Source organism: Thermobifida halotolerans (assembly GCF_003574835.2).
GTDB lineage: Bacteria > Actinomycetota > Actinomycetes > Streptosporangiales > Streptosporangiaceae > Thermobifida > Thermobifida halotolerans.
Window position 1 is genome coordinate 1 of record NZ_CP063196.1, and the last position, 56918, is coordinate 56918.

Annotated in this window: 53 protein-coding genes and 3 tRNA genes (1 of these 56 running past the window's edge); 39 read left to right on the top strand and 17 right to left on the bottom strand. The window is 71.2% G+C overall.

Going from position 1 to position 56918, the window contains the following annotated elements:
- Positions 1-95 precede the first annotated feature (95 nt).
- Positions 96-452: an antibiotic biosynthesis monooxygenase family protein gene (locus tag NI17_RS00005; RefSeq protein WP_068687624.1), complete on the bottom strand. Its 357-nt coding sequence runs from the start codon at positions 450-452 to the stop codon at positions 96-98.
- Between the two features lie 271 nt (positions 453-723).
- Complete coding sequence (locus NI17_RS00010; protein WP_119267886.1) at positions 724-2529, bottom strand: glycoside hydrolase family 6 protein; 1806 nt, start codon at positions 2527-2529, stop codon at positions 724-726.
- A 585-nt stretch (positions 2530-3114) separates the two neighbouring features.
- On the opposite strand from NI17_RS00010, the gene NI17_RS00015 reads away from it, so the two are divergent.
- The gene (locus NI17_RS00015) at positions 3115-3912 is read left to right on the top strand and encodes a fumarylacetoacetate hydrolase family protein (protein WP_068687625.1); all 798 of its coding nucleotides are present in this window, start codon (positions 3115-3117) and stop codon (positions 3910-3912) included.
- Between the two features lie 226 nt (positions 3913-4138).
- On the opposite strand, the gene NI17_RS00020 is transcribed toward NI17_RS00015, so the two are convergent.
- Positions 4139-5452, bottom strand: coding sequence for a DUF418 domain-containing protein (locus tag NI17_RS00020; RefSeq protein WP_068687626.1), 1314 nt, complete (start codon positions 5450-5452; stop codon positions 4139-4141).
- 256 nt (positions 5453-5708) lie between these two features.
- Between NI17_RS00020 and NI17_RS00025 the strand changes: the two genes are divergently transcribed.
- From NI17_RS00025 to NI17_RS00050, 6 genes are all read left to right on the top strand, one after another.
- Positions 5709-6701 carry a TetR/AcrR family transcriptional regulator C-terminal domain-containing protein gene (locus NI17_RS00025; protein WP_119267887.1) on the top strand — a complete coding sequence of 331 codons (993 nt, stop codon included), beginning with the start codon at positions 5709-5711 and terminating at the stop codon, positions 6699-6701.
- 9 nt (positions 6702-6710) lie between these two features.
- The gene (gltX, locus tag NI17_RS00030) at positions 6711-8144 is read left to right on the top strand and encodes a glutamate--tRNA ligase (protein WP_084012334.1); all 1434 of its coding nucleotides are present in this window, start codon (positions 6711-6713) and stop codon (positions 8142-8144) included.
- A gap of 132 nt (positions 8145-8276) precedes the next feature.
- A tRNA-Gln gene (locus NI17_RS00035) sits at positions 8277-8348 on the top strand.
- 62 nt (positions 8349-8410) lie between these two features.
- A tRNA-Glu gene (locus NI17_RS00040) sits at positions 8411-8483 on the top strand.
- 95 nt (positions 8484-8578) lie between these two features.
- A tRNA-Glu gene (locus tag NI17_RS00045) sits at positions 8579-8654 on the top strand.
- 138 nt (positions 8655-8792) lie between these two features.
- A complete protein-coding gene (locus NI17_RS00050; RefSeq protein ID WP_068687629.1) occupies positions 8793-9914 on the top strand; it encodes a PQQ-dependent sugar dehydrogenase in 1122 nt (373 codons plus the stop codon).
- A gap of 153 nt (positions 9915-10067) precedes the next feature.
- On the opposite strand, the gene NI17_RS00055 is transcribed toward NI17_RS00050, so the two are convergent.
- Positions 10068-10742 carry an IclR family transcriptional regulator gene (locus tag NI17_RS00055; RefSeq protein ID WP_068687944.1) on the bottom strand — a complete coding sequence of 225 codons (675 nt, stop codon included), beginning with the start codon at positions 10740-10742 and terminating at the stop codon, positions 10068-10070.
- A gap of 204 nt (positions 10743-10946) precedes the next feature.
- On the opposite strand from NI17_RS00055, the gene leuC reads away from it, so the two are divergent.
- The 4 genes from leuC (at position 10947) to NI17_RS00070 (ending at position 13567) form a co-directional block, all read left to right on the top strand.
- On the top strand, positions 10947-12344 hold the full coding sequence (gene leuC / locus NI17_RS00060; RefSeq protein WP_068687630.1) for a 3-isopropylmalate dehydratase large subunit: 1398 nt from the start codon (positions 10947-10949) through the stop codon (positions 12342-12344).
- Positions 12345-12372: 28 nt separating this feature from the next.
- On the top strand, positions 12373-12960 hold the full coding sequence (gene leuD, locus NI17_RS00065; RefSeq protein ID WP_068687631.1) for a 3-isopropylmalate dehydratase small subunit: 588 nt from the start codon (positions 12373-12375) through the stop codon (positions 12958-12960).
- Positions 12939-13208: an SCO5555 family protein gene (locus NI17_RS24785; RefSeq protein ID WP_455569263.1), complete on the top strand. Its 270-nt coding sequence runs from the start codon at positions 12939-12941 to the stop codon at positions 13206-13208. Before leuD ends, NI17_RS24785 begins: the two co-directional genes overlap by 22 nt.
- A gap of 77 nt (positions 13209-13285) precedes the next feature.
- Positions 13286-13567 carry an HU family DNA-binding protein gene (locus tag NI17_RS00070; RefSeq protein ID WP_068687632.1) on the top strand — a complete coding sequence of 94 codons (282 nt, stop codon included), beginning with the start codon at positions 13286-13288 and terminating at the stop codon, positions 13565-13567.
- A gap of 71 nt (positions 13568-13638) precedes the next feature.
- Here the strand turns inward: NI17_RS00070 and cofC are convergent, their stop codons facing one another.
- Positions 13639-14256, bottom strand: coding sequence for a 2-phospho-L-lactate guanylyltransferase (gene cofC, locus NI17_RS00075; RefSeq protein WP_068687945.1), 618 nt, complete (start codon positions 14254-14256; stop codon positions 13639-13641).
- A gap of 212 nt (positions 14257-14468) precedes the next feature.
- Here cofC and NI17_RS00080 point away from each other — a divergent pair, with 212 nt between their 5' ends.
- From NI17_RS00080 to NI17_RS00095, 4 genes are all read left to right on the top strand, one after another.
- On the top strand, positions 14469-15221 hold the full coding sequence (locus tag NI17_RS00080; protein WP_068687633.1) for a lysophospholipid acyltransferase family protein: 753 nt from the start codon (positions 14469-14471) through the stop codon (positions 15219-15221).
- On the top strand, positions 15218-16228 hold the full coding sequence (locus NI17_RS00085; RefSeq protein WP_068687634.1) for an NAD(P)H-dependent glycerol-3-phosphate dehydrogenase: 1011 nt from the start codon (positions 15218-15220) through the stop codon (positions 16226-16228). Before NI17_RS00080 ends, NI17_RS00085 begins: the two co-directional genes overlap by 4 nt.
- Positions 16229-16394: 166 nt before the next feature.
- Positions 16395-17615, top strand: coding sequence for a trans-sulfuration enzyme family protein (locus NI17_RS00090; protein WP_068687635.1), 1221 nt, complete (start codon positions 16395-16397; stop codon positions 17613-17615).
- A 65-nt stretch (positions 17616-17680) separates the two neighbouring features.
- The gene (locus NI17_RS00095; RefSeq protein ID WP_068687946.1) at positions 17681-18802 is read left to right on the top strand and encodes a D-alanine--D-alanine ligase family protein; all 1122 of its coding nucleotides are present in this window, start codon (positions 17681-17683) and stop codon (positions 18800-18802) included.
- Between the two features lie 71 nt (positions 18803-18873).
- Here the strand turns inward: NI17_RS00095 and NI17_RS00100 are convergent, their stop codons facing one another.
- From NI17_RS00100 to NI17_RS00125, 6 genes are all read right to left on the bottom strand, one after another.
- Positions 18874-19668 carry an EI24 domain-containing protein gene (locus NI17_RS00100; protein WP_068687636.1) on the bottom strand — a complete coding sequence of 265 codons (795 nt, stop codon included), beginning with the start codon at positions 19666-19668 and terminating at the stop codon, positions 18874-18876.
- A gap of 292 nt (positions 19669-19960) precedes the next feature.
- The gene (gene cydC / locus NI17_RS00105; RefSeq protein WP_234401597.1) at positions 19961-21691 is read right to left on the bottom strand and encodes a thiol reductant ABC exporter subunit CydC; all 1731 of its coding nucleotides are present in this window, start codon (positions 21689-21691) and stop codon (positions 19961-19963) included.
- 41 nt (positions 21692-21732) lie between these two features.
- Complete coding sequence (cydD, locus tag NI17_RS00110; protein ID WP_068687638.1) at positions 21733-23529, bottom strand: thiol reductant ABC exporter subunit CydD; 1797 nt, start codon at positions 23527-23529, stop codon at positions 21733-21735.
- 18 nt (positions 23530-23547) lie between these two features.
- Complete coding sequence (gene cydB / locus NI17_RS00115; RefSeq protein ID WP_068687639.1) at positions 23548-24576, bottom strand: cytochrome d ubiquinol oxidase subunit II; 1029 nt, start codon at positions 24574-24576, stop codon at positions 23548-23550.
- A 9-nt stretch (positions 24577-24585) separates the two neighbouring features.
- Positions 24586-26037: a cytochrome ubiquinol oxidase subunit I gene (locus tag NI17_RS00120; RefSeq protein WP_068687640.1), complete on the bottom strand. Its 1452-nt coding sequence runs from the start codon at positions 26035-26037 to the stop codon at positions 24586-24588.
- 166 nt (positions 26038-26203) lie between these two features.
- A complete protein-coding gene (locus NI17_RS00125) occupies positions 26204-26866 on the bottom strand; it encodes a DUF305 domain-containing protein (RefSeq protein WP_084012337.1) in 663 nt (220 codons plus the stop codon).
- Positions 26867-26966: 100 nt separating this feature from the next.
- On the opposite strand from NI17_RS00125, the gene NI17_RS00130 reads away from it, so the two are divergent.
- Positions 26967-27647: a DUF3105 domain-containing protein gene (locus tag NI17_RS00130; protein ID WP_068687641.1), complete on the top strand. Its 681-nt coding sequence runs from the start codon at positions 26967-26969 to the stop codon at positions 27645-27647.
- Positions 27648-27738: 91 nt separating this feature from the next.
- On the opposite strand, the gene NI17_RS00135 is transcribed toward NI17_RS00130, so the two are convergent.
- Together NI17_RS00135 and NI17_RS00140 are read right to left on the bottom strand one after the other, a co-directional pair.
- Positions 27739-28209 carry a DUF3515 domain-containing protein gene (locus tag NI17_RS00135; protein ID WP_068687642.1) on the bottom strand — a complete coding sequence of 157 codons (471 nt, stop codon included), beginning with the start codon at positions 28207-28209 and terminating at the stop codon, positions 27739-27741.
- 22 nt (positions 28210-28231) lie between these two features.
- Positions 28232-28471 carry an Lrp/AsnC ligand binding domain-containing protein gene (locus NI17_RS00140; RefSeq protein WP_068687643.1) on the bottom strand — a complete coding sequence of 80 codons (240 nt, stop codon included), beginning with the start codon at positions 28469-28471 and terminating at the stop codon, positions 28232-28234.
- A 267-nt stretch (positions 28472-28738) separates the two neighbouring features.
- On the opposite strand from NI17_RS00140, the gene NI17_RS00145 reads away from it, so the two are divergent.
- Both NI17_RS00145 and NI17_RS00150 read left to right on the top strand, forming a co-directional pair.
- On the top strand, positions 28739-29701 hold the full coding sequence (locus NI17_RS00145) for a thiamine-phosphate kinase (protein WP_068687644.1): 963 nt from the start codon (positions 28739-28741) through the stop codon (positions 29699-29701).
- Positions 29702-29861: 160 nt separating this feature from the next.
- The gene (locus NI17_RS00150) at positions 29862-30653 is read left to right on the top strand and encodes a cellulose binding domain-containing protein (protein ID WP_068687645.1); all 792 of its coding nucleotides are present in this window, start codon (positions 29862-29864) and stop codon (positions 30651-30653) included.
- A gap of 165 nt (positions 30654-30818) precedes the next feature.
- Here the strand turns inward: NI17_RS00150 and rpmB are convergent, their stop codons facing one another.
- Positions 30819-31007, bottom strand: a complete 189-nt coding sequence (gene rpmB, locus NI17_RS00155) for a 50S ribosomal protein L28 (RefSeq protein WP_083947862.1) — start codon at positions 31005-31007, stop codon at positions 30819-30821.
- A gap of 330 nt (positions 31008-31337) precedes the next feature.
- Between rpmB and recG the strand changes: the two genes are divergently transcribed.
- From recG to NI17_RS00225, 14 genes are all read left to right on the top strand, one after another.
- Positions 31338-33539 (top strand): ATP-dependent DNA helicase RecG, encoded by a 2202-nt coding sequence (gene recG / locus NI17_RS00160; RefSeq protein ID WP_068687646.1) that lies wholly within the window; start codon positions 31338-31340, stop codon positions 33537-33539.
- A gap of 74 nt (positions 33540-33613) precedes the next feature.
- Complete coding sequence (rsmD, locus tag NI17_RS00165) at positions 33614-34195, top strand: 16S rRNA (guanine(966)-N(2))-methyltransferase RsmD (protein ID WP_068687647.1); 582 nt, start codon at positions 33614-33616, stop codon at positions 34193-34195.
- Between the two features lie 66 nt (positions 34196-34261).
- On the top strand, positions 34262-34756 hold the full coding sequence (coaD, locus tag NI17_RS00170; RefSeq protein WP_068687648.1) for a pantetheine-phosphate adenylyltransferase: 495 nt from the start codon (positions 34262-34264) through the stop codon (positions 34754-34756).
- Between the two features lie 209 nt (positions 34757-34965).
- On the top strand, positions 34966-35520 hold the full coding sequence (locus NI17_RS00175; RefSeq protein WP_068687649.1) for a YceD family protein: 555 nt from the start codon (positions 34966-34968) through the stop codon (positions 35518-35520).
- Between the two features lie 200 nt (positions 35521-35720).
- Positions 35721-35897, top strand: coding sequence for a 50S ribosomal protein L32 (gene rpmF, locus NI17_RS00180; RefSeq protein WP_119267956.1), 177 nt, complete (start codon positions 35721-35723; stop codon positions 35895-35897).
- A 273-nt stretch (positions 35898-36170) separates the two neighbouring features.
- Complete coding sequence (gene rnc, locus NI17_RS00185; protein ID WP_068687650.1) at positions 36171-36899, top strand: ribonuclease III; 729 nt, start codon at positions 36171-36173, stop codon at positions 36897-36899.
- A 4-nt stretch (positions 36900-36903) separates the two neighbouring features.
- Positions 36904-37794, top strand: a complete 891-nt coding sequence (gene mutM / locus NI17_RS00190; RefSeq protein WP_119267957.1) for a bifunctional DNA-formamidopyrimidine glycosylase/DNA-(apurinic or apyrimidinic site) lyase — start codon at positions 36904-36906, stop codon at positions 37792-37794.
- 45 nt (positions 37795-37839) lie between these two features.
- Complete coding sequence (locus NI17_RS00195) at positions 37840-38115, top strand: acylphosphatase (RefSeq protein ID WP_068687651.1); 276 nt, start codon at positions 37840-37842, stop codon at positions 38113-38115.
- A 349-nt stretch (positions 38116-38464) separates the two neighbouring features.
- Entirely contained in the window at positions 38465-38656 is a 192-nt protein-coding gene (locus NI17_RS00200) for a hypothetical protein (RefSeq protein WP_068687652.1), read from the top strand.
- A gap of 523 nt (positions 38657-39179) precedes the next feature.
- Positions 39180-42728: a chromosome segregation protein SMC gene (smc, locus tag NI17_RS00205; RefSeq protein ID WP_068687653.1), complete on the top strand. Its 3549-nt coding sequence runs from the start codon at positions 39180-39182 to the stop codon at positions 42726-42728.
- 274 nt (positions 42729-43002) lie between these two features.
- The gene (locus NI17_RS00210; RefSeq protein WP_068687654.1) at positions 43003-43926 is read left to right on the top strand and encodes an ABC transporter substrate-binding protein; all 924 of its coding nucleotides are present in this window, start codon (positions 43003-43005) and stop codon (positions 43924-43926) included.
- A 41-nt stretch (positions 43927-43967) separates the two neighbouring features.
- Positions 43968-45011 carry a FecCD family ABC transporter permease gene (locus NI17_RS00215; protein ID WP_068687948.1) on the top strand — a complete coding sequence of 348 codons (1044 nt, stop codon included), beginning with the start codon at positions 43968-43970 and terminating at the stop codon, positions 45009-45011.
- Positions 45012-45090: 79 nt separating this feature from the next.
- On the top strand, positions 45091-46275 hold the full coding sequence (gene ftsY, locus NI17_RS00220) for a signal recognition particle-docking protein FtsY (RefSeq protein ID WP_068687655.1): 1185 nt from the start codon (positions 45091-45093) through the stop codon (positions 46273-46275).
- 255 nt (positions 46276-46530) lie between these two features.
- On the top strand, positions 46531-46998 hold the full coding sequence (locus NI17_RS00225; RefSeq protein ID WP_243597577.1) for a hypothetical protein: 468 nt from the start codon (positions 46531-46533) through the stop codon (positions 46996-46998).
- Between the two features lie 365 nt (positions 46999-47363).
- Here the strand turns inward: NI17_RS00225 and NI17_RS00235 are convergent, their stop codons facing one another.
- The 3 genes from NI17_RS00235 to NI17_RS00245 are packed head-to-tail and all read right to left on the bottom strand — an operon-like array spanning position 47364 to position 49610.
- On the bottom strand, positions 47364-48161 hold the full coding sequence (locus NI17_RS00235) for an ABC transporter permease subunit (RefSeq protein ID WP_068687656.1): 798 nt from the start codon (positions 48159-48161) through the stop codon (positions 47364-47366).
- Complete coding sequence (locus NI17_RS00240; RefSeq protein WP_068687657.1) at positions 48151-49071, bottom strand: ABC transporter ATP-binding protein; 921 nt, start codon at positions 49069-49071, stop codon at positions 48151-48153. Before NI17_RS00240 ends, NI17_RS00235 begins: the two co-directional genes overlap by 11 nt.
- A 29-nt stretch (positions 49072-49100) precedes the next feature.
- Positions 49101-49610 carry a GbsR/MarR family transcriptional regulator gene (locus NI17_RS00245; protein WP_068687658.1) on the bottom strand — a complete coding sequence of 170 codons (510 nt, stop codon included), beginning with the start codon at positions 49608-49610 and terminating at the stop codon, positions 49101-49103.
- Between the two features lie 347 nt (positions 49611-49957).
- Here NI17_RS00245 and NI17_RS00250 point away from each other — a divergent pair, with 347 nt between their 5' ends.
- From NI17_RS00250 to trmD, 7 genes are all read left to right on the top strand, one after another.
- Entirely contained in the window at positions 49958-51277 is a 1320-nt protein-coding gene (locus NI17_RS00250) for an ammonium transporter (RefSeq protein ID WP_068687659.1), read from the top strand.
- 376 nt (positions 51278-51653) lie between these two features.
- On the top strand, positions 51654-52817 hold the full coding sequence (locus NI17_RS00255; protein WP_234401558.1) for a LolA-like protein: 1164 nt from the start codon (positions 51654-51656) through the stop codon (positions 52815-52817).
- 126 nt (positions 52818-52943) lie between these two features.
- Positions 52944-54545, top strand: coding sequence for a signal recognition particle protein (gene ffh, locus NI17_RS00260; RefSeq protein ID WP_068687661.1), 1602 nt, complete (start codon positions 52944-52946; stop codon positions 54543-54545).
- 270 nt (positions 54546-54815) lie between these two features.
- Positions 54816-55256 (top strand): 30S ribosomal protein S16, encoded by a 441-nt coding sequence (gene rpsP, locus NI17_RS00265; RefSeq protein WP_068687662.1) that lies wholly within the window; start codon positions 54816-54818, stop codon positions 55254-55256.
- A 1-nt stretch (position 55257) separates the two neighbouring features.
- Positions 55258-55500 (top strand): RNA-binding protein, encoded by a 243-nt coding sequence (locus tag NI17_RS00270; protein WP_068687663.1) that lies wholly within the window; start codon positions 55258-55260, stop codon positions 55498-55500.
- Positions 55501-55660: 160 nt separating this feature from the next.
- Positions 55661-56173 (top strand): ribosome maturation factor RimM, encoded by a 513-nt coding sequence (gene rimM / locus NI17_RS00275; RefSeq protein WP_068687664.1) that lies wholly within the window; start codon positions 55661-55663, stop codon positions 56171-56173.
- A gap of 21 nt (positions 56174-56194) precedes the next feature.
- Positions 56195-56918, top strand: the 5' portion of a protein-coding gene (trmD, locus tag NI17_RS00280) for a tRNA (guanosine(37)-N1)-methyltransferase TrmD (RefSeq protein ID WP_068687665.1). 65 nt of this gene lie beyond the right edge of the window; only the first 724 of its 789 coding nucleotides appear in the window; the start codon lies at positions 56195-56197; its stop codon lies beyond the right edge, outside the window.

Sequence of the window (56918 nt, forward strand, 5' to 3'; positions counted from 1 at the left end):
ATCATTCCATCATCGCAGATCAGAGGGGTGCGGGGGAGGAAGCGGGGAGAAGGGGAACAGGTCCCCGGCATGGGACCGAGGACCGGGAGAGACGTCTAGTCCTGGGCGCGAACCTGCTGGACCACCTCGAAGCCCCAGAGTTCGCTGCCGGTCGCGGCCGGTCCGCCCTGGCCGTGGCCGTGGCCGTGGCCGCCCTGCCGGGACTCCTCGGCCGCCTGGGCGTGCCCCTGTTGGAAGGACTGGCTGTTCAGCCAGTTCCGGAAGTCCTCCTCGGAACGCCAGCGCGTGTAGACCAGGTACTTGTCGGTGCCCTCGACAGGCCGCAGCAACTGGAACTCCTCGAAGCCGGGCTGGTTCTCCACCAGACCCGCGCGCTTGGCGAAGCGCTCCTCCAGGGTGGCGCCGGCGCCGGGCGGCACCGTCAGAACGTTGAATTTCACCACACTGGCCATGTGTCACCTTTCATCGACGGTGGGTCGAACTCCGGCCCAACCTAATGCAGGGCTGGGGGAGGACCGTTTCAGGGCGGGCCTTCTCGGCGTTTCCGTGCGGCGCGCGCGGTGTCCGACATCACCGGAACGCGGCGGCCCGCGTCCGTGGCTGCGGGACGCGGGCCGAGACGAGGCGGCGCCCGCCCACCGCGACGGTGGACGGGCGCCTTCTCCGGTTTCCGGTGTCGCTGTCAGTGCCCGAGGGGACTGTCAGCCCGCGCCTGGCTCCTCGTTACAGAGGGGGGTAGGCGTTGGCCAGCAGCTCCTGGAACTGGGCGGAGAACCAGTGGCCGGAGATGGGCGCGTTGGGCAGCGCACCCGAGGGGCTGTTGCCGTTGCGGGCGTTGCCCCCGTAGGCCGGGTCGCACATCTCGTCGAAGCCCTTGCCCTCGTCGTTCTCGATGTACTCGCTCGCACCGTCGGACTCGCCCGGAGGCTTGGCCCAGACGTAGGCGTCGATACCGGGCTCGGGGGCCGCGGTGGGACGCTCGCCCAGACCCGCGCCGGCCTGGTTGCACCAGTTGCCGGGGTTGAAGCGGCGGTCGATGCGGCTCTCTTCGACGTAGGTGTTCAGGTCGGTCGCCGAGGAGGGGCCGGTGGGCCGCTCGGGGCCGCCCCAGCCGTTGCGGGAGGTGTCGATCAGCATGCCGATGTCGGAGTTGAAGCCGACCGAGACCAGTTCCTGGCGCAGGTCCTGCGCGAAGGACAGCTCGTCGACGTACTGGTTCCAGTCGACCCAGTCGGACTGGCGGATCATCTGGCCGTTGACGGTGCCGTTGACGTCCAGGTACGGCTCCTCCAGGGCGGAGTAGTTGGCCGTGTTGGCGATGAAGCCGTGCACGTCGTCCACGGTGGCGCCGGAGGCGTTGGCGGCCTCGTAGAAGATCTCGGCGGAGGGACCGAAGTTGGTGTCCCAGCCGATCCAGCCGTGGTGGGCGGCGTCAACGTAGTTGTAGGCGTTGGGGATGTCGCCCAGGGTGGCCAGCGCGTAGCCGACGCCGTTGACGTAGTTGCCGTTGGCCTTCATCTGGTCGCACAGCTCGGTGCCACCAGCGTTGTCAGTGGTGTTGGTGACCAGGTTGGGCAGCGAGTCGATCTCGATGATGTTGACGATGCGCAGGTTGTCGTACTGCGCGTAGTCACTCATGATGTCGGCGATCGGGTCGATGTACTCGTTCTTGTACCGGTCGATCTCTTCCGGTCCGAGTTCACCGTTGGAGGCCAGCGCGGCGCAGTCGCGGCCCGGCAGGTTGTAGATGACCACCTGGATGACCAGCGGGTCGCCGTCGGCCTGGGCGACGGCCTCGTCGAGGTGGTCGCGCAGACCCATGGAGCCGGTGGTGGCGCTGTCGTTGCCCTCGATGGCGCCGATGCGGTCCAGCCAGACGGCGGTGGACTCGTTGGCGACCGCGGAACCGCCGGGCTCGGCGGCGGCCTTGGCCGACCACACCGGGTTCACGTAGCCCTGGGCGCCCACGAACGGGTTGTCGACGCGCTCACCGGGGTCGGTGGGCGGGTCGGTCGGGTCGGTCGGCGGGTCGGTCGGGTCGGTCGGCGGGTCGGTCGGGTCGGTCGGCGGGTCGGTCGGGTCGGTCGGCGGGTCGGGGTCGACGGAGCCGTCGCAGGTCACACCGTTCAGGCTGAACGAGGTGGGGATGTCGTTGCTGCCCGAGTAGGAGCCGTTGAAGCCGAAGTTGACGGTGCCGCCCTCACCGACGGAGCCGTTGTACGGGGCGTTGTCAACCGAGACGTGCTGGCCGGACTGGCTGTAGGAGCCGTTCCACAGGTTCGTCACCTGCTGGTTGCCGGGGAAGTCCCACTCCAGCGTCCAGTTGCTGAGCGCGCTGCCCAGGTTGGTGATGGTCACACTGGCGGTGAAGCCGCTGCCCCAGGAGTTGACCTGGTAGTCCACCGAACAACCAGCGGCGTTGGCCGGAGCGGCGAGCGCCACCATCGAGGCGCCGAGCGCCAGGCTGGAGGCGGTTGCGAAGCCGCGCCTCAGCCACGAACGCCGGTTCGTGGCACGAACTTTACTCATCTTGGTGTCTTCCTTGGTTGGAGGATGTTCTCGCGTAGAGGGGGAGCAGTCGGGAGAACCGGACGCGACAGCGTTCGGGCGACTGGTCGGCGATGCGCACGCGGACAGTCGGGCGTCCCGGAGGGGCGCGGGGGATGCGAAGCACTGTTGCCTCCGACAGGTGAGCGGGGATCGGGGCGGGGGATTGGGTCTGCTCGGGATGGCCAGGGATAGGGACCGTATATGGGAGCGCTCCCATATACGGATCGGAAGGAGGGTCGAACCGTATGTCACATATGAGCGTTGTCCGTGACGCCGTTCACGATGCTGTGTGACGGGCGACACGGGAGCGCTCCCAAAAGAGAGTAGCCATTCCATGACAAGATGTAAACACTCCGTTAAGTGGGATTATGTGGCCGCGGACCGAGGACGGACCGTGTCGGGCCTGTCTCTCCCCGTCGCGGACCCGGTCTCCGCGGGTGTGGGATGCAGAAGTGGACAAAAAGGAAAACGGACAGCACTGGATCGTGGAGTCAATGGTCCGAAAACGGGGAATCGATAGCCTGACGTGAACCAACCGCACCTGAAGGATTGAGAGGGAATCCCGTGCGCATCGCGAGGTTCTCGGCCGGTGACGAGGTCGGTTTCGGCCTGGTCGACACCGACGACGGGGGCAACCGGTTCGTCTCCCGGCTCAAGGGGCACCCGCTGCTGGGACAGATCCAGCTCACCGGGGAGCGCGCCAAGCTCGAGGACGTGCGACTGCTGTCCCCGGTACTGCCCACCAAGGTCGTGTGCATCGGCAAGAACTACGCCGAGCACGTCGCGGAGATGGCGGACATCACCGGCGGGAGCACGGCGGAGCCGGTGGTCTTTCTCAAGCCTTCGAGCGCCGTGGTCGGCCCCAACGACCCGGTCTTCTATCCGGCGCTCTCCTCGCGGGTGGACTACGAGGGCGAACTGGCCGTGGTCATCGGCCGACTCTGCCGTGAGGTTCCCGCCGAGCGGGTCAAGGACGTCGTCTTCGGCTACACCGTCGGCAACGACGTCACCGCCCGCGACCTGCAGCAGACCGACAAGCAGTGGACCCGAGCCAAGGGCTTCGACTCCTTCTGCCCGCTCGGCCCGTGGATCGAGACCGGCCTGAGTCTGGAGGAGGCGGCGGACCTGCGCATCACCACCACCGTGGACGGCGAGGTCCGCCAGGACGCCAGCACCGCCCAGATGATCCACGGCATTCCCGAACTCGTCGCCTACGTGAGTTCGTTCATGACGCTGCTGCCCGGCGACGTCATCCTCACCGGCACCCCCGCCGGAGTCGGCCCGGTCGAGGTGGGCCAGCACATGACGGTGGCGGTCGAACGGATCGGCGAACTGACCAACCGGGTGGTCACCCGCGACTGACCGTCGGCGGTCCTGACGCGAGGAGGACGGGACCGCGGAGGAGATCCCGTCCCGGGGCAGCCGGAGGCGTTCGTGTTCGTGGGCTCCTCGTCCGCCACGGGGCGAAGGAGAGCCTGTCCGCCCGGCCCCGGGTGAACAGCCGTGCCCCGGTCACCAGCCGCACGGTCGAGGCCCGTGCCGCCGCCCCACCGGGCGGCGGCACGGGCCTCGACCGGAGGGCCCGGCCCTACCGGCGCGCCGGGGTCCGGTAGGCGAGCCTGCGCAGCAGCACCTCGGCGGGGCCGCGCTGTCCTGCGCGTTCCTGCAGGTAAGCGAGGACGACGGTGGCGAGCCAGACGCCGACGGCGTAGAGGGCCATGGTGGCGCTGTGCAGATGGGCGCCCAGGCCGAAGCCCCAGGCGGCCAGGACGGGGGCGCACAGCACGGACTGGGCGAGGTAGCTGGACAGGGAGCGCTTGCCGACGGCGGTGAGGGCGGTGACGGCGGGTCCGGTGGCGGCGCGGCGGCTCAGCCGGTGGGAGATGAGGCCGAACAGGGCGACGTAGCCCACCCCGGTGGCCAGCCCGGTCGCCGAGGCGACGGAGAGCAGTGCCTCGCCCACCGCCTGCGGAAGGTCGAGAAGCCCGAGGTGGTGCAGGGCGTGGAGCAGGCCGCCGAGCCAGCCCAGGGGGATGCCGACGAAGGCGACGGTGCGCAGCAGCCCCAGGTGGCTGCCGGGCTCCTCCAGGATGCGGCGGCGGGCCGCCCAGAAGGCCAGCAGCAGCGCGGTCGGGATGGTCAGGGTCAGCAGTCCCTGCGCCACCACCAGGAAGAGCCAGGGCACGACGCGCAGCACGACCGAGGTGAGGTAGTCCTCCTCGGAGTTGAGCGCGGGCGAGGGGAACAGCAGGCCGGAGGCGGGGTCCGGGGAGGTCGCCGTGGTGGCCGCCTCCGGAGCCACGAGCGCTCCCAGCAGGGCCAGCGCCGTCACGGCCGTGAGCAGACCGGCGAGGACCGTGGCCCAGACGAGGAGGGTGCGGTCGGCGCGGCGCAGGAAGAGCCAGCCGAAGACCAGGCCGACGAAGCCGTAGGCGCCCAGGATGTCGCCGAACCACAGCAGGGCGGCGTGCACGAAGCCGAAGACGAGCAGCCACAGGTTGCGGCGGCGCAGCAGGGCGCGCACGTCCTTCTCAGTGGCTCCGGCGGCGCGCTGGCGGTTCCACATCTGCACCATGCCGTAGCCGAACAGGAAGGCGAACATGGGGTAGGTGCGCCCGTCCACCACGGTGATCAGGACGCCCTGCACGATCCGGTCGGCCGCCGAACCGTCGAGCGGATGGGCGACCAGGCCGGAGGAGTCGACCGCCCACAGGTACCAGACGGTGTTGGCGAGCGCGATCAGCAGCAGCATGAAACCGCGCGCCAGGTCCGGGGCCAGAGCGCGCTCGCCCGAACGGACCGGGCCGCGGATCCGGGCCGCGACGGATGCCGCCTGCTGGTTGTGTACGTCGGTAACACCGTTGTCCGGCGACGGATCTCCAGGGCGGTCGGGTCTGGTCATGGTTCACCTTCTCGAGCCGGGCGGAGTGGGTCCCCGCTGTGCCGCCTTTGAGTGTATGTGATAAACAGGGCGGTAAGTACCCATTTTTCTCGGAGCTTCTGCTGTCCCGGTGTCCTAGGGCACCCGAGGATGCGGGATGCCTGCGGTGAAGGTGCGGAAGACGGGCGCGAAGGTGCGGCGACACGGCCCCGGTGTCCGCCGTGTCGCCTAATGCACTAGTACACTGGCGGCACTTCGGAGGTGTTGGGAGGACCTCGTGAACCATTCCGCCAGCCGCCGGGAGCCGCCCTACGCGCGGATCGCGGCCGACATTCGCTCACGTATCGAGTCCGGCGAACTCCGCCCGGGAGACCGGGTACCCTCCACCCGCGAGATCACCCGCCGCTGGGGGGTCGCGATGGCCACGGCCACCAAGGCCCTCACCGCACTGCGCAACGAGGGGCTGATCCGCGCGCTGCCCGGTGTCGGCAGCGTCGTGCAGGGGCCGCCCGTCCCCCCGCGTCCCCGGGGACCGGAACAGACCGAAACCCCCCGACGCCCCCGCCCCCGGGGAACGGAGACCGGGCTCAACCACGCGGCGATCGTGCGCGCGGCGGTCTCCGTCGCCGACGCCGAGGGCATCCAGGGGCTGTCCATGCGCAGGGTGGCCACCGAACTCGGCGTCAGCACCATGGCCCTGTACCGGTACGTCTCCGCCAAGGACGACCTCGTCCTGCTCATGGCCGACGCCGTGTTCACCGAGCACTCCCTGCCCGATCCCCCGGAGGACTGGCGCGACGGACTGGAACTGGCCGCGCGCCAGCACTGGGAGATGTTCCGGAGGCACCCGTGGATGGCCCGGGTGGTGTCACTGCCGCGCCCGCTGCTCACCCCGGGCACGATCGCCCACACCGACTGGATGGTGCGGCTGCTCACCTCGCGCGGGCACGACCCGTCGACCGCCCTGTACGCGGTCGTCTCCGTGACCGGCTACGTCATGGGCATGGCCTGCCAGCTCGGCCTCGACATCGAGGAGGAGAACGAGACCGGCGTCAGCGCGCGGGACTGGTGGGACTCCCAGGAAGAGCACCTCTCGCGGTTCGAGGAGAGCGGCCGCTACGCGGCGCTCTTCGCGGCCCCCGACCCGCCCGACATCGACATCGCCTTCGAGTTCGGGCTGCTGCGCCTGCTCGACGGGCTGCGGGGCTTCCTCGAAGCGGAGACGGCGGGCGATCCGCCGCGCACCACCCGGAGCGGTCCGCCCCGATAGGCTGAATCCGTGACTGACAAGGCTATTCGCACCCGCTTCGCGCCCTCCCCGACGGGGATGTTCCACGTCGGCGGCGCACGCTCGGCGCTGTTCAACTGGGCGCTCGCCCTGCAACAGCCGGACGGCAGGTTCGTGCTGCGGATCGAGGACACCGACGCCGCGCGCAACCGGCCCGAGTGGACCGAGGGCATCCTGCGCGCCCTGTCCGCTCTCGGCATCGACGAGCGGGACCCGCACTTCGAGGGCCCCTACTTCCAGTCGTCCTACGCCGACAAGCACCGCGAGGTCGCCGAGACGCTGTACAAGAACGGCCGGGCCTACTACTGCGACTGCACCCGCGAACAGGTGCAGGAGCGCCGCGGCAACCCCCACCTCGGCTACGACGGGTTCTGCCGCGACCGGGGACTGGAGCCGGGGCCGGGCCGGGCGCTGCGCTTCCGGGTGCCCGACGGCGGTCCCACCGTGGTCGACGACCGGATCCGGGGACGGGTCGAGTTCGAGCACAGCGCGATCGAGGACTTCGTGATCGCGCGCGCCGACGGCTCGCCGCTGTTCGTGCTGGCCAACGTGGTCGACGACGTCGAGATGGACATCACGCACGTCGTGCGCGGAGAGGAGCACCTGTCCAACACCCCCAAGCAGCAGTTGCTGTGGGAGGCGCTGGGCCGCACCCCTCCGGTCTGGGCGCACCTGCCGGTGATCGTGAACGAGAAGCGGCAGAAGCTGTCCAAGCGCCGGGACAAGGTCGCCCTGGAGGACTACCTGGCCGAGGGGTTCCTGCCCGAGGCGATGGTCAACTACCTGATGCTGCTCGGCTGGGGGCCCGGCGAGGACCGCGAGATCATGCCGTTCGCCGAGATGGTGCCGCTGTTCCGGTTGGAGGACGTCAACAGTTCCAGCGCCTTCTTCGACGAGAAGAAGCTGCGCGCGTTCAACGGCGAGTACATCCGCGCGCTCGGCGTGACCGAGTTCGTCGAGCGCTGCGCGCCGTGGCTGGGGTCGGAGACCGCCCCGTGGCCGGCGGAGAACTTCGACGCGGAGGCGTTCGAGGCCGTCGCGCCGCTGGCGCAGAGCCGGGTGGCGGTGCTCAGCGAGATCGTGGCCTACGTCGACTTCCTCTTCCTGGACCGGCCGGTCGAGGACGAGAAGAGCTGGAACAAGGCCATGAAGCCGGGGGTGGGCGAGGAGATGCTCACCGCCGCCCTGGAGCGCTTCTCCGATCCGGACCTGGAGTGGCGGGCCGAGCCGCTCAAGGCGGCCCTGGAGGAGGTCGCCGCGGCCCAGGGGCTCAAGCTCGGCAAGGCCCAGGCCCCGGTGCGGGTCGCGGTCACCGGGCGCACGGTGGGGCTGCCGCTGTTCGAGTCACTGGAGCTGCTCGGCCGGGGGCGCGTCCAGGAGCGGCTGCGCGCCGCTCTGTCCAGGCTCAGGGCCGTCGGCGAATGACCGGAAGCGGGGCGGCGCGCCGCCCCGCTTCCGCCGGGCGGCAATCCGTTCGCGAGCACGCCGGATGTCCGCTAGAGTTATGCCTGCGCCCAGGGGAGCGGTTCCCAAGACGGACCGGTCTCCGGTGAGCACTGGGGTATGGTGTAATTGGCAGCACGACTGATTCTGGTTCAGTTAGTCTAGGTTCGAGTCCTGGTACCCCAGCGGTGGTCCTCCTCGGAAGCCATCCGTGTCGAACCTCCACCACGACTTCTCAGTCGTCCACGGCCCCCGTCGTCTAGCGGCCCAGGACGCCGCCCTCTCAAGGCGGTAACGCCGGTTCAAATCCGGTCGGGGGTACTCACGGAAAGAGACTCCCCTCCGTGTGGGGGTTTCTTCCGGGATCGGGACACGGCTCCCGCCGGACTCCGGTAGGGTTGTCCCGAACGTCTCAGGCCCCCGTCGTCTAGCGGCCCAGGACGCCGCCCTCTCAAGGCGGTAACGCCGGTTCAAATCCGGTCGGGGGTACCACACGACGCCCCGCCTCGTTCGAGGCGGGGCGTCTGCTGTTTCCGCCGTCGCGCTGCTGTGGCGGGTGTGAGTGTTCGTCGAACGGGCAGACGACGAACGACGGCACTCCCCGAACTCCCGCGAGGCGTGAGAGACACCATGGGCGGACGATGGATATCGGTGGCCGCGGCGACGCTGCTGCTGGCCGCGGGTTGCGCGGACGGAGCCGACCGGACGGGCGGCCCCGCGACTCCGGCACCGGCGGACACCCCGGAGGAGGCCGCGTCACCGGGGCAGCCCCCGCGGCCCGGCGAGGTGGACGTCGTCGCCACCGGGCTGAGCGTTCCCTGGGCGGTCGCGTTCCTGCCCGACGGCGCGGCGCTGGTGTCCGAACGGGATTCCGGGCGCGTCGTCCGGGTCGGGTCCGACGGCGCCGTGACCGAGGTCGGAACGGTCGACGGGGTGGTGCCCGGAGGCGAGGGCGGTCTGATGGGACTCGCGGTCTCCCCCTCCTTCGAGGAGGACTCGCTGGTCTACGCCTACTTCACCGCCGAGTCCGACAACCGGATCGTCCGCATGACCTACGACCCCGCCGACGGCTTCGGGGAGGCGGAGGTGATCGTGGACGGTATTCCCAAGGCGGGCAACCACAACGGCGGGCGGATCGAGTTCGGTCCCGACGGGACGCTGTACGCGGGAACCGGTGACGCGGGACGGGAGGACCTCGCCCAGGACACCGACTCCCTGGCGGGCAAGATCCTGCGGATGACCCCCGACGGCGAACCGGTCGAGGACGCCCCCTTCGGCAACCTCGTCCACAGCTACGGGCACCGCAACGTGCAGGGCCTGGCCTGGGACGTCGACGGGCGGATGTATGCCACCGAGTTCGGCCAGAACGCCTTCGACGAGGTCAACGTGATCGAGGCGGGCAACAACTACGGCTGGCCGGAGGTCGAGGGAACCGGGGGCGAGTCGGAGTACGTCGACCCGGTGGTCACCTGGACCCCCGACGAGGCGTCTCCCAGCGGGGCGGCGATCGCGGGCGGCGCGCTGTGGGCGGCGGCGCTGCGCGGGGAGCGCCTGTGGCAGGTGCCGCTGACCGGCGACGCCGGCGACCCGGTCCGCTCCCCCGACGACTTCCTCGTCGAGGACTACGGCCGCCTGCGCGCGGTCGAGGTCGAACCGGGGGAGCGGGCACTCTGGATCACCACCAGCAACCGCGACGGCCGGGGCTCTCCCGCCTCGGAGGACGACCGGGTGCTGCGGATTCCCCTGGAGTAGGGGGAGGTCTCTCCAGGCGGCCTCGGCTCCCTGGAGCGGAGGTCTCAACCCTCCCCTCGGGCCGCGGTCCCCGGGGCTTCCCCGTCCCCGAGCTTCCCGGCACCGGTCTCACGACCCCCGGGCCGGCTCGGAGCCGGACCCTCGGGCCTCCTCCTAGACGCTGCGCAGGGCCTCGCTGATCTTCTCCGCGGCGGACACCACCGCGGACGCGTGCAGGCGGCCGGGGGAGCGGGTGAGGCGCTCCAGCGGACCGGAGACCGAGATCGCGGCGATGATGCGTCCGCCCGGGGCGGTGACCGGCGCCGAGACCGAGGCCACCCCCGGCTCGCGCTCGCCCACGCTCTGGGCCCACCGGCGGCGGCGCACCTGGGACAGGGTCGCGGCGGTGAAGTGCGCGCCGCGCAGGGCGCGGCGGATACGCTCGGAGTCCTCCCACGCCAGCAGGATCTGGGCGGCCGACCCCGCGTTCATGGGCAGTTCGCTGCCCACCGGAACGGTGTCGCGCAGGCCGCTGGCGCGCTCGGCCGCGGCCACGCACACCCGGACTTCGCCCTGGCGGCGGTACAGCTGCGCGCTCTCCCCGGTGAGGTCGCGCAGTTGGACGAGCACCGGGTTGGCGATGGCCAGCAGCCGGTCCTCGCCGGTGGCGATGGACAACTCGTTGAGCCGGGGCCCCAGGACGAACCGTCCCTGGCTGTCGCGGGCGACCATGCGGTGCCGCTCCAACGCGACCGCCAGCCGGTGCGCGGTGGGCCGGGCCAGACCGGTGATCCGCACCAGCTGCGCCAGCGAGGCGGGACCGGACTCCAGCGCGTCGAGGACCGACATCGTCTTGTCCAGCACACCGACGCCGCTGGATGGGCTAGAGTTGTCCATGGCTTGATATTGCCGTCTCGCTATTTGGAATGCAAATCCGCCAGCCCGTACGTGCGGACAGCGTAGGGAGGATTTCCGCGCCGGTCGCCGATGGGACCTGCGCGTGGTGGCGAGAACTCCACGACAACACCGTCGAGACGCGAGGAGGCGTCGCACATGGCCCGCACGATGGCCGAAAAGGTCTGGGAGGAGCACGTCGTCAGGCGAGCTGAGGGCGAACCCGACCTGCTCTACATCGACCTGCACCTGGTGCACGAGGTGACCAGCCCCCAGGCGTTCGAGGGACTGCGCCTGGCCGACCGGACGCTGCGCCGCCCGGACCTCACCATCGCCACCGAGGACCACAACGTCCCCACCGAGAACATCTTCCTGCCGATCGCCGACCCGGTGTCGCGCACCCAGGTCGAGACCCTGCGCAAGAACGCCTCCGACTTCGGGGTGCGCCTGCACCAGATGGGCGACATCGACCAGGGCATCGTGCACGTCATCGGCCCCCAGTTGGGTCTCACCCAGCCGGGCATGACCATCGTCTGCGGCGACAGCCACACCAGCACGCACGGCGCGTTCGGCGCGCTGGCCTTCGGCATCGGCACCAGCCAGGTCGAGCACGTCATGGCCACCCAGACCCTGCCGCTGACGCCCTTCAGGACCATGGCCGTCAACGTCTCCGGAACCCTCAAGCCGGGCGTGACCGCCAAGGACATCATCCTCGCGGTGATCGCCAAGATCGGCACCGGCGGCGGTCAGGGCTACGTCATCGAGTACCGGGGCGAGGCCATCCGCTCGCTGTCGATGGAAGCCCGCATGACCATCTGCAACATGTCGATCGAGGCGGGCGCCCGCGCCGGGATGATCGCTCCCGACCAGACCACCTTCGACTACATCAAGGGCCGCCCGCACGCCCCCGAGGGCGAACTGTGGGACCGGGCCGTCGAGTACTGGAAGAGCCTCGTCACCGACGAGGACGCCACCTTCGACCACGAGGTCTTCCTCGACGCCGACGAGCTCAGCCCGTTCGTCACCTGGGGCACCAACCCCGGCCAGGGCGCTCCGCTGGACTCCGCGGTGCCCGACCCGGCCTCCTTCACCGACCCCACCGAGCGCGCCGCCGCCGAGAAGGCGCTGGCCTACATGGACCTGGCCCCGGGCACCCCGCTGCGCGAGGTCAGGGTCGACACCGTCTTCGTCGGCTCGTGCACCAACGGCCGGATCGAGGACCTGCGCGCCGCCGCCGAGGTCATCCGGGGCCGCAGGGTCGCCGACGACGTGCGCATGCTGGTCGTCCCCGGCTCGCAGCGGGTCAAGGAGCAGGCCGCGGCCGAGGGCCTGGACGAGGTCTTCAAGGCCGCCGGGGCCGAATGGCGCGAGGCGGGCTGCTCGATGTGCCTGGGCATGAACCCCGACACGCTCAGTCCCGGCGAGCGCAGCGCCTCCACCTCCAACCGCAACTTCGAGGGACGACAGGGCAAGGGCGGCCGCACCCACCTGGTGTCGCCGCTGGTCGCCGCCGCCACAGCGGTGCGCGGAACGCTGTCCTCGCCCGCCGACCTGTAGCCCGCCCGCGACTTCCTAGGACATCGACATGGAGAAGTTCACCGTCCACACCGGCCGCGCCGTGCCGCTGCGCTACAGCAACGTGGACACCGACCAGATCATCCCCGCCGTCTACCTGAAGCGGGTCAGCCGCACCGGTTTCGAGGACGGCCTGTTCGCCGCCTGGCGCGCCGACCCCGACTTCGTGCTGAACAAGCCCGAGTACTCCGGCGGCACCGTCCTGATCGCCGGTCCCGACTTCGGCACCGGCTCCTCCCGCGAGCACGCGGTGTGGGCCCTGCAGAACTACGGGTTCAAGGCCGTGCTGTCCTCCCGCTTCGCCGACATCTTCCGCGGCAACTCCCTCAAGGGGGGGCTGCTGACGGTCGTGCTGCCGCAGCCGGTCATCGAGCAGTTGTGGACGATGGTGGAGGCCGACCCCGCCACCGAGATCACGGTCGACCTGGTGGAGCGCCAGGTGCGGGCCGGTGAGCTCGTCGAGCCGTTCGAGCTGGACGACTACACCCGGTGGCGGCTCATGGAGGGCCTCGACGACATCGACCTGACGCTGCGCCACACCGACGCCATCACCGAGTACGAGAAGCGCCGCAAGCCGTGGCTGCCGGTCACCCAGTAGATCCGCAGGAAGCCGATGAGACCCCGGAATCCGCGGCGGAGCGGGAGTTTTACCGAGATTTGGCGAAGCGGCTCAAAGAAGCCCACAGCCGCGCCAACGCACTTCCCGAATCTGTCCGAATTCCGGCGATTCGTAGGCTTTTGATGGTGACAGAGCGTGTCAAACGAGACCCGGTCCAGGCGTCGGAGCGCCTGGACCGCATGCTCGTCGAGCTGGCCGAAGCGGCCGAGAAAGCCCCGACACGCTGATGTGACAGGCGTTTGTGTTTGTGTCCGACCCCCGGTTTCCCCTAGTTTCAAGCGAGCAAGGGGGAACCGGAGGAACCATGAACAAGCGTGATCTGATCGACGCGATTTCGGGGCGGCTGGGAGACAAGAAGACCGCCACCGAAGCCGTCAACGCCGTGCTGGACACGATCCAGCAGACCGTCGCCAAGGGCGACAAGGTGGCCATCACCGGGTTCGGGGTTTTCGAGAAGGCCGAACGTGCGGCCCGCACCGCCCGTAACCCCTCGACCGGAGCCACCATCAACGTCCCCGCGAGCTTCGTTCCGAAGTTCCGTCCCGGCGCTGATTTCAAAGCCCTGGTGAACAGCGACGAGAAGTAACGACGTCCGACCGTACCCGCTGCCCGGGATCCGCCACAGGACCCCGGGCAGCGGCATGCCGGGAGCGTCTCTCACCCGCCGACCGGCGCCACCCCGAGGTCGGCCAGCAGCACGGCGGTGTGCGGACCCACCCCCAGCTCCGCTGCGGCCCGCAGGTCGTCGGGGGTGTCCACATCGCGGCGGACCGTGGGCACGCCGTCCAGTTCGATCTCCACCGCACCGCGCTCCCGGTGCCGCAGCCGCGACCACCCCTCGAACGCCGGCGCGAACACCGCGTCCGGCGCCGCGCTGTACAGCGTGGTCCCCACGCCCACGGCGTCGGCGAGGAAAGCGTTGGGATGCGCCGCCGCCGCGGCCAGCACCCGGGCGAGTTCGGCCGCGCGCAACGCCGGGAGATCGGCCGAGAGCGCGCACACCCCCGCCCCCGGGACCTCCAGGCGGGCGCGGTGCGCACCGTGCGTCAGCGCGGCGTTGAGCCCCGTACCGGGCTCCCCGGTGACCACGTGCGCGCCGAGGCGCCCCAGAACCGGAGCGGCCGTCTCGTCCTCGGTGACCGCGAAGACCGCCCGCACCCCGGGGGTGGCCACCGCGACGCGCACGGTGTCGCAGGCCAGGGCCAGCGCCAACTCCCCCCGCCGGGCTCCCGCGAACCCGGCCAGCCGGGACTTGGCGGCGGCGAGCCGTTTCACCGGTACCACCACGGACCAGCGCCGACGTGTACGTTCAGCGTCCACCATCCCCCCACCTGGCCTGACCCGGAAACCGGTAGAAGAGAGTATGTCCCAGCCGCACCGGCCGGGAACGCAAACCTTCCCGCAGGACCGACAATGGAATGCCGAAAGGTCACGTGAACACCCGCGACGGCGGGGCGTCGGCACGTCAACCGATCAGAGGAGTCCACATGAAACGCCGCGAGTCGCGCTGGCTGAAGGCGGTCGCCGTCACCGTCATACGCCCGGTCATCTCCCTCATCACCAGGCCCACCTGGCGGGGCCAGGAGAACATCCCCCGCGAGGGCGGAGTGATCATCGCGGCCAACCACCTGTCGATGGCCGACCCGCTGACGATCGCGCACTTCCTGTACGTCGCCGGACGCCGCTGGCCGACGTTCACCGCGAAGGAGGGCGTCTTCCGCATCCCCGTCGTGGGCCCGGCGGTGCGCAGACTCGGTCAGATCCCCGTCCACCGGGGCAGCAGCGACGCGGTCAAGGCCCTGCACGAGGCCGAGAAGGCACTGGCCGAGCACGGCGCGGCGGTGATCATCTACCCCGAGGGCACCTGCACCCGCGACCCCGACCTGTGGCCGATGGTCGCCAAGACCGGGGTGGCCCGGCTCGCGCTGCGCACCGGGGTCCCGGTGATCCCGGTCGGCCACTGGGGAGAGCAGCACATCCTGCCCTACGGCAGCAAGAAGCCCCGGCTCTTCCCCCGCACACCCGTCGAGGTCGTCGCCGGTCCGCCGGTGGACCTGTCCGCCTACCGCGACCAGCCGCTGACCGCGACCACCCTGCGCGCGGCGACCGCCGACATCATGGCGGCCATCACCGGGCTCCAGGCGCGCATCCGCGGCGAGCAGCCGCCGCTCGAACCCTACGACCCCAAGCAGGCGCGCAGGCAGGAACTGGAGCGGGGCGGCAGCGAGGACACGAAGTGACGAAGGTGGCGGTGCTCGGCAGCGGATCGTGGGGGACGGCCTTCGCGAACGTGGTGGCCGACGCGGGAGCCGCCGAGGTGGTGCTGTGGGGCAGGCGCGCGTCGGTGGCCGAGGCGGTCAACACCCGGCACGAGAATCCGGACTACCTGCCGGGGATCGCCCTCAACCCGCGGCTGCGCGCCACCGACGACGTCGCGGAGGCTCTCGAGGACGCCGGGTTCGTGGTCATCGCGGTGCCCGCGCAGACACTGCGCGGCAACCTGTCCCGGTGGGCGCCGCTGGTGCCGCGCGACGCCGTCGTCGTCAGCCTGATGAAGGGCATCGAGGTCGGCACGTCCCGCCGGATGAGCGAGGTCGTCGCCGAGGTGCTCGACCTGCCCGCCCCCCGCGTCGCGGTGCTGTCCGGACCCAACCTGGCGCGGGAGATCGCCGAACGGCAGCCCGCCACCGCCGTGGTCGCCTGCACCGACGAGGAGACGGCCACCCGCCTGCAGCACATCTGCAAGTCCGGCTACTTCCGCCCCTACACCAACACCGACGTGATCGGCGTGGAGTTGGGCGGGGCGGTCAAGAACGTCATCGCGCTGGCCGTGGGCGTGGCCGTGGGCATGGGCTTCGGCGACAACGCCAAGGCCGCCCTGATCACCCGGGGGCTGGCCGAGACCGTGCGCCTGGCGGTCGCGCTCGGCGCCGACGAGCACACCCTCGCCGGGCTCGCCGGGCTCGGCGACCTGGTGGCCACGTGCAGTTCGCCGCTCTCCCGCAACCGCACCTTCGGGGAGCGCCTGGGCGCGGGCAGGACCCTGGAGGAGGTCGTCGCCGAGACCAGGCAGACGGCCGAGGGGGTCAAGTCCTCCGAGTCGGTCCTGGCCCTGGCCCGCGCCAACGGGGTGGACATGCCCATCACCGAGGCCGTCGTGGCGATGATGTACCACGGCCTGCCACCCGCCGAGGCACTGCTGGCGTTCATGTCCCGCAGCGCCAAACCCGAACGCTACGGGGTCTGACCCCCGCCGCCACCGGCGAGCCGCGCCGAGCAGGAGAGGAGCGCGGCTCCCGGCGGCGCCCTACCCCACCGGGGCCTCCCGCGGCACCGGGGTGTTCCGCGCCACCCGTCCGCCGCCCCCGCCGGACGGACGGCACAATGGGGAGGGTCTTGGCAAGGGGGCACGAATGGCACAGCAGTACGGCGAGCACACCCGGGCGGTCCGCACCTCCACCGTCGCGCCGGAGGCGGGCGCCCCGGTGCGCGTCCCGGTGTACCGCACCACCACGTACGCGTTCGAGACGTCGCAGGACTACGCCGACGCGCTGGACCGCGGCGACGGCTACTCCTACGCGCGCATCGACGCGCCCAACAGCGAGGCGTTCGCCTCGGCGGTGGCGGAGCTGGAGGGAGCCCGGCTGGACCACGAGGTGCGCGGTCAGGCGTTCGCCTCTGGCATGGCCGCCATCAGCACCGCCCTGCTGGCCCTGACCCGTGCCGGGGCGCACGTGGTGGCCTCCCGGGCGATCTACGGCAACACCCACAGCCTGCTGGACGGCCTGCTGCGCCGGTTCGGCGTGGAGACCGACTTCGTGGACATCACCGACGTCGACGCGGTGCGCGCGGCGGTGCGCCCCGACACCGCGCTCGTCTTCACCGAGACGCTGTCCAACCCCGGCATGCTCGTCTCCGACCTGCCCGCCCTGGCCGCGGCCGCCCACGAGGCCGACGCACTGCTCGTGGTGGACTCCACCTTCGCCTCGCCCGCCGTGTGCCGCCCGCTGGAGCACGGAGCCGACGTGGTGCTGCACTCGGCGACCAAGTACCTGGGCGGGCACTCCGACGCGACCGGGGGAGTGGTCGTGGCCCGCCCCGACCTGGCGGACCGCATCCGCTCCGCCCGCATCGACCTGGGGCCGTGCCTGGCCGCGGACGAGGCGTTCCTGCTGCACCGGGGACTGGAGACGCTGCCGCTGCGCATGGCCCGCCAGTGCGCGACGGCCGCCGAGTTCGCCGCCGCGGTGCTGCGGCACCCGGCCGTGGCCCGCGTCGACCACCCGAGCCTGCCCGACCACCAGGGGCACGAACTGGCCCGGAAGCTGTTCGACACCGGTCCCGAGGGCACCCGCTGCGGCGCGGTGGTCACGGTCACCCCGCGCGGCGGCCGGGAGGCCGGGACGGCATTCGCCGACGGACTGCGGTTGGCGACCATCGCAGCCTCGCTGGGCGGCACGCACACGCTCGTCGGGCACGTGGCCTCCACCTCGCACCGCCAACTGTCGGACGAGGCGCTGCGCGCCGCGGGGATCGCCCCGGGCGCCGTGCGGTTCTCCATCGGTCTGGAGGACCCGGCGGACCTGATCGCCGACGCGCTGCGCGCCCTGGATGAATCGCCCGTCAAGGAGTGACAAATCCCGTGTTTCGTCGGTCGTGACTGTTGTCAGGTTTGCGGTGGGGCGAGATAAGGTCATGCATCATGTCTGAGCAGCAAAAGATCCGGGTCGCCGTCGTTTTCGGCGGGCGCAGTTCCGAGCACGAGATCTCCTGCGTCACCGCGGGAAGCGTGATGTCCGCCATCGACACCGACCGCTACGAGGTCGTGCCCATCGGGATCACCCGAGGCGGCGACTGGAGGGTGGTCACCGCCGATCCGGGCGAGTTGGCGATCGTCGACGGCAGGCTGCCCAGCGTGTCCGACTCCGGCGACGGACTGGCCCTGGCCCTCGACACCCCCGCCACTTTCCTGGAGGTCGCTCCCGACGCCGTGCCGCGGCTGGTGGGGCGGGTGGACGTCGTCCTGCCGCTGCTGCACGGCCCCTTCGGGGAGGACGGCACCATCCAGGGGCTGCTGGAGATGGTCGGGGTGCGCTACGCGGGGGCGGGGGTCTTCGCCAGCGCGGCCTCCATGGACAAGGTGTTCATGAAGGCGCTGCTCACCGGCCAGGGACTGAAGACCGGCCCGTACCTGGCGGTCGGCGACCGGGCGTGGGCCACCGATCGCAAGCACGTTCTGGACAACGTCGCCGCGCTCGGTGACGTGGTCTTCGTCAAGCCCGCGCGCGCCGGGTCCAGCATGGGCATCAGCCGGGTGCCCGACGCCACCGACGCCGAAGCGGTGGCCGCGGCGATCGAGGCCGCGCGCCTCCACGACCCCAAGGTCATCGTCGAGGCGGGCATCCGGGGGCGCGAGATCGAGTGCGGTGTGCTGGAGGGGCTCGACGGCCGCGCGCCCGACGTGTCGCTCCCCGCCGAGATCCACGTCGCGGAGGGGCACGACTTCTACGACTTCGAGGCCAAGTACCTGTCCACCGGCAGCAGCCTCAGCATCCCGGCGGACCTGCCCGACGAGGTGACCCGGCGGGTGCGCCGCCTGGCCGCCGAGGCCTTCGACGCGCTGGGCTGCGAGGGGCTGGCCCGGGTGGACTTCTTCTACGGCGACGACGGCGAGGTCTACGTCAACGAGGTCAACACCATGCCGGGGTTCACGCCGTCCTCCGCGTTCCCGCAGATGTGGGCGGCCACCGGCCTGGACTACCCGGCCCTGGTGGACCGGTTGGTCCGCACCGCCCTCAACCGCCGCACCGGCCTGCGCTGAGGCCGCACGCCGAAGCCCCGGTACCACGGTGACCGTGGCTTCCGGGGCTCGTGGACGCGTCCCGTCCGGGATCAGTAACCCGGGTGACCGGGGTGGTTCGGGTGGTCGGGCCGGGGCGGCGGGGGAACCAGGCCACGGGCCAGGATGGTGCCGCCCGCCGTGGCCGCCGGGAACACCAGGACCGCCACGAACGGGATCGACAGCAGCAGGAACGACGGGACCGCGAAGCCCAGTGAGCGCAGCCGTCGCCGCCGCAGCCCGGCGAACCGGTCCCGCAGCCGTTGCAGGCCGCGCCGTTCGAACGCCGCGCCGACCAGTTCCGCGCCCAGCAGCCAGCCGCCGACCAGTGCCGAGACCGCCGGCACGACCGTCTGTCCCACGAACGGGATGAACCCGGCGACGAACAGCGGGATCGCCGTGGCGACGGAGATGAGGATCAGCGTCACCGACTGGCGCAGCGCGCGCGTGAGGGACGGCAGCAGCGGCTCGTCCGGGGCCTCGGGCGCGTCGCCCAGCTCCTCCTCGACCTCCTCGGCGATCTTGTCGTACAGCGGGGAGCCGAGAGCGAGGGTGATCGTGGTGAAGCCGATGACCATGAGCAGCACGGACGCGGCGACGAGCGCGATGCCGACGACCACCCGCAGGGTGGTCGCCCAGCCCTCGGCCCAGCCGTCGGCGAACGGCGTCATCCAGGCGACGATGTCGTCGATCCGCGCGAGCAGCGCGACCAGGACGACCAGGAACAGGATGGAGGTGATGAGGGGAGGCAGGGCTCCCAGGAAGAACAGCTTGGGGCGCCGCAGGACCATGCCGAATCCGCGAAGCAGCGCGCCGACACCGGTGAGGATCTCGCGCAGAAAGGTCACCAGGTGACGATAGCGCCGGATCGGGACCTCGGTTCCGGTACGGGCGGGACAAGAAGGGGAATGCGGCTGATATGCGCAGAAACGCTACGGGCGGTGACGGCGGAGACTGTGGCCGTGACGGCTCAGACAGCACGGAGGCGCGCCTGGACTCGGCGCCAAGGGCGCCTCGACCAGGCGCGGCCAGCCCCTGGGAACCCGCCCCGGACGCCGGGGGGAATGCCCCGCCCCCCGCTTTCCCTGCCCGAGCCCGCGCCCACCGCAGAACCGAACACTCAAACCCCAGTGAGACCGCTCACCGCACCGCCCGCAGGCCGCCCCTCGGCGGGTCGGGCAGGCCGTGGGCGCCGCGGTACCAGCCCTTCTCGGCCAGCAGGTCGGCGTGGGAGCCGTGCTGCACCACCCGGCCGTCGACGATCACGTAGATCTCGTCCATCTGCTCCAGGCGCGCCAGGTCGTGGGTGATGAGCAGGGTGGAGTAGCCCTCGGAGGCCGCCAGCAGGTCGTCGAGGACCGCGTCGCGGGTGTCGGGGTCCAGGTGCGTGGTGGGCTCGTCCAGCACCAGGACGCGGGGGTGCGCCAGCAGCGCCCGCGTCAGCGCCAGACGGCGGCGCATCCCGCCGCTGAGCCGCGCGCCGTGCGCGCCCACCTCGGTGTCCAGCCCGTCCGGCATGGTCGTGCGCACGTCCTCGGCCAGCCGCGCCCGCTCCAGCGCCGCCCACAGGTCGGCGTCGTCGGCGTCGGGCCGCGCCAGCCGCAGGTTCTCCCGCAGGGTGCTGGCGAAGATGTGCGGGTCCTGCGGCACCCCGCTGACGATCCGCCGCACCTCGTCGGCCGGGTGGTCGGTGATGTCGGCGCCGCCCAGCTCCACCGTCCCCTCGTCGGGGTCGCGGAAGCGGAACAGCACCGACGCCAGCGTGCTCTTGCCCGAACCGCTCGGCCCGAGCACGGCGATCCGCCGCCCCGGCGCCAGGTCGAGGTCCACCCCGTCCAGCGCCCACGGCTCCTCGGGGCCGTAGCGCACCCGGAGCCCGCGCACCCGCAGCGCCGCGGCGCCGTCGGGCAGCCTCCGCTCCGTGTCGGCGCCGCGCACCGCGGGTTCGGTGTCCAGCACGTCGAACAGGCGGGTCCCGGCGGAGCGGATCGCCCCCAGCCGGGCCGCCACCGCGGGCAGCGGGGACACGATCTCGAACGCCGCGAGCGCGGTCAGCACGAGCACCGCCAGCGGGATCGCGCCCAGCACGCCGTCCGCCACCGCGGCCACGCCCAACAGCAGGACGGCCCACACCGTCACCCCGGCGACCAGCGCGCTCGCCCCCGAGCCCAGTCCCAGGACCGCGGCGTCGCGGCGGGCCATCCGGGTCAGCTCGGCGTCGGCGCGCTCCACCCGGCGCACGGCCCGTTCCATGGCCCCGTAGGCGACGAGGTCCGGCGCGCCGTAGAGGGTGTCGACCAGGGCGCTGGACAGCTCTCCGCGGGCGGCGGCCTGGCGGCGGCCCGGCCCCCGGCCCAGCGCGGCGGCGAACAGCGGAAGGGCCAGCCCGCCCAGCAGCAGCCCCGCGGCCAGCAGCAGGCCGCCCGGCGCGAACAGCGCCGTGCACACCGCCACCACCGCGCCCCCGGCGACCACGGCGACCAGGGGCGGGGTGAGGCCGCGCAGCAGCAGGTCCTGGGCGGAGTCGGTGTCGTTGACCAGCCGCGACACCAGGTCGCCGGAGCGGAACCGGCGGATCGGCTCGCTTCGGGCCAGCCGCTCGTAGACCCGCACCCGCACGTCGGCGAGGGTGCGGAACGCCGCGTCGTGGGTGACCAGGCGCTCCAGGTAGCGGCTGACACCGCGGGTCACGCCCAACGCGCGGGTGGCGACCACCGCCACGCTGAGCGCGGTGAGCGGCGGGTGGGTGGCGGCGGTGGCCAGCAGCCACGCGGACACGCCCAGCAGGCCCACGCCCGCGCCGGTGGTCAGCGCGCCCAGCAGCACGCCGAGCGCGAACCGGGTGCCGCGCGGACGAGCCAGCGCCACCATCCGCAGCAGCGGCCGGTCCGTCCGGTTCGGTGACGAAGAACTCACAGCAGGGCTCCGATCCGACCGCCGTTGATGTGCGCGGTCTCGTCGACCAGTTCCGACCATCCGGTGTCGTGCGCGACGATGATCCCGGTGCGGCCCTCCAGCAGGCGGGCGACGGCGCGGCGCACCGCGGCGGCGTTGTCGGGGTCGAGGTGCGCGGTGGGTTCGTCCAGCAGCACGATCGGCGCGTCCCGCAGGAAGGCGCGGGCCAGGGCGATGCGCTGCCGCTGCCCGGCGGACAGCCGCGTGCCGCGTTCGCCCAGCCGGGTCCCGTACCCCTGGGGCAGGGTGGAGACGAAGTCGTGGGCCTCGGCGAGTTCGGCGGCGCGCCGCACCTCGGCGACGCTCGCCTCGGGGCGGCCCAGCCGGATGTTGTCCATGACGGTGTCGTCGAACAGGTAGGGGTGCTGGGGGACCCAGGCGATCAGCTCCCGCCACCGGTCGGCGGGGATGTGGGAGAGGGGTGCGCCTCCCGTTCCGCTGGGCCGTTCCACCAGGATCTCGCCCCCGGTGGGCTCGGCGAAGCGCAGCAGCAGCGCCAGCAGGGAGCTCTTGCCCGAACCGCTGGGACCGGTCAGCAGCAGTCTGCGGCCGGGGCGGACCACCAGGGACACCTGCGACAGCGCCGGGACGGTGCGCCCGGGGTAGGTCAGCGACACCCGTTCCAGGCGGATCCGGGGTGCGGCGCAGCCGTCGAGGCAGGGGCGCACCAGGGCGCGGGAGTCCGGTCGCGGTCGGCGGTCCGGTTGCCCGCCCTGCCGGTCGGTCCGCTCGTCCAGCACAGCGAAGACCTGTTCGGCCGCGGCGACCCCCTCCATGCTGGCGTGGAACCGGGCGCCGACCTCACGCAGCGGCAGGTACGCCTCTGGAGCGAGGATCAGCACCAGCAGCGCGGTCTGGTAGTCGACCATCCCGTACATCAGGCGCAGGCCGATCTCGACGGCCACCAGCGCCACCGCGATCGTGGCCAGCAGTTCCAGGACGAGCGCGGACAGGAACGCGACCCGCAGGGTGCCCATGGTGGCGTGCCGGTGCTCGTCGGTGATCCGGCGGATGATGGCGGCCTGGGCCTTGGCGCGGCGGAAGACTGCGAGGGTGGGCAGTCCCTCCACCACGTCCAGGAAGTGGCCGCCCAGCCGGTTCAGCAGCCGCCACTGGCGCTGGGTGCGGGCCTGGGTGTGCCAGCCGACCAGTGCCATGAAGACCGGAATGAGGGGGATGGTCAGGGCGATGACGAGGGCCGAGATCCAGTCGGCCCGGGCCACCACGGCGAGTACGGCGAGGGGAACGAGCACCGCGAGCACCAGTTGCGGGAGATACCGGGCGAAGTAGTCATCCAGCGCGTCCAGGCCACGGGTGGCGAGTGTGGCCAGTTCACCGGCGCGCGGGGTGCTCCTCCCCTCGCCGTCGGGACCGGTCTGCCCTGACAACCAGACCGGTCCGCCGTCCGGCTCGCCCGGGGGCGGTTCGGGGGAGCCGGGCACCGCGACGCCGGTCACATGGGCGATCAGGCGGCGGCGCAGCTGCGATTTGGCCCGGGCCGCCGAGTGCAGGGCGGCGGCCTCGGAGCCGTAGGACAGTGCCGCCCGAACCAGGGCGACCGCCGCGACCGCGGTGATCGCCCAGGACAGTTCGGCGATCCCCTCGCCCTCCGCCGCGCCGGAGATGACGCGGGCGAGCAGCCACGCCTGGGCCAGGACCAGCGCGGTCACGGCCACGCCGCAGACCACGGTCACGGCGAGGTGGACGCGGACCGCGCCGGCGGTGCGCACCAGCCGGGGGTCGAGGGGTTTCATGCGGCACTTCCCTTGGGATCAGGTGTTGCTCGGCGGAGCGGTGTAGGCGGGCGTCGGGTCGATGTGCTCCCGGGTGACGCGCTTGCGGAACACCCAGTAGCTCCAGCTCTGGTAGCCGAGCACCAGGGGCAGGAAGACCACCGCCACCCAGGTCATCACCGTCAGCGTGTAGTCGGCCGAGGAGGCGTTCTCGACGGTCAGGCTGTACAGCGGGTTGGTGGTGGAGGGCAGCACGTTGGGAAACAGCGAGCCGAACAGCACCACGGTGGCGGTGGCGATGGTCACCGCGGTCGCGGCGAACGACCAGCCCTCCCGGCCGCGCAGCGACAGCGCGACGGAGGCGACCAGGGTGGCGGCGGCCACGGCAACCAGCGGCAGCGTCCACGTCGCGCCGTAGGACACCTGGGTCCACAGCAGGAATCCGGCGGCGGAGGGGACCGCGACCAGTGCGATCGCCGGGACCGCGCGGCGGGCCAGCAGCCGCACCTCGCCTCCGGTCTTGAGGCTCAGGAACATCGCGCCGTGCAGGGTGAACAGCGACAGCGTGGTGAGTCCGCCGAGCAGCGCGTACGGGTTGAGCAGGTCGAACAGTGAGGCGGTGACGATGTGGTCGGCGTCCATGGCCACACCGCGCACGATGTTGGCGAAGGCGACGCCCCACAGCAGGGCGGGCAGTGCGCTGCCCCAGAAGATCGCCCTGTCCCAGCGGGCCCGCCAGCGCTCGTCGTCGACCTTGCCGCGGTACTCGAACGCCACCCCGCGCGCGATCAGCGCGAGCAGGACCAGCAGCAGCGGCAGGTAGAAGCCGCTGAACAGGGAGGCGTACCAGGCGGGGAAGGCGGCGAACATCGCGCCGCCCGCGGTGAGCACCCACACCTCGTTGCCGTCCCAGACCGGGCCGATCGCGTTGATCATGACGCGGCGGTCGGTGTTGTTCCTGCCGAGGAAGGGCAGCAGGATGCCCACTCCGAAGTCGAAACCCTCCAGGACGAAGTAGCCGATCCACAGGACGGCGATGGCGATGAACCAGATGACTGCGAGATCCATGCCGGGCTCCTAGTAGACGAACGCGGGGACGGGGGCGTCGCGGTCCGCATCCGCGTCGTCGTCCCTGGGGGGGACGACGTGCGAGGGGCCCGCCTTGATGTAGCGCCACAGCAGTCCGGCCTCGACGACGGCGAGCACGCCGTAGATGAGGGTGAACAGCGTCAGCGAGAGGGCGACCTCCAGTAGTGAGACGCCGGGGGAGACGCTGGAGGCGGTGAGCAGTTCGCCCATGACCGTCCAGGGTTGGCGGCCCATCTCGGTGAGGACCCAGCCGAAGATGTTGGCGGCCAGCGCGGCGGGCAGGGTGAGGACCGCGACCCAGTACATCCAGCGCTGTTCGGGCACGCGGCCTCCGCGGGTCAGCCACAGCCCCGCCATCGCCACCGCGACCCCGGCCAGTCCCAGGCCCATCATGAGCCGGAACGACCAGTAGATGACCGGGACGTTGGGCACGTAGTATCCGGTGCCGAACGTGTCCTCGTAGCGTTCCTGCACGTCGTTGATGCCCTGGACGCTGCCGTCGAGGCTGTTGGTGGCCAGGAAGCTCAGCAGGTGGGGAACCTGGATGTTGACGTGGTTGCGCCCGTCGACCACGTCGCCGACCGCGAACAGCGAGAAGCCCGCGCCGTCCTCGTCCTCCCACAGCGCCTCGGCGCTGGCCAGCTTCATCGGTTCGTACTCGGCCATCAGTTGGGCCTGGTGGTGGCCGGAGAAGGCGACCAGCACGCCGGCGATCGCGGTGACGGCCAGACCGGCGCGCAGGGTCTTGCGGAAGAGTTCGGGTTCGCTCCTGTGGGGGGTCTCTCCGCGGGCGCCGGTGTCGCTGTGGAAGCGGGCGCGCATCAGTTTGAAGGCGCTGACCGCGACCACGAACAGGCCCGCGGCGATGAACGATCCGGCGACCGTGTGCAGGTAGGTCGACCACGCCTGGTCGTTGGAGAGCACGGCCCAGATGCTGGTGAGTTCGGCGCGGCCGGTCACGGCGTTGACCTCGAAGCCCACGGGGTTTCGCATCCAGGCGTTGGCGGCCAGGATGAAGTAGGCGGACAGGTTGGTGCCGATGGCGGCGGCCCAGATGGTGGCCAGGTGGATCTTCCGGGGCAGTTTGTCCCAGCCGAAGATCCACAGTCCGATGAAGGTGGACTCCAGGAAGAAGGCGAGCAGGGCTTCCATCGCCAGGGGGGCGCCGAAGACGTCGCCGACGAAGCGCGAGTACTCGCTCCAGTTCATGCCGAACTGGAACTCCTGGACGATGCCGGTGACCACGCCCATGGCGAAGTTGATGAGGAAGAGCTTGCCGAAGAACTTGGTCGCCTGCAGGTACTCGTGCCTGCCGGTCCGGTACCAGGCTGTCTGCAAGCTGGCGACGATGACGGACAGTCCGATCGTCAACGGGACGAACAGGAAGTGGTAGACGGTGGTGATCCCGAATTGCCACCGTGCGAGATCTAGTGCGTCCATGCGCCTCTCCGAAAACCGGGCGGCCCCGCGGCCGGAACCACTAGCAGTTTACTACTACGGGTTGTAGTTCTACACGGTGTAGTAGATCACGTCGGAATCGGGGAGGGCACAACGCAGTGGGGGGCCGCCGGAGGGCTCCCGCGCGGCCCCGAGGAAGCGGGAGGGCTCAGTCGACCGGCTCGGCCCCGCGCTCGACGAGCATGTCGCTCATCAGGTCGATCTCGCTCTGCTGGGCGTCGACCATGCCCTGGGCCAGCGACACCACGGCCTCCTCGGAGGCCAACTCCACCGCGGCCTCGGCCATCTCGACGCCGCCCCGGTGGTGCTCGATCATCAACTCCAGGAACAGGATCTCCGCCTCCACACCCGAGGCCGACCGCAGCTCCTCCATCTGCTCGTCCGTGGCCAGCCCCGGCATCCGGTCCGGAACCTCACCGCCGCCGTGGTCATGCCCCGCCATCCAGGCCATCGGCGGCTGCGCGCCGCGGATGGGCAGGTCCCAGGCGACCAGCCAGCCCTCCATGCGCCCGATCTGCCCCTGCTGGGTGAGCGCCATGTCGTAGGCCACCGTCGTGAGCCGGGAGTCGTCGGACTCGTCGTAGATGATCATCGCCATCTCCACGGCCTGGGCGTGGTGCGCGCTCATGTCCCGCAGAAAGCCCGCGTCGGCCGAGGAGTCCAGTGGGGTGTCGGAGCGGTTGACCAGAAGACCGGCGGCCGCGGCGAGAACGACCAGGAAGACCACGACCGGCAGTGGCGCACGCCACAGCGTCCGCGGTGGTGCGGCCGTTACACCCCTGACATCGCCTTCGTTACCCAACGGAACCATCCTGGGGGTATATCGCGTTAATTGGTGCGTATGTTCCTTCAAGGGAGCATAGGTGACAATGCTTACAGTCATGACCGATGCCAGCTACTAGGAGTCACGGGTGGGCAAGAGTTCGGCGGAACGGCGACGCCAGGTAGCGCTGGAGATGCGCGCACGGCGAGAACGCGAGGCCCGCAACCGCAGGATCACCAAGATCACCGTCATCGTCGCGGTGGTCCTGCTCGTTGCCGGAGGCATCGGTTATCTGGCCTATCTCGACTACCGCAACCGCAACATCGAGGGCCTCCAGGAGTACGACGGTCTGTCCCGCAACCACGTCGCCGAGGACGTGTCCTACGAGCAGAGCCCCCCGGTGGGCGGTGACCACCACGCGGCCTGGCAGAACTGCGGCGTCTACGACGCCCCGCTCCGGGACGTCCACGCCGTCCACTCGCTGGAGCACGGCGCGGTCTGGATCACCTACCGGCCCGACCTGCCCGAGGAGGAGGTCGCGGAGCTGGAGTCGCTGTACCGGGCGGGCAGCTACGTCCTGGTCAGCCCGTACGAGGGCGAGATGGACGCCCCCATCGTGGCCTCCGCCTGGGGTGCGCAGGTGGGCGTGGACAGCGCCGACGACCACCGGCTGAGCAGCTTCCTGCGCGCCTACGAGCGCGGACCGCAGACGCCGGAACCGGGCGCCTCCTGCTCCGGAGGGGTCAACCTCACCGAGGCCGAGATCGAGGCGATGGGCGAGGACGCCGCCACGGAGGACGCCGAGACCATGGAGCAGAACGAGGGTTAGCCCGGCCCCGAGGCGGCCTCTCCCCGACGAGGACAGCAGTTGCGCCGCGGCCCGCAACGGGCCGCGGCGCCCCGTCCTCGGCGGAGTGCCGTCACAGCTCCCCGGCGGGCAGAGCCGGGATCTCCTCCCGGACCAGATCACTGAGCGTCGTCAACGCGGCGGCCGGAGGGGTGTAGGTGGCGGGCAGGGTCAACTCCACGTACGCCTCGCGGCCCACCGCCGTGAACAACGTGGGCGAGTCCGCCGGCTCCGGCAACCACGCGACGTCGTTGACCGAGAGCAGTTGGGAGTCGAGGCGCAGCCCCGCGGGCCGCTCGACCCCGCAGCGCACCGCGATGGTGGGCGAGCCCCACGCCGCCACCAGGTCGGAGTCGGGTTCGACGGAGACGCGCTCCTGACCGTAGAGGGAGTCGGGCAGCCGCGCCATCACCGCCCGGCACAGCTCGGCGGTCCGCGCGTCGGGGTCGGGCGGCTCCATCCGTACCGTGCCGCACCCGCCCACCAGCGCCAGCACCGCCGCCAGCGCCAGGGCGCGGGACACCGCACGGACCGCACGTCGCATCAGGCATCGGCTCCAGACCGGATCAGGACTCCAGGTTCACGATCGGGCAGGTCAGCGTGCGGGTGATACCGTCCAGCCGCTGGATGCGCGCGATGACCAGGCGCCCCAGCGAGTCCACGTCCTGGGCCTGCGCCCGCACGATCACATCGTAGGGCCCGGTGACGTCGTCGACCTGGACGACCCCGTCGACACCGGAGATGTCCGACGCCACCCGGGCCGCTCTGCCGACCTCGGTCTGGATCAAGATGTACGCCTGCACCATGGGATGAAGCCTCCGCGACTCTGCGTTCGAGCGTGTGATCTGCGTGCGGACCCCGTCGGCCGTCGTCGTGGGCGGTGCTCGCCCAGCGGACGGAGAACGGGTCTAGACCAGTGCACCGGAGCGCCACCGTACCGTCAACCACTCGGTTCCACGGGACCGGGCTCGTGGGCCCGGTCCCAGCGGGGTCGTGTCCGCCTCGCCGGGGAAGGGAGACGTTTCCCCCGGCCCAGGAGGGCCGGGGGAAACCATGAGAATAGGCTGAAGACCGTGTCGAGCACTATCGGAACCCTCGGCGAATTCGGACTGATCGCCAGGATCACCGCCAGATTCCCCGCCACCGACGACGTGGTCCTCGGTCCCGGCGACGACGCGGCCGTCGTGCGGGCGCCCGACAGCCGCGTCGTCGCCACCACCGACCTGCTGGTGGAGGGACGGCACTTCCGACGTGACTGGTCCAGCCCCCGCGACGTCGGCCACAAGGCCGCCGCACAGAACCTCGCCGACGTCGCGGCCATGGGAGCCCGGCCCACCGCGCTGCTCGTGGGCTTCGCGGCCCCCGCCGACCTGCCCGTCGCCTGGGCCGAGGAGTTCAGCGAAGGGCTACGCGCCGAGTGCTCCACCGCCGGGGCCGCGGTGGTGGGCGGCGACATCGTCCGCTCCGACACCCTCACCGTCGCCATCACCGCGCTCGGTGACCTCCGGGGCGCCCCGCCCGTCCGCCGCGACGGGGCCGCGCCCGGAGACCTCGTCGCGGTCGTCGGCGACCTCGGGCTCTCCGCCGCCGGGCTCGCCCTGCTCCAGGCCGGGCTCGCCGACCGGGAACCGACCTGTCCGGCCGCGCACCGCAGACCGGCGCCGCCGTACGCGGCGGGACCGGCCGCGGCGGAGTTGGGCGCCACCGCCATGATCGACGTCAGCGACGGACTGGTGCAGGACCTCGGCCACATCGCCGCGGCCTCGAACGTGCGGGTGGCCCTGCGCGGCGCGGCCCTGCGCGCCCCCGCCGCGCTGGTCGAGGCGGTGGGGACGCTCGCCCGCGCCGGTGCCCCGCTGCGCTCCCCGCTCGACTTCATGCTCGCCGGGGGAGAGGACCACGCGCTGGCCGCGACCTTCCCCTCCGGCACCGCGCTGCCTTCCGAGTGGACCGTCATAGGCGAGGTGGTCGAGGGTACGGGAGTCACCGTGGACGGATCGGTCCCCGCTGTCGCGGGATGGGACCATTTCGGGTGAAGGGCCGGACAACACCGTTCGGTCAGGAGGAGGTCACCCGGAGGCAAGATTCCGGTTTTGGGAGACTGGTCGCGCTAAGCTCTGGCGACCGACGATTCACCTGCCACCGGAAAGCCCAGAGCGGGATGTCGGTCGACCAGGACTCGGAAAGGCGCGGATCATGAGGCGGCACGGACTGGGACGGGAGCAACGCGGCGCGCACCGTGCGGAGCCTCCCGGCAGCGGTCCGCTGGCCGCGGTGAGTCACGTGCTGGGAAGCACCGTGCCCAAACGGGTGCCGCCGCCCCGGCCGCTGCGCGTCGTTGTGGTGTCGGCGGTGATCGTCGGCGCGCTGCTGTTCAGCTACAGCACCACCCAGATCTACCTGCGTTTCGCCGAACCGGAGCAGCAGGCACCGGTCCCGGGCACCACCGCCTCGGCCGCCCCCGCCCCAGGCGATCCCTCCGGAGACGGCACCGGGTCACAGGCTGCCGCGTCCACCCAGGTGGAGATCCTCACGGAGGAGGACACCGAGGAGGAGACACCGGAGGAGGAGCCCCCGCAGGAGACGGGGAGCACCGGCGACGACCCCCGCCCCTCGCAGCAGGGCCAGGAGGGCTCCTCCGGCGGACAGCAGCCCGCGCCCGTTCCCCAGAGCGGCTCGGAGGCGCCCAGGGTCTCCTACCAGAAGGTCGTCTACGACGCCAGCCACTTCATGGGGCAGTTGACCATCACCAACACCGGAGACCACCCCCTCGACGGCTGGGAGCTGCGGATCGGGTTCAGTGACGCGCAGGTGGTCTCGGCCTGGGGCACCGAGTGGGAGGCGACCCAGAACGGCTTCGTCGCCCGCCAGCCGTCCTGGGAGGAGGGGATCGCCCCCGGGCAGTCGGCCACCGTCAGCTTCACCGCGGAGGGAAGCAGCCACACCCCCGAGAGCTGCTCCCTCAACGGAACGTCCTGCTCCCTGTGAGCCCGGGGGCCGCGGCCCCCGGGGAGTTGTCGGGTGACCTGGGACCGGGGGCTTGAGGCCGCAGTTCCGAGGGGCACGGGAGACTTTCCGGGAAAAGCGTCGAGCGCCACGACAGGTCGTCTGTGGCGCTCGATGGCGGTGCGCACGCGTGGTGCGGCGGGACGGTCAGGAACGCTCGACCTTACCGGCCTTGAGGCAGGAGGTGCACACGTTCAGCCGCTTGGGCGTGCCGCCCACACGGGTACGAACGGTCTGGATGTTCGGGTTCCAGCGGCGGCGGGTACGGCGGTGCGAGTGCGAGATACGGTTCCCGAACCCTGGTCCCTTGCTGCAGATGTCACAGACGGAAGCCACGGTAACTCCATTCACGCGCTCGGGCCGGCTTGTGCTCGCACGCACGTCGATGACCCGAGAGAGGTCTGATGGGCAAGCCGGTCGACGCTGGGCGTCAACCGTGGAAGCGTACCCGAAGGCGGAGCGAATCCACCAAACCAGAGGACTCGTGCCTTCGGACGAACACCGGATTCTCGACCGGAAGGGAGATCCGGCCCCAGGAAGTCCCCCGCTGAGGAGCCGTCCCAAGATAATCGCTCTACCGAGTATAGCCCGGAGCCAGTCCGTAAGATGCCACAGTGGCGGGCCGCGCTGGTGGAGGACGCGGCACGGGGAAGTCGGGGGGCGACCATGACAGACCTGCACGAGCCGTTGGCCGGCAAACTCGGAGACCGGAGCGCCAAGGTCCTGGCCTCCGCGCTCGACCTGCACACCGTCGGCGACCTGCTGCGGCACTACCCCCGGCGCTACGGCAGCCGGGGCGAGCTCACCGACCTGGCCGGACTGGTGGAGGGCGAGCAGGCCACCGTGGTCGCCGAGGTCCTCAGGGGGACCAGTCGGCCGATGCGCAACCGGCGCGGCTCCATCTTCGAGGCCACCGTCACCGACGGCCGGGGAAAGCTGTCGCTGCTCTTCTTCCACCGGGCCGCGTGGCACCGCGACCGGCTGCTGCCCGGGCGGCGCGGGCTGTTCGCCGGAAAGGTCTCGGTCTACCGGGGCCGCCGCCAACTGGCCCACCCCGACTACGAGCTCTTCGAGTCCGAGGATTCCGAACTGGAGCGCGCCAGGGCCTACGCGGAGGCCCTCATCCCCATCTACCCGGCGGCGGAGAAGGCTCCCACGTGGCGGATCGCCAAGTGCGTGGCCACCGTGCTCGACACGCTGGACGAACTCCCCGACCCGCTGCCCGCCGAGGTGCGCTCCCGGCACCGCCTCATCGGCCTGGCCGAGGCCTACCGGCGCATCCACACCCCCGAGGACTGGGACGACGTCCACGCGGCCAGGAAGCGCCTGAAGTGGGACGAGGCGTTCGTGCTCCAGGTGGCGCTGGCCCGCCGCCGACGTACGGCGCAACGGCAGCCCGCCCGTCCGCGCCCGCGCGTTCCCGGCGCGCTGCTGGACGCCTTCGACGCGCGGCTGCCCTTCACCCTCACCGAGGGGCAGCGCGAGGTCGGCGAGGTGATCGCCGCGGACCTGGCCTCCGAGCACCCCATGCACCGGCTGCTGCAGGGCGACGTCGGAGCGGGCAAGACACTGGTCGCGCTGCGCGCGATGCTCCAGGTCGTGGACTCCGGAGGGCAGGCGGTGCTGCTCGCTCCCACCGAGGTGCTGGCCCAGCAGCACCACCGCTCCGTCACCGAGATGCTGGGGCCGCTCGCCCGGGCCGGTCAGCTCGACGGCGCCGAGCACGCCACCCGGATCGCCCTGCTGACCGGATCGCTGGGGGCGGCGTCCCGCCGCGAGGCGCTGCTGGACGCGGCCTCCGGCCGGGCGGGGATCGTCATCGGCACCCACGCCCTGCTCCAGGAGCAGGTCTCCTTCGCCGACCTCGGCCTCGTCGTCGTGGACGAGCAGCACCGCTTCGGCGTCGAGCAGCGCGACGCCCTGCGGGACAAGTCCGCCGAAGGCCGCCCGCACGTGCTGGTCATGACCGCCACCCCCATCCCGCGCACCGTGGCCATGACCGTCTACGGCGACCTCGACGTCGTCGCGCTCAGACAGCTCCCGTCCGGACGCTCCCCCGTCGCCACGCACGTGGTCCCCGCCCGGGAGAAGCCCCACTTCCTGACCCGCGCCTGGGAGCGGATCCGCGAGGAGGTCGCCCAGGGGCGGCAGGTCTACGTCGTCTGCCCGCGGATCGGCGGCGACGGGGAGGAGCCCGACGAGACCGGGCGGGCCGCCTCCGATGGGGACGGCTCCCCGGAGGAGGCGGCCCGCCGCCCCCCGCTGGCCGTGGCGGACGTGCTCGCGGAGCTGGAGGGGGGACCGCTCGGCGGACTGCGGATGGCCGCCCTGCACGGCCGCCTGGCCCCCGACGACAAGGACAAGGTCATGCGCGCCTTCGCCGCGGGCGAGATCGACGTGCTGGTGGCGACCACCGTGGTCGAGGTCGGAGTGAATGTGCCCAACGCCACAGTGATGGTGATCATGGATGCCGACCGGTTCGGTGTCTCGCAGTTGCACCAGTTGCGCGGCCGGGTCGGCCGGGGCAGCCTCCCGGGACTGTGCCTGCTGGTCACCGAGGCAGAGGAGGGCAGCAGGGCCCGCGAGCGCCTCGACGCGGTGGCCGCCACCACCGACGGGTTCGCGCTGTCCCGGATCGACCTGGAACAGCGCCACGAGGGCGACGTCCTGGGAGCCGCCCAGTCCGGCCGCCGGTCCTCCCTGCGGATGCTCACCCTGACCAGGGACGAGGAGCTCATCGGCCGGGCGCGCGAGGAGGCGGCCGACCTCGTCGCGGCCGACCCGGAGCTCACCGCGCACCCCGCGCTGGCCGCCGCGCTGGACGAACTCCTCGGCGAGGACCGCGCGGAGTACCTGGAGAAGGCCTGAGTCCGGCACGGTCGGGCGGGCGCGCCGTCCTAGGGTTGGGTGGGAGGAGCGCACGACGAGGAGCCCAGTACGAGATGACCCGCATCATCGCCGGTGCCGCGGGAGGACGCAGACTCGCGGTACCCGACGGACGGACCACCCGACCCACCAGCGACCGGGTGCGCGAGGCGCTGTTCGCCTCGGCACTGTCCGACCTGGGCTCCTTCACCGGACTGCGGGTGCTGGACCTGTACGCGGGCTCCGGCGCGATCGGGTTGGAGGCGCTCTCCCGCGGCGCCGCGCACGCGCTGCTGGTGGAGGCCGACCGGCGCGCCGCCGCGGTCATCCGCCGCAACATCGCCCGGACCGCCCTTCCCGGCGCGCGCCTGGTCGCCGACCGCGTGGAACGGGTGCTGGCCAGGGGCCCGGAGGAGGGCCCCTACGACCTCGTGGTGGCCGACCCGCCCTACGCGGTGGGAGACGAGGAGGTCACCGCGGTGCTGGAGGCGCTGCGCGACCACGGCTGGCTGGCCTCCGGCGCGCTGGTCGTCGTGGAACGCTCCTCCCGGGGAGACGCTCCGCGTTGGCCTGACGGCTACCTTGCGGACAAGGCGCGTAAATACGGTGAAGCGTCCCTTTGGTACGGTCACGCCGCGAGCCTCCCCGACCGGGGGTGACCCCCTGGGCAGAATCCTGTTACACCGGCTCGCCGACCCGCAGGCCATTCAGAGAGGAGCGGTCCCGTGCGCCGTGTCGTCTGCCCCGGATCCTTCGACCCCGTCACCAACGGCCACATCGACATCATCGGCAGGGTGGCGCGCCAGAACGAGGAGGTCATCGTCGCGGTGCTGGTCAACGTGAACAAGCGGGGACTGTTCACGGCGGACGAGAAACTCGACATGCTCAGAGAGGCCACCCGCGGGTTCGGCAACGTCTCGGTGGCCAAGTTCGACGGACTGCTCGTCGACTTCTGCAGGGCCAACGACGTCTCCGCCATCGTGCGCAGCCTGCGCTCGGTCAGCGACTTCGACTACGAACTGCAGATCGCGCAGATGAACTACCAGCTCTCCGGGGTCGACACGCTGTTTCTGACCGCCAACCCCAAGTACTCGTTCCTCAGCTCCAGCCTGGTCCGCGAGATCGCCCAGTACAACGGGGACGTCAGCGCACTGGTTCCCCCGTACGTGGAGGAGCGGCTGCGCGCCAAGTACGCCGAACTGGCAAAAGACGGGGGCTGAGAGCCGCGCGGGCCGGTGATTTGGGTCGGACCTCACCCGTCGTTAGAATCGGTATTGACCCACGTCCGCGGTTGTCGCACACCCGCGGCCCGGTCGCGGCGCCGGTGACCGGTCGCCGCTGTGCTCAGTCATCAAGCTTCCGCCCGGTGTGGGAGCCGTCAACCGAAAGCGCGATCATCCTGTCTCGTCCAGACTCCCGTTCCCCGCTCGTGGTCGACACCCGGCCGCTCGGCAGACAAGCCGGGTCGATGCGGACGGAGACCCGTGCCGTTCCCGCCCCCGCGCCGCTGGCCGTGGGGATGGCCGGCGTGCCCGAGGGCAGTGACATCGAGTTGGACCTGCGACTCGAAGCCGTCATGGAGGGTGTGCTCGTGACGGGCACGGCGCGCACGGTGTTCACCGCCGAGTGCTCCCGCTGCCTGGACCCCGTCTCCGACGAGTTGGAGGTGGACTTCCAGGAGCTGTTCCGTTATCCGTCCGACGACGACGGCTACGGGCACGAGGCCGAGGACGACCTGGACGCCGGTGACGAGGATGAGGACTACTATCTTGAGGGCGATCTGCTCGACCTCGAACCGGTGATCCGTGACGCGGTGGTGCTCGCGCTGCCGCAGTCGCCGCTGTGTCGGGACGACTGCTCCGGACTGTGTGTGGAGTGCGGCGCCAAACTGGCCGACGTCGGTCCCGACCACAGCCACGACGAACGTCTCGACCCCCGGTGGGAGGCGTTGCGTCGCCTGCGCGAGGAGTCCGGAGGAAGCTGAACGCACCACCGCTGGGCGTCGGGCGGGTTGGCCGGCGAAGCCCCGGCAGCTCCGTGCTCTTCGCACCGGGCCTTCTCTCCGCCGCGGCGGAGGCCGCCTCGGGCGGGCAGGTCCACGAGGAGCACGAGTGTCCCCGCGAGCGCGGGGGTGACCAGGAAAGTGAGCTCCCGCGAGCGCGGGGGTGACCCAGGAGGATTGAAGTGGCCGTCCCGAAGCGGAAGATGTCGCGGAGCAACACTCGCACCCGCCGTTCCCAGTGGAAGGCGGCGCGCCCGGTGCTGATCAGCTGCCCGCGCTGCCGTGACCCCAAGCTCCCGCACGTCGCCTGCCCCACGTGCGGCACCTACAACAACCGCCAGGTCGTCAACCCGGCGTGATCACGCGAGGCGGGTCCGAGGTGATCGGGCCCGCCGTTCGTCCGCCCGTGCGCGGTGCGTAGCGCCACCGCGGGCGGCTCCGGACCGCGCCGGAATTCCCGAGGTCGTGGTGGTCGCCGTGCCCATTCCACGACGTCCACCTCGCCTTCGAGCGTTCCCGGCTGACCGGAGCACCCCCGTTTCCGTACCCGATCCGAACGGTCAGTTCGCCATGCGGTGGTTCCGCCGTCCGGCGGGAGTCCCGCACGGCCCGCACAGGGATGTGAGAGCCCGATGGGAACGCAGATCTCCGCTTCCGAAGCCCGTGAGTTCCAACGATCAGTCGGCATCGAGGTCGCCCCGGACATCCTCACCCGCGCCCTCACCCACCGCTCCTACGCCTACGAGAACGGCGGGCTGCCGACCAACGAGCGGTTGGAGTTCCTCGGCGACTCCGTCCTCGGCCTGGTCGTCACCGACACCCTCTACCGCACGCACCCCGACCTTCCCGAGGGGCAGTTGGCCAAGCTGCGCGCCGCGGTGGTCAACATGCGGGCGCTCGCCGACGTGGCCCGGGGGCTGGGGATCGGCCGCTACGTGCGCCTGGGACGGGGCGAGGAGGCCACCGGGGGCCGCGACAAGTCCTCGATCCTCGCCGACACGCTGGAGGCCCTGATCGGCGCCGTCTACCTGGACCGCGGCCTGGACGAGGCGTCCGCGCTGGTGCACCGGCTGTTCGACCCGCTGATCGCCCGGGCGTCGGGACTGGGCGCCGGACTGGACTGGAAGACCTCCCTGCAGGAACTCACCGCCGCCGAACTGCTCGGCGTACCCGAGTACCAGGTCGAGGAGAGCGGCCCCGACCACCAGAAGACCTTCCGCGCCACGGTGCGGGTCGCCGGTCGGACCTACGGACTGGGCGAGGGGCGCAGCAAGAAGGAGGCCGAGCAGCAGGCCGCGGAGTCGGCCTGGAAGGCCATCCGGGCCGCCGCCGAGCGGCAGCCCGCACCGGAGGGAAGCTGACCGGATGCCGGAACTGCCCGAGGTGGAGGTGGTGCGGCGCGGCCTGGAGCGGTGGGTCGCCGGCGCGTCCCTCGGTGAGGTCGCGGTCCTGCACCCGCGTTCGGTGCGGAGGCACGTCCGGGGAGCGGCGGACTTCACCGCCAGCCTGTCCGGACGCGTCGTCGCCGAGGTGCGGCGGCGCGGCAAGTATCTCTGGCTGACCCTGGACTCGGGTGACGCGCTGCTGGCCCATCTGGGAATGAGCGGACAGTTGCTGGTCCAGCCGTGCGGCGCCGACGACGAACGGCACCTGCGGGTGCGGCTGCCGTTGGCCGTGCCGCCGGACAGCGGCCCGGCCGACCCACGGGAACTGCGTTTCGTGGACCAGCGCACCTTCGGCCACCTCCTGGTGGACCACCTCGTCGACGACGGCGCCGGGGAGGGGCTGCCGTCGGTCATCACGCACATCGCGCGTGACCCGCTGGACCCGGCTTTCGACGACGACGCGTTCGCCGCGGCGCTGCGCCGCAGACGCACCGGTCTCAAGCGGGCGCTGCTGGACCAGTCCCTGATCAGCGGGGTGGGCAACATCTACGCCGACGAGGCGCTGTGGGCGGCCCGGCTGCACTGGGCCAGACCCACCGAGACGCTGCGCCGCCCCCAGATCGACACACTGCTCACCGCGGTGCGGGAGGTGATGACCGCGGCACTGGCCCAGGGGGGAACGTCCTTCGACAGCCTCTACGTGAACGTCAACGGGGAGAGCGGCTACTTCGAGCGCAGTCTCAACGCCTACGGCCGCCGCGACCGTCCGTGCGCCCGGTGCGGCGCGCCGATCCGGAGGGAGACCTTCATGAACCGCTCGTCGTACAGTTGCCCGCGATGCCAGCCGGTACCGCGCGGCGCACGCGTGTGAATTCTCCTTTCCCGTACGGCGGTTCGGACGTGAACGGGGTAGCCAATGGGTGACATTCGTATGACCGCGTGGGTGCGCGGACACGTTCAGGGTGTGGGTTTTCGGTGGTGGGTGCGCTCACGCGCACTGGAACTCGGACTGACCGGAGCCGCGACAAACCTGGTCGACGGCAGGGTCGAGGTGGTCGCGGAGGGGGAGCGCACCGCCTGTGAGCACCTGCTCGCGCTGCTGCGCGGCGGTCGGACCCCCGGGCGCGTCGATTCGGTCATTGAGCGTTGGACAAACCATAGGGGTTCTTTCACCGGATTCGAGGAGCGGTGAGTATCCTGGATATGGCGACGCGATTCGCGTGAGACTCCGGTGTGTGACACATGTCCGTTCCGACTCGGTGGGCTGGCTCCCTCCGCGGTGGACACTTGTTCGTCGCCCGCCAAGGGGGATCCTCAAACGGATCGTGGAAGCTCGCATGCCCACACGGCGCTGGCTCGCCCAGCCGCCGTTGGCTTTCTCGTCCAATTCTTGACCGACGGCACGCACGGTGAGACGCTGGAAGGTACATAATGCGCTTATCCACGTTCACACCAGGGTGACTCATCAATTCAGCACCCGGTCGTGTCCGCATTCTCTCCTGCAATTTCCGTCAGGTCACTCAGTGTGGAGGACCCGCATCATGGCAAAAGCTCTGTTCGGTCACGTCGGAGGCCCGGACCCCCGTATGGTTCAGGAACTGCGACGCCTGCAGAAGCGAGTACGCGACCTCGAGGACGAGGTCGGCCGACTCCAGGCCCAGAACGACCGGCTCTCCGAGACGCTCACGGACGTCACCGTCCCCACCTCCGAGCGCGAACCGGCCCTGGCCTGACGCGGCTCCGTCAACGCTGCGCACATCCCACCGGTCGAAGGGCGCCTGTGAATGATGCCTCCTGGCGCCCTTGGGACCGCGGGGACGGCCACCGACCGCTGAGAAAATTTTTCTTTCCCTGAGGATTATCGAAGGTTTACCCACGGATCCCTTCCGATAACCCCCGAAAGATCGAATTCCTCCCGCGGTCGTCGACGCGACCGGTCCGGCGGTACTCCGAGCAGCCACACCACGCCCGGACAGGTACGTCGCGACAGGAGAAAAAGCTGGTACCGACGGTTTCCGACGCCCGCTCCGGCCGTTCCCGGAAACCGCGCCTCCATCCCTCCACGGGCCGCACCGGGCGCTTCCGTGAAAAGGACGGCTCCCAGACCGCGGCCGTGCCCGTCCCCGCCGTGCGCGCCGTGGCCGAACCTCAAAAGGCGAGGTCACGGTGGTGCGAGAACGTGCCGGGCACCCCGTGGACCGTGGCACCCTTGACAACGGACGGAGTCGGGGAGACCGCGGAGGTGAACGCGCGACCGTGTATCTGAAGACACTCACGCTGCGCGGATTCAAGTCCTTCGCCTCGGCCACCACCCTCCGTTTCGAACCAGGCATCACCTGCGTCGTGGGCCCCAACGGCTCCGGCAAGTCCAACGTCGTCGACGCCCTGGCCTGGGTCATGGGCGAACAGGGCGCGAAGACACTGCGCGGCGGCAAGATGGAGGACGTCATCTTCGCGGGGACGTCCTCCCGCGCCCCGCTCGGCCGCGCCGAGGTCAGTCTCACCATCGACAACACCGACGGCGCGCTGCCCATCGACTACTCCGAGGTCACCATCAGGCGGACCATGTTCCGCAACGGAGGCTCCGAGTACGCCATCAACGGCGACACCTGCCGCCTGCTCGACATCCAGGAACTCCTCAGCGACTCCGGCATCGGCCGCGAGATGCACGTCATCGTCGGTCAGGGACAACTCGACACCGTCCTGCACGCGGGCCCGGAGGAACGCCGCGCGCTCATCGAGGAGGCCGCCGGAATCCTCAAGCACCGCAAGCGCAAGGAGAAGGCGCTGCGCAAGCTCTCCGCGATGCAGAGCAACCTCGACCGGGTCAGCGACCTGACCGCGGAACTGCGCCGCCAGCTCAAACCCCTGGGCCGCCAGGCCGAACTCGCCCGGAGGGCCGCGGTCATCCAGGCCGAACTGCGCGACGCCCGGCTCCGCCTGCTCGCCGACGACATCGTCACCCTGCGCGAGGGCCTCGCCAAGGAGGAGGCCGACGAGGCGGCGGTGCGGGAACGCCGCGCCGCCGCCGAACAGGCCCTGGCCCAGGCCCAGGAACGCGAGGCGCAACTCGAACGGGCCGCCACCGAGGCCGCTCCGCTGCTGGCCCGGGCGCAGGAGACCTACCACGCCCTGTCCCGGCTCAAGGAACGGCTCAGCGCGGTCGCGGGCCTGGCCGCCGAGCGCCACCGCAACCTCTCCTCGACGGGCGAGGAGGAGCGGCGCGGCCGGGACCCGGAGGAACTGGAACGCGAGGCCGAGGAGATCCGCGCCCAGGAGGAGGAGCTGCAGGACCGCCTGGACGCCGCCCGCACCGAACTGGAAGGCGTCGTCTTCGACCGGGCCGAGGCCGAGGCGGCCCTGCGCGACGAGGAGCAGCGCGTCGCCGCCGCCGCACGGGCCGCCGCCGACCGCCGTGAGGGGCTGGCCCGCCTCCGCGGCCGGGTGGAGGCGCTGCGCAGCAGACTGGAGGCCGGGCAGGCCGAGATCGAACGGCTCGACCAGGCCGCGGTCGAGGCCCGCGAGCGCGCGGCCGAGGCGCAGACCGCGTTCGAGGAGGCCCGCGCCGAGGCCGAAGGGTTGGAACTGGGCGACAGTGAACTGGAGGAGGCCCACGACCAGGCCCGCGAGGAACTGGCCGCGGCCGAGGCCCGCCTCAACGAGCTGCGCGCCGCCGAACGCGCCGCCGAACGCGAGCGCGCCGCCCTCGACGCCCGCCGGGAGGCGCTCGCGATGGGCCTGGAGCGCGGGGACGGCGCCGCCGCGCTCCTGACCGCCGACGCCGACACCCCCGGGCTGCTCGGTTCGCTCGCCGCCTTCCTCGACGTCGAACCGGGCGCCGAGACAGCGGTCGCCGCGGCCCTGGGCGCGGCCTCCGACGCCGTCGTGCTGGCCACCCGCGAGGACGCGGGCGCAGCCCTCGAACTGCTCAAACGACACGACGCGGGAAGAGCCGGGATCGTCGTGGCCGCCGCGGGCACGGCCGTCCCGCAGGAGCGCAGACCCGGCCCGCCGCACGGTGCCCGGCCCGCCCTGGACGCCGTCACCCCGCCGGACCGGCTACGCGAGGCGCTGACCGTCCTGCTCGCCGACACCGTGCTGGTCCCCGACACGGCCACGGCGGGCCGGGTGGTCGCCGAACGGCCCGACCTGCGCGCGGTCACCCCCGACGGGGACGTGTTCACCGCCGCGTTCGTCCACGGCGGCTCCACCGCCGTCCCCAGCCTCCTGGAGGTACGGGCGGCCGTGGACGAGGCGACCGAACAGCTCGCGGCGGCCGAGGAGACCTGCAAACGGGCCGCCGCCGACCTCGCCGACGCCACGATCGCGCGGGAGCGGGCCGCGGCGGCGGTCGAGGCGGTCAACGCCCGGCGCCGCGGCACGGACCGGCGCCGCAACGAGGTCGCCCAGCAGGTCGGAAAGCTCGGCGGCCAGGCCCGCGCGGCCGTCCTCGAAGCCGAACGGTACACCGCCGCGTCGCAGAAGGCCGCGCGGGGACGCGAAGCCGACCTGCTGGCGCTCACCGAACTCCAGGAGCGACTGGAGCAGGCCGAGAACGAACCCGTCGACGACGACGAACCCGACACGGCGCGGCGCGACCGGCTCGCGGCGGAGGCCACCCGGCTCCGGTCGGTGGAGATGGAGGCGCGCCTGGCGGTGCGCACCGCGGAGGAGCGGGTCCGCGCCATCACCGGACGCGCCGAGGCGCTGCTGCGCACCGCCGCGGCCGAACGTCGGGCCCGGGAGGAGGCGGCACGGCGCAGGAGGCGCCGCGCCGCCCAGGCGAAGGTGGCCGAGGCGGTCGCCGACGGTGCGGCCCAGGCGCTGAGCCGCATCACGGTGTCCCTGGCCGCGGCCGACGGTGAACGCCGCCTCGCCGAGGAGCAGCGCGACACCCGCGAAGCCGAACTCAGAACCGTCCGGACCAGGGTCCGGGAACTCTCGGTGGAGCTGGAGAAGCTGCTCACCGTGGTGCACAGCGGCGAGGTGGCCCGCGCCGAGCGCCGCCTGCGGCTGGAGCAACTGGAGACGCGCGCCCTGGAGGAGTGGGGCATGGAGGCGGAGACGCTCGTGGCCGAGTACGGTCCGCGCGTGCCGGTCCCGCCGCCCGCCGACGCCGAGGAGGCCGACGCCGTCCCGGTCCCGTACGTGCGCGAGGTGCAGGAGAAACGCGCCAGAACGGCGGAACGCCAGCTCGGCCGGCTCGGCAGGATCAACCCGCTGGCGCTGGAGGAGTTCGCCGCACTGGAGGAGCGGCACAACTTCCTCAACACCCAGCTGGAGGACCTCAAGAAGACCCGCCGCGACCTGCTGACCGTGGTCAAGGAGGTCGACGACCGGGTGCAGGAGGTGTTCTCCGCCGCCTACGCCGACGTCGAACACGAGTTCCGCCGGATCTTCTCCCGGCTCTTCCCCGGCGGGGAGGGCCGCCTCGTCCTCACCGACCCCGACGACATGCTCACCACCGGGGTCGAGGTCGAGGCCCGCCCGCCCGGCAAGAAGGTCAAACGCCTGTCCCTGCTCTCCGGCGGTGAGCGCTCGCTGACGGCGGTGGCCTTCCTCGTCGCCATCTTCAGGGCCCGGCCCTCCCCGTTCTACGTGATGGACGAGGTGGAGGCCGCGCTGGACGACACCAACCTGCAGCGGCTGCTGGTGATCTTCGAGGAGTTGCGCGCCGCCTCGCAGTTGATTGTCATCACCCACCAGAAGCGCACCATGGAGGTCGCCGACGCGCTCTACGGCGTGACAATGCGGGGGGACGGGATCTCCCAGGTGATCAGTCAGAAACTCGACCGGGCGGGCTGACCCCGCCCTCCTCGTCGCGGGCGCGGCGGCAAGCCCTAGGATGGCCTGGTCGCATCGCTTCCGGCGCTGCTGCGCCGGTGGGGGCGACGGCGTCACGTGAGCGAAGTCCGGACCCGAAACCGGCGCTGTCTCCGCAACTGTGACACCCCTCCCCGACGGGGAGCGGGTGGAGCCAGGTCGCCTCACGTGCTCGTCGACGTCCGCTGTCCTCGTGGGAAGGACGGTCCGTCTCTCACGGGCTCTGTTCTCCCTGCCCTGCCGTAAGGAGCCCTCCGTGCGCGTCGCACGCAGCCTGGCGGCGTTCTCGCTGCCCCTCCTGGTCACCCTCGCCGCATGCGGTGGTTCCCCCTCCGACGAACCGGCCGCGGAGCAGTCCCCGGCCGAGGGCTTCCCGGTGACCGTCACCGACTCGCGCGGTGAGGTCACCCTGGAGACGGTTCCCGAACGCGTCGTCTCCCTGTCACCGTCGCTCACCGAGATCCTGTTCGAGGTCGGAGCGGGCGAGCAGGTCGTCGCCGCGGACGAGTACTCCAACCACCCGCCCGAGGCGCCCACCACCGACCTGTCCGGGTTCACCCCCAACGTCGAGGCCGTCGTCGAGTACGACCCCGACCTGGTGGTGCTCTCCGACGACGGCGGCGACATCACCGAACAGTTGGAGAACCTGGAGGTCCCCACGCTGCTGCTGCCCGCCGCACAGACGCTGGAGGACACCTACTCCCAGATGGAACTGCTGGGCGAGGCCACCGGCAACGCCGAGGAGGGTGCCGCGGCGGCCGATGAGTTGCGCGACCGCATCGACGACGTCGTCGCCGGGGTCGAGGACGACGCGGCGGGACTGACCTACTACCACGAGATCGACGCCCAGCTGTACTCGGTGACCTCCGACACCTTCATCGGGCAGGTCTACGGGCTGTTCGGTCTCAGCAACATCGCCGACGAGGCGGAGGACACCGCGGGCGGCTACCCGCAGCTGTCGGCGGAGTTCATCGTCGAACAGGACCCCGACCTGGTCTTCGTGTCCTATCCCGGGGGAGTGGAGGACGTCACGGGACGCCCCGCCTTCGACTCGGTCACCGCCGTGCGGGAGGGGAACGTGATCGAACTCGACGCCGACACCTCCTCCCGCTGGGGACCGCGGGTCGCCGACTTCGCCGAGGACGTCGCCGAGGCCGTCGAGGCGGCACGCGGCGAATGACCGGTGCGGGCCTCCTGGCCGGTCTCCGAACGGGGCTGCGGGTGAGAGCCGGACGCGGGGGCGCACTCGGCGGACTGTGGACCGGGGCCGGACTGGCCGCGCTCCTCGGCGCGATGATCCTGGGAATCAGCGCGGGCGCGGCCTCCCTCGCCCCGGTCGAGATCATCCGCGAACTGCTCAGCCACCTGCCGTTCCTGGACGTGGAATCGGCGCTGACCGACCGGCAGCGGGCCGTCCTGGAGCAGCTTCGGATGCCGCGGGTCGCGCTGGGCGCGCTGGTGGGCGGACTGCTCTCCGGCGCGGGTGCGGCCTACCAGGGGGTGTTCCGCAATCCGCTGGCCGACCCCTACCTGCTGGGCGCGGCCAGCGGGGCGGGGCTGGGCGCCACCCTGGTCATCGTCTACGCCGGCGGGTCCGACCTGGGCGGGCTGCCCCTGGTCCCGGTGGCCGCGTTCGCGGGGGCGCTGCTCGGGGTCATGGCCGCCTACCTGCTCGGCCGGACCGCCGGAGGCGGCGGCACCGCGGCCCTGCTGCTGGCGGGGGTGGCGGTGTCGTCCTTCCTGACCGCGGCGCAGACCCTCGTCCAGCAGGCCGAGATCGACGAGTTGCAGCGCGTCTACTCCTGGATGCTCGGCGGCCTGGGCCGCGGCGGCTGGAGCGACCTGTGGCTGGTCGCGCCGTACGCGGCCGTGTCCCTGGCGGTGCTGCTGGGCAGCAGCTTCCTGCTCGACCTGCTCGCGCTCGGCGACGAGAAGGCTGTCAGCCTGGGAGTGCGGCCGACCGTGGTGCGCGTGGTCGTGATCTCCGCCGCGTCGCTGGCCACCGCCTCGGCCGTGGCGGTGAGCGGACTGATCGGGTTCGTGGGCATCGTGGTCCCGCACATCGTGCGCCGCCTGGTGGGCCCCGACTACCGCCGCATCCTCCCGGTGTCGCTGCTGTTCGGCGGGGCCTTCCTGGTGCTGGTGGACGTCGCGGCGCGCACCCTGGTCGCTCCGGCCGAACTGCCGCTCGGCGTGGTGACCGCGTTCATCGGCGCGCCCTTCTTCGTCCTCGTCCTGCGCGCCACCCGGTCGCGCGTGAGGTAGCGGGACCCGCGGGAGGACCGGTGACTCCCGACGGGGGTTACCGGGAAAACGCGGGTGGTCTGGGAGACTTGGAAGCGTTATGGACTACACGATTGTTGTCATCGTCATCTTCATCGTCGCTCTTGTGGCGGTCGGCGGCGCGCTCCTGGTCGTTCCCCGGCGCCAGGTGGGACCGGCCGAGAAGAAACCCGAGGTCGGGCGGCCGGAGGGCAGTTCGGGAGAGGGGGCCACGGCGGTCCTCGAACCCGAGGAGGCCGAAGGCGCGACAGCCGTCGCCGAGCCCGAGGCGCCCGTGGTCGAACCCGTGCCGCCTCCCGCCCCGCCGATCGAGATGCCGCCGCCCTCGGCGGGGCGGCTGGTGCGGCTGCGCGCCCGCCTGGCCCAGTCGCAGAACGTCTTCGGCCGCAGCCTGCTGAGCCTGCTGGCCAGCGACCGGCTCGACGAGGACACCTGGGAGGAGATCGAGGAGATCCTCATCACCGCCGACGTCGGCGTCACCTCGGCCACGCAGATCACCGAGGGCCTGCGCACCCGGGTCAGGGTGCTGGGCACCCGCGACGCGGACGAGGTCCGCAAGCTGCTGCGCTCCGAACTGCTCGCGCACATCAACCCGGACCTGGACCGATCGGTGCGCACCGAGCCGCACGGCGACCGCCCGGCCGTGGTCATGGTCGTCGGGGTGAACGGGGTCGGCAAGACCACCACCGCGGGCAAGCTGGCGCGGGTCATCGTCGGCGACGGCGGCAGTGTTGTGCTGGGCGCGGCCGACACGTTCCGGGCCGCCGCCGCGGAGCAGCTCCAGACCTGGGGCGAGCGCGTGGGCGCGTCGGTCGTGCGCAAGGAGGAGGGGGCGGACCCCGCCAGCGTGGCCTTCGACGCGGTGACCAGGGGAATCGAGGAGGGCGCCGGCACGGTCATCGTCGACACCGCCGGACGCCTGCACACCAAGACCGGCCTGATGGACGAGCTCGGCAAGGTCAAGCGGGTCGTGGAGAAGAAGTCCCAGGTGGACGAGGTCCTGCTGGTGCTGGACGCCACCACCGGGCAGAACGGACTGCGGCAGGCCCGGGTGTTCGCCGAGGTCGTCAACGTCACCGGGATCGTGCTGACCAAGATGGACGGCACCGCCAAGGGCGGCATCATCATCCAGGTGCAGCGGGAGCTCGGCGTGCCGGTCAAGCTCGTCGGTCTCGGAGAGGGGCCCGACGACCTGGCGCCCTTCGATCCCGAGGCGTTCGTCGACGCGATCCTGGAGACGCCCTGACCGGTTGCGGCGCGGGTCACCCCGCGCCGCAACCGACAGGCCGCTACGCCTCCCCGAGGATGTCCTGGCCTCCAGGCCGGGGAGGAGTCCGCTCTCCTGCGTAGCGGGACAAGCCGAGCCGATTCGCCGCCGGGCGAACCGGCGTCGTCCAGTGCGGATTCCAGCAGGTGCACGATCTCGGAGTCGAGCTACCTGCGATCGCGCCTGACCTGGTCGGACAGGCGTGCGTGCAGGTCGGCGGGCAGGCGGAGCGCGATGCGTCTGTCGTCGTCCACGACTCCATCGTGGGCGCGGAACGGCACACAACTGGTATGCGGCCGGTGCCATCTCGGCAGGCAGCTCACCGGTTGGCGTGCCAGCCACGGGTGGCTGCGCGGTGGCGCGTCGGTTCCCCAGCAGCAGACCATCCGCGACTTCGCCAAGTCCCGCGCCAAGGCGGCCAGGGACACCGCCAACCGGCTGCCGATGCGGCAGCGCGCCGGCATGCCCCGCTACGAGAAGAAGGCCGTCGCGGACCCGACGCTGAACCACACCCGCCGCGGCTTCTCCCCCGAAGAGAGCCGACTCCACGTGGCAGGCGGTATCGCCCTGACCGTGATGTGGTCCCGCGACCTGCCGGGGCCCCGTCGAGTGTCCGTGTCTACCGTGGCAGCCTGGGGCACCGGTACGCCAGCTTCGTCGTGCCCGCACCGGCCGAACCCCTCCCCGAGACGGGAAGGGTGATCGGCATCGACTGGGGCCAGGCAGATCGCGACCACCACCGGTCGAGACGGATCGCAGACACGGCCGTGACGTGCGCCTGGTGCGTCCGGCCCACACCACGATGGACTGCGCGGGCCGCGGAGCGAGAGCCAAGCACGCACTGCCGCTGTCCGAACGCACCCCCACCCGCACCGCGTGCGGGGTGTCCCGTTCCCGGGACACCGACTCCGCGCGCATGATGCTTCTCCGGGCTGGTCTGGACCCGGCTGGTGGTGAGGGCGTGGGACCTCCTGGCCCGCCGGGTCAGGAGGCCGTCTGAGTCAGGAACCCCCGCGGTTCTCGTGGGGGAGGGGACAACGCTCCCATCCCTTCAGGGAGGGGAGCGGTCAGACCCCGACGTCGCGGCGGGCGAACGCGACCGCGCCGAGGGCGGCCAGCACCACCGGGACGGCCAGCAGCACCGCGGTGTAGCCGAGGTCGAAGCCGTTGACCAGCGGGTCGGGGTCCATCGCGTAGTGGAACGCCGACCCGAACCGCAGCCACTCCAACTCCTCCACCTGCCGGGCGAAGGTGTTGCCCAGGTAGCCCACGACCGCCAGCACGGCGGCGGCGCCCAGGGCCAGGGCGCGGCGTCCCGTGGCCGCCCCGACCGCCAGCGCGACCGTGCCGTAGACCAGGGCGATCAGGGTGACGGAGGTGCTCGCGGCGAGCAGCCGGTCAATCGGCAGTTCGGCGTCGATGGCCGGGCCGAGCAGCAGGAGCGTGCCGAACACGGCCGCTCCGAGGACGGCGACGAACACCACCGCGGCGGCGGACCGCTGCAGCAGGACGCCGGTTCGGGTGACCGGGTGGGCCAGCAGCAGTTCCAGCCCGCCGGACTCCTCGTCCCCGGCGATCGCCCGCGACCCCAGCGAGACCGCGGCGATCACCAGCAGGACCGGGGTGAGCAGCCCGAACACGGTGGCGCCCAGGTAGCCCTCAACCGTGGAGAGGGTGGTCCAGCCCATCGACTCCATGAGCCCCTCGGGCAGCGACTCCATGTAGGCGTCCATGGCCTCACCGGAGTCGCGCATCGACGGCCAGAAGGCGCTGTACAGCGCGGTGACCGCGATGACGCCGACGAGCCAGCCGACGAGGGCGCGCAGGTTGTCGCGCAGGAATCTGCCGAAGACGTTACGCCGCATCGCCGGTCTCCTCACGGTCGGTGTAGTAGGCGAAGAACAGGTCCTCCAGGTCGGGTTCGGCGCTGTCGAACTCCAGCACGGTGTGCCGCGCGGCCTGTTTGACGAGCGCGTCGGGGCTGCCCTCGACGACGCAGCGCACGGTGGCGCCGTCGACGGTGAGATCCCGCACGTTGTCCAGGTCGGCGAACTCGGCGGCGTCGACCGGTTCGGCGAAGCGGAGGCGCACCTGGCGTGCGGCGCGCTGCCGCAGCGCGTCCATGTCCTCGGTGGCCACGAGTCGCCCCTGCCGGATGATGGCGGCGCGGTCGGCGACGTCCTGGACCTCGCTGAGCACGTGCGAGGACATGAACACGGTGCGGCCGTCGTCGCGGACCTCGCGCACCATCTCCAGGAACTCCCGTTGCAGCAGGGGGTCCAGGCCGCTGGTGGGCTCGTCCAGGATGAGCAGTTCGGGGCGGTGCATGAACGCCTGGATCAGGCCGACCTTCTGCTTGTTGCCCTTGGACAGGCCGCGGATGGGGTGGGACAGGTCCAGCCCGAGGCGTTCGGCGAGTTCGCCGATGCGCTCCCGGGGCACCCCGCCGCGCAGGTCGCCGAGGTAGCCGAGCAGTTCCCGGGCGGGGCGGCGGCTGGTGAAGGTGAGTTCTCCGGGCAGGTAGCCGACCCTGCGGCGGATCCGGACACCGTCGGTACGCGGGTCGAGGCCCAGGACGCGCGCCTCACCTCCGGATCGGCGGATGAGGTCGAGCAGGATGCGGATGGTCGTCGACTTGCCCGCGCCGTTGGGGCCGAGGAAGCCGAAGACCTCACCGGCGCGGACCCGCAGGTCCAGGCCGAACAGGGCCTGGTGCTTCCCGTAGCTCTTGGTCAGGCCGCGGGTGGCGATGACGGAGGAGGGGACTGTGTTCACGGGGGAGTCGCCCCCTTTCTGTGAGGTTGTCAGAGCGGGTGTTCCCGCTGCCACGCGAGCCAGCGCTCCACCAGGTTGGGGATCTCCTCCTGGATCCAGGTGAAGAACTGGTGCATCTCGCGGAGTCGGAGCAGACGCCCCGGAGGCTCGTCGCGGAACTCGTCGAGTCCGCGGGCGGCCAACTCGGTGAAGACCGCGTAGACGGGCGTCTGCTGGCGGAGCATCGTGCTCCAGGCGTTGGGGGTGATGCGGTAGTAGTCGCGTCGCTGTCCGGGTCTGGGAACCTTCTCGATCCATCCGGCGGTGCGCAGGAAGCGCAGGGCGGGACTGATCGACCCCTTGCTCGCCTGCAGCGCCGCGCTGATGTCGGAGGCACTCTGCTCCGGTGGGTCGCAGACCAGCAGCCAGCCGACCACCCGGCCGTGCATGCGCACCAGGCCCATCCGTTCGAGGACGACGGCGACCTCCTCGACGTAGTGCCGTTCCTGCTCGGTGGGATCCCGCGGGGAGCCCGGGGGGACGTAGTCGTTGTGAACCATAAGTTCAGTATCTATTGAACTTTCTGTACTTACAAGTATTCGTGGCCCGGTTCGCGGCGGCGGGCGTAACAGAACGGCAACGCGGTCCGGGGCGGAAGAGAGAAGGGGGAGCCGCCGGAGAGGCGGACACCGGTCCCGGTCCGCCCCGATCCGCAGCGGATTCACACACTCGTAACGCGCTGTCCGATGTCTTTACACGCACGCAACAGTCCCGGTCGTGCCGATTAACACGCCGGGCAGAGGCTTTCGGTCGTGGAACTGGTCGTCGAGCCCAAAGACGCGCCCGAGCGAACCACTCACTCCCCTGGCACCAACAGATCCCCCGCACGAAAGATCGTGGAGGCGACGTGTTAGATACCGGCACGACCGCGTGGCTTTTGATCAGCGCCGCACTCGTGATGCTCATGACGCCGGGCCTGGCCTTCTTCTACGGAGGCATGTCGCGGGCCAAGAGCGTCCTCAACATGATGCTGATGAGCTTCGCCAGCATCGCCATCGTCAGCGTCCTCTGGGTGCTGGTCGGTTACTCGCTCACCTACGGTGCGGGCTACGGTCCGCTCACGCACTTCATCGGCGGCCTCGGCGACTTCGGCTCCGGCGGCTTCATCGGAGTGGTCGACGAGGAGGGCGGCTACCCGCTCCTGGTCGACGTCGGCTTCCAGATGATGTTCGCCATCATCACCGTCGCCCTGATCAGCGGCGCCATCGCCGACCGCGCCAAGTTCGGCGCCTGGCTGCTCTTCGTTCCGATCTGGTCCCTGCTCGTGTACTTCCCCGTCGCCCGCTGGGTGTGGGGCGGCGGCTGGTTCGACCAACTGGAGACCTGGTTCGGCGCCGGCGTCGTCGACTTCGCCGGCGGTACCGCGGTGCACATCAACGCCGGTGCCGCCGCACTCGCCCTGACCTTCGTCCTGGGCCGCCGCAAGGGCTTCGGCTCCGAGTCGATGCGTCCGCACAACCTGCCGTTCGTCCTGCTGGGCGCCGCGCTCCTGTGGTTCGGCTGGTTCGGCTTCAACGCCGGTTCCGCCTACGCCGCCGACGCCGTCGCCGGTCTGGCCCTGCTCAACACCCAGGTCTGCACCGCCGCCGCCACCGCCGCGTGGATGCTGGTGGAGCGCATCCGCTACGGCAAGGTGACCGCGCTCGGGTTCGCCTCCGGCGCCGTCGCCGGTCTGGTCGCGATCACCCCGGCCGCCGCCAACCTGACCCCGATCTGGGCCGTCGTCCTCGGCCTGGTCGCCGGCGCCGTCTGCGCCTACGCGATCAGCTGGAAGTTCAAGTTCAAGTACGACGACGCCCTCGACGTGGTGGGCATCCACATGGTCGGCGGCATCATCGGCTCGCTCGCCCTGGGCCTGTTCGCCTCCTCGGTGGTCGGCGAGGGCGCGCCCGACGGCATCTTCTTCGGCGGCAGCCCGATGTTCTTCGTGGTGCAGCTCATCGCGGTCGTGGCCACGATCGTCTACTCCTTCGTGGTCACCTGGATCATCGCCAAGATCATCGATCTGGCCATGGGCTTCCGCATCCCCGAGCACGTCGAGACCAACGGACTGGACGCCGAGCTCCACTCCGAGTCCGCCTACGCCTTCGACGAGCTCGACACCGAAGAGCTCTCCTCGTCGACGCCTCCGGGCGAGGAGAAGCCCTCAAAGCAGGTGCAGGTCTAGCGTCCCCAACGTTGAGGTCGCACCCCGCACCACAACGCGATGGGGGTCGGCTGGGCCGGCGAGGTCTTCCTCGCCGGCCCACGCTGCTGTCCGCATGTGGCCGCGACCGGCGCCGGTCGCGGCCACGGCCTGTTCCCGGTCGGCTGCGGAAGCACCGCGGAGGTTGGGTAGGCTCGGATCTCGATTCGACCCCGCGCCGGCCGCGACCGACCCCCACGAGAGCCCGGTGGCGGACGAAACGTGGACGGCACGATTTTCCGGATACCCGAACCGGATCGGATTCCGGCACATCCAAATTCTTGAGTCAACCCCCACCCCCCTTCGGTTAGGGCCAGGAGGCACAATGGCGCGGGCGATTCGCACGCCGTGGCGATCGGTGAGAACGACGACCTCCGTCGCGGCGGTGACCGTGTTCGCACTCAGCACCACCGGATGCGGGCTGTTCGGCCTGGGCCCGGGAAGCGGTCCCGAACCGTCTCCCTCGCCGACCCCGGTCAGCGCCGGTCCCCTCTTCGAGGAGGCGCTGACCGCCCTGGAAGAGGCGCCCGCGGTCCGGCTCCAGGGCCAGTTCTCCGACCCCGAGGACACCACCGACGTGGTCAACACCTCCCTCACGGTCACCGCCACCGGAGCCGCCCAGGGCACCTTCCAGACCGAGACGGGAGGGGAGGCCAGCTACTTCGAGGCCGACAACAAGCTCTTCGTCAAGGCGGACTCCGACTACTGGCTCTCCCACACGGTCTTCAACCCCGACGGTGACACCTACCCCGACAACTGGGTGCGGGTCACCCACGAGCAGTTCGGCCTCGACCCCGGCGGTGTGCTGACCCCGGCCGGACTCGCGGAGAGTCTGCGCGGTCAGGCCCCGGCGGACGACGTCGAGGCGGTGGAGGAGAAGCTCGACGGAGTCGTCGTCTACCGCGTCGAACTGACCGGAGGCACGGTCTGGGTCTCCTCGGAGGCGCCGCACGAGCTGGTCCGGATGCAGATCGAGGAACTCACCCCGGCCGAGGGCGAGGGCGTGGCCAGCCGTATCGACGCCAGCTTCACCGAGGTCGACACCGCCGCCGTCGAACAGCTCTACGACGACCTCACCAAGTACGCCGAGGACGAACTCGGCTCGGCCAGGGACGCCCGCCTGGAGGTCGGCTGGGCCGAGGAGCTCGGCGGCGACTGCCAGACCGGCGGCGTGTGCACCATGGTCGGCACGGTCCAGGAGACCAGCGACGCGTCCGAGGGCTCGATCCTGGTGCGCATGGACGGCCACTTCAACAACGACGAACTGGGTGAGAAGACCTGCCACAAGACCGGCAAGCTCGAAGCCGGGGGCACCGTCGAACTCTCCTGCTCCGTCGACTACGCGCTGGCCCCCAGTGCCAACCCGGTCACCTACACGATCGACTTCGAGGCCCTGCTCTCCACCCGCGCGCTCTCCGGGGACGCCCGGGAGGAACTGGTCGCGAAGATCAAGGAACAGCGTGAGACCACTCTCTCCGGCGGCTCCGGTGGAGAGGGCGCGGAGGCCGAGGAGGGCGAGTGACCCCGTGGCGGTCGGCTCCCGCCCGGGGGCGGCCGCCACGTGCGCTGACGCGGTGGTCGGCACGGCACCGGGCCTCCGGCGGGTAACCTGAGGATCTAACCCGAGAGACGAAGGACAGGCTCACCCGTGTTCGAGACGCTTTCCGACCGCCTGACCACGGTCTTCTCCTCGCTGCGCGGCAAAGGCCGTCTCTCCGAGGAGGACATCAACGCGACCGCGCGCGAGATCCGTCTCGCCCTGCTGGAGGCCGATGTCGCGCTGCCCGTCGTACGCGAGTTCATCGCGCGGATCAAGGAGCGCGCACGCGGAGCGGAGGTCTCCAAGGCGCTGAACCCGGCCCAGCAGGTCATCAAGGTCGTCAACGAGGAGCTCGTCGAGGTCCTGGGCGGCGAGACCCGCACGATCCGGTTCGCCAAGAACCCGCCGACGGTCATCATGCTGGCGGGCCTGCAGGGTTCGGGTAAGACGACTCTGGCGGGCAAGCTCGCCCGGTGGCTCTCCGCCCAGCGCAACACCCCGTTGCTGGTCGCGGCCGACCTCCAGCGGCCCAACGCGGTCACCCAGCTCCAGGTCCTGGGCGAGCGCGCGAAGGTCGCGGTGTACGCGCCCGAGCCGGGCAACGGGGTCGGCGACCCGGTCGAGGTGGCGCGCAGCTCCATCGACCACGCGCGGCGCAACAACCACAACGTCGTCATCATCGACACCGCGGGCCGCCTCGGCGTCGACGAGGAGATGATGCGGCAGGCCGCCGACATCCGGGACGCGGTCTCCCCCGACGAGATCCTCTTCGTCGTCGACGCGATGATCGGCCAGGACGCGGTCAACACCGCGCAGGCGTTCCTCGACGGGGTCGGCTACGACGCGGTCGCGCTGACCAAGCTGGACGGCGACGCCCGGGGCGGTGCCGCCCTGTCGATCCGGCACATCACCGGCCGTCCGATCATGTTCGCCTCCACCGGCGAGAAACTCGAGGACTTCGACCTCTTCCACCCCGACCGCATGGCGTCGCGCATTCTCGACATGGGTGACGTGCTCACCCTGATCGAGCAGGCGCAGCGCACCTTCGAGGAAGCCGAAGTCGAGAAGATGGCCAGCACGCTGGCCTCCGAAGAGGACTTCACGCTCGAGGACTTCCTCGAGCAGATGATGATGATCCGCAGGCTCGGCCCCATCGGCAACCTGCTGGGCATGATGCCCGGCATGGGGCAGATGCGCGACCAGATCGACAACATCGACGAGCGGGACCTGGACCGGGTCGCCGCCATCATCCGGTCGATGACCCCGGCCGAGCGCGCCAACCCCAAGATCATCAACGGTTCGCGCCGCCTGCGCATCGCCAACGGTTCGGGAACCCAGGTCGGCGAGGTCAGCGGCCTGGTCACCCGGTTCTTCGAGGCGCAGAAGATGCTCCGCCAGATGAAGCAGGGCGGTATCCCCGGGATGCCGGGCATGCCGGGGATACCGGGCATGGGCGGCGGCCGGAAGAAGGCGGCCAAGGCCGCGGGCAAGAAGGGCAAGAAGAACAAGCAGCGCAGCGGCAACCCCATGAAGGCCCGGCAGCAGGAGGCCGAACGCGCCGCCCAGCGCGAGCGCAAGCGCACCGAGGCACCCGCCGACAACGGGGGGCTGCCCGCGGGATTCGGCGGCGGGGCGCCGCAGCTTCCCCCCGGGTTCGGGGGCGGGAAGATTCCCGACCTGTCCGACTTCAAGCTGCCGAAGAAGAAGTGAGCCGGCGGGAGCCGGAGAACGGCACACCGCCGAATCCGGCTCCCCGCGGGCTTCGCACCGCACGGCCCGATGACGGGCGACCACGCCGCGGTCCCGGCGGGTGCGCATCCTGTGTCCGATCATCTGGCACAATTGGTTGTTGACTAACGGCGTGTGGAGTCAGCCCTCTACCTCACTCCTCACGCCCACGTCCCACCCGGCCGGGCACCGCCACCCCACGCGGTGCCGTGTGTCAGGGTGTTTCCGCCTTAACCGGGAGAGACCACACCAGTGGCTGTCAAGATCAAACTCAAGCGTATGGGGAAGATCCGTACGCCGCAGTACCGGATCGTCGTGGCCGACGCGCGTACCAAGCGCGACGGGAAGGCGATCGAAGAGGTCGGCAAGTACCACCCGAAGGAAGAGCCGAGCTTCATCGAGGTGAACTCCGAGCGGGTGCAGTACTGGCTGTCCGTGGGGGCCCAGCCCACCGGTCCGGTGCAGCACATCCTCAAGCTCACCGGCGACTGGCAGAAGTTCAAGGGTCTGCCCGCTCCGACCAAGCCGCTCAAGGTCGCCGAGCCGAAGGACAAGGAAGCCCAGGAGGCCGCCTTCCAGGCCGCGCTGAAGGAGCTTGTCCTGCCCGGCGCCGAGAGCAAGGGCGGAAAGTCCAGGAAGGCCGGCGAGAAGCCGGCCGAGAACACCGCGGAGAAGTCCGAGGGCGAGGCCTGACGTGCTGGAAGAGGCGCTTGAGCACCTCGTCAGGGGAATCGTCGAGAACCCTGACGACGTCCATGTGCGGTCCCGCAGGCTCCGCAAGGGCAAGGTGCTCGAAGTCCGGGTCCATCCCGACGATCTCGGGAAGGTGATCGGTCGCAACGGCCGCACCGCCAAGTCGCTGCGGACCGTCATCGGATCGCTGGCCGGCGGCCGGTACGTCCGTGTCGACCTGCTGGACCTGAACGAGGTGCGCTGACCCGCGCCACGGAGCGCCGGGCCGACCGGCGCCTCCCGCGCGACGCGGGCGCGCGGACAGCGGTCCGTCCCTGTCCGCGCGCCCGCGTTCCCGCATGCCCCTCGACCGGCGCGTCCGGCGGAGTACCGCTGCGGCGCGCGACACGTGCCTAGGAGAAGATGTGCGTCTCGTCGTCGGCCGGATCGGCCGCCCGCACGGAGTCAGAGGCGAGGTGGCCGTCGAGGTGCGCACCGACACGCCGGAGGAGCGCTTCCTGGAGGGAGCGGTCCTCGACACCGATCCCGCGGACGCCGGACCGCTCACGATCACGGCGGTGCGGCGGCACGGGGGCCGGTTGCTGGTGCGTTTCGGGGGGATCGCCGACCGCACCGCGGCCGAGGGGCTGCGCGGTGTCTTCCTCGTCGTGGACTCCGCGGATCTGCCTCCGCTGGACGACCCCGACGAATTCCACGACCACGAACTCATCGGCCTGCGTGTGGAGACCACCGACGGCGCCGCCGTCGGCTCGGTCGCGGACATCCTGCACCACGCCCAGGACACGCTCGTGGTCAGGGGGGAACGGGGAGGCGAGGTTCTGGTGCCGTTCGTCCGCGAACTGGTGCCCGAGGTCGACACCGGGGCCGGACGCATCCTCATCGACCCGCCCCCTGGCCTGCTCGAACTTGGCCAGTAGCCGGAAAGGCCGCCACGGTCCATGCGCATCGACATCATCACGATCTTCCCCGACTACTTCGCCCCGCTCGACCTGTCCCTGATCGGTAAGGCCCGCAGGACCGGGCTGATCGACGTGCGCCTGCACGACCTGCGGCGGTGGACCCACGACCGGCACCACACCGTCGACGACACGCCCTACGGCGGCGGCCCCGGCATGGTGATGAAGCCCGAGCCCTGGGGGGAGGCGCTGGACGCGGTCACCGGCGACGCGGGCGGGACGCCGCCGCGGCTGATCCTGCCGACCCCCAGCGGTCCGCCCTTCACCCAGCGCGACGCCGTCCGGCTGGCCGGGGAGCCCTGGCTGGTCTTCGCCTGTGGACGCTACGAGGGCATCGACGCGCGCGTCGCGGTGGACGCGGCCCGCAGGATGCCGGTCGAGGAGCTCAGCATCGGCGACTACGTGCTCAACGGGGGAGAGGTCGCCACCCTGGTGATGGTGGAGGCCGTCTCCCGACTGCTGCCCGGGGTGCTCGGCAACGCCGAGTCCGTCGCCCAGGACTCCTTCGCCCCGGGAGCGATGGACAACCTGGTGGAGGGGCCGGTCTACACCAAGCCCGCGGTCTGGCGCGGCCAGGAGGTGCCGCCGGTGCTGCTGTCCGGGCACCACGGCGCGGTCGACCGCTGGCGACGCGACGAGGCGCTGCGCAGGACCGCCCGCAACCGTCCCGACCTGCTGGACCGGTTCGGCCCCGACGACCTCGACC

What these genes read in the sequence shown, in the direction of transcription:
- NI17_RS00005 (WP_068687624.1), bottom strand. Translation starts at nt 452, where the DNA reads ATGGCCAGTGTGGTGAAATTCAACGTTCTGACGGTGCCGCCCGGCGCC.
- NI17_RS00010 (WP_119267886.1), bottom strand. Translation starts at nt 2,529, where the DNA reads ATGAGTAAAGTTCGTGCCACGAACCGGCGTTCGTGGCTGAGGCGCGGC.
- NI17_RS00020 (WP_068687626.1), bottom strand. Translation starts at nt 5,452, where the DNA reads ATGACCAGACCCGACCGCCCTGGAGATCCGTCGCCGGACAACGGTGTT.
- NI17_RS00050 (WP_068687629.1), top strand. Translation starts at nt 8,793, where the DNA reads ATGGGCGGACGATGGATATCGGTGGCCGCGGCGACGCTGCTGCTGGCC.
- NI17_RS00055 (WP_068687944.1), bottom strand. Translation starts at nt 10,742, where the DNA reads ATGTCGGTCCTCGACGCGCTGGAGTCCGGTCCCGCCTCGCTGGCGCAG.
- leuC (WP_068687630.1), top strand. Translation starts at nt 10,947, where the DNA reads ATGGCCCGCACGATGGCCGAAAAGGTCTGGGAGGAGCACGTCGTCAGG.
- leuD (WP_068687631.1), top strand. Translation starts at nt 12,373, where the DNA reads ATGGAGAAGTTCACCGTCCACACCGGCCGCGCCGTGCCGCTGCGCTAC.
- NI17_RS00070 (WP_068687632.1), top strand. Translation starts at nt 13,286, where the DNA reads ATGAACAAGCGTGATCTGATCGACGCGATTTCGGGGCGGCTGGGAGAC.
- NI17_RS00080 (WP_068687633.1), top strand. Translation starts at nt 14,469, where the DNA reads ATGAAACGCCGCGAGTCGCGCTGGCTGAAGGCGGTCGCCGTCACCGTC.
- NI17_RS00090 (WP_068687635.1), top strand. Translation starts at nt 16,395, where the DNA reads ATGGCACAGCAGTACGGCGAGCACACCCGGGCGGTCCGCACCTCCACC.
- cydC (WP_234401597.1), bottom strand. Translation starts at nt 21,691, where the DNA reads ATGGTGGCGCTGGCTCGTCCGCGCGGCACCCGGTTCGCGCTCGGCGTG.
- cydD (WP_068687638.1), bottom strand. Translation starts at nt 23,529, where the DNA reads ATGAAACCCCTCGACCCCCGGCTGGTGCGCACCGCCGGCGCGGTCCGC.
- cydB (WP_068687639.1), bottom strand. Translation starts at nt 24,576, where the DNA reads ATGGATCTCGCAGTCATCTGGTTCATCGCCATCGCCGTCCTGTGGATC.
- NI17_RS00120 (WP_068687640.1), bottom strand. Translation starts at nt 26,037, where the DNA reads ATGGACGCACTAGATCTCGCACGGTGGCAATTCGGGATCACCACCGTC.
- NI17_RS00125 (WP_084012337.1), bottom strand. Translation starts at nt 26,866, where the DNA reads ATGGTTCCGTTGGGTAACGAAGGCGATGTCAGGGGTGTAACGGCCGCA.
- NI17_RS00135 (WP_068687642.1), bottom strand. Translation starts at nt 28,209, where the DNA reads ATGCGACGTGCGGTCCGTGCGGTGTCCCGCGCCCTGGCGCTGGCGGCG.
- NI17_RS00140 (WP_068687643.1), bottom strand. Translation starts at nt 28,471, where the DNA reads ATGGTGCAGGCGTACATCTTGATCCAGACCGAGGTCGGCAGAGCGGCC.
- NI17_RS00150 (WP_068687645.1), top strand. Translation starts at nt 29,862, where the DNA reads ATGAGGCGGCACGGACTGGGACGGGAGCAACGCGGCGCGCACCGTGCG.
- recG (WP_068687646.1), top strand. Translation starts at nt 31,338, where the DNA reads ATGACAGACCTGCACGAGCCGTTGGCCGGCAAACTCGGAGACCGGAGC.
- rsmD (WP_068687647.1), top strand. Translation starts at nt 33,614, where the DNA reads ATGACCCGCATCATCGCCGGTGCCGCGGGAGGACGCAGACTCGCGGTA.
- rnc (WP_068687650.1), top strand. Translation starts at nt 36,171, where the DNA reads ATGGGAACGCAGATCTCCGCTTCCGAAGCCCGTGAGTTCCAACGATCA.
- mutM (WP_119267957.1), top strand. Translation starts at nt 36,904, where the DNA reads ATGCCGGAACTGCCCGAGGTGGAGGTGGTGCGGCGCGGCCTGGAGCGG.
- NI17_RS00195 (WP_068687651.1), top strand. Translation starts at nt 37,840, where the DNA reads ATGGGTGACATTCGTATGACCGCGTGGGTGCGCGGACACGTTCAGGGT.
- NI17_RS00200 (WP_068687652.1), top strand. Translation starts at nt 38,465, where the DNA reads ATGGCAAAAGCTCTGTTCGGTCACGTCGGAGGCCCGGACCCCCGTATG.
- ftsY (WP_068687655.1), top strand. Translation starts at nt 45,091, where the DNA reads ATGGACTACACGATTGTTGTCATCGTCATCTTCATCGTCGCTCTTGTG.
- NI17_RS00225 (WP_243597577.1), top strand. Translation starts at nt 46,531, where the DNA reads ATGCGTCTGTCGTCGTCCACGACTCCATCGTGGGCGCGGAACGGCACA.
- NI17_RS00235 (WP_068687656.1), bottom strand. Translation starts at nt 48,161, where the DNA reads ATGCGGCGTAACGTCTTCGGCAGATTCCTGCGCGACAACCTGCGCGCC.
- NI17_RS00245 (WP_068687658.1), bottom strand. Translation starts at nt 49,610, where the DNA reads ATGGTTCACAACGACTACGTCCCCCCGGGCTCCCCGCGGGATCCCACC.